The sequence below is a fragment of the Asticcacaulis endophyticus genome, from assembly GCF_014652575.1.
Lineage (GTDB): Bacteria > Pseudomonadota > Alphaproteobacteria > Caulobacterales > Caulobacteraceae > Asticcacaulis > Asticcacaulis endophyticus.
In genome coordinates this window covers 1,695,470-1,752,640 of sequence record NZ_BMZB01000001.1, presented here as the reverse complement: position 1 = coordinate 1,752,640, position 57,171 = coordinate 1,695,470, and the positions used below count along the sequence as shown (strand labels likewise).

Below are 57,171 nucleotides of genomic sequence, written 5' to 3'. Positions count from 1 at the left end.
TTAAAGACATTTCTGCCGTCGTTCAGGCCCCGCCTCTGGTGGTTGATCTCGATGGCACCCTGGTCAAATCCGACCTGTTGATCGAGTCCGCCTTCGCCGCCCTCGGTAATAACCCTGCGTCATTATTTGGCATGTTAGGCGCTTACCTGCGTGGAAAACCGGCGCTTAAATCCTACATTGCCGAACGCACCGATATAGATGTCGCCCACCTGCCCTATGACGGCGAAGTCCTGGCCCTGATCCAGCAGGCGCGCAATGACGGCCGCGAAGTCTATCTGGCCTCGGCCACCCACAAAAAATATGTCGAAGCGGTCGCCAACCATTTGGGCGTCTTTACCGGCTGGTTCGCCTCAGATGAGACGATCAACCTGTCGGGCTCGAAAAAAGCCGCCCGTCTGGTCGCAGAGTTTGGCGAAAAGGGCTTTGACTATATCGGCAACGACGCCATCGACCTCAAGGTCTGGCCGCAAGCGCGCGAATGTATCGCCGTGAATGCGCCGGGGGCCGTGCGTTCAAAGCTTAAAAAAATCAGCCCCAATGCCGTCGTCCTCAAGACCCTGCCCAAGCAGGGCAAGGCGTGGATCAAGTTGCTGCGCGTCCACCAGTGGGCCAAGAATGGTCTGGTCATGGTGCCGGTTCTGACCTCGCAAAGCTTTAGCGTGACCTCGATCACGCAGGCGGTCGCTGCCTTTTTTGCCTTTTCGCTGGCGGCATCATCGATCTATATTATCAATGACTTAGTTGACATTGATGCGGATCGTCAGCATCCGTCGAAAAAGCGCCGCCCTCTCGCCGCCGGCACCGTGCCCATCCTGCCCGCCATGATCGCCGCCCCGATACTGCTGGTGGCGTCGCTGGTCGGGGCTTACTTCGTCAACCCGTTGTTTTTGGCGGTTCTGACCGGATATCTGGTGCTGACCACCCTCTATACTTTTAGCCTTAAGCGCAAACTGCTGGTCGATGTCGTGGCACTGGCCGGGCTTTACACCATCCGCGTGGTCGGCGGGGCGGCGGCCATTTCGGTCGTCGTGTCGGAGTGGCTGCTGGCCTTTTCGGTGTTTGTCTTTACAGCGCTGGCGCTCATTAAGCGCTATACCGAACTGACCGTGCGCTTCGATCAGGATCTGCCTGACCCGACCAACCGCAACTACCGTAAGGCCGATCTGCCGATTGTCGCCACCCTTGCCGCCGCCGCAGGCTTTAACGCCGTCACCGTGTTTGCGCTCTATGTGTCCGATGACAAGATCAGCCAGCTTTATGCTAACCCTAAACTTCTGTGGCTGATCTGCCCGCTGCTGCTGTACTGGCTGGGCCGCTGCCTGATGCTGGCCCACCGCCGCGATATGAACGATGACCCGATCGTGTTTGCCTTGAAAGACCGCAACAGCCTGCTGACGGTCGCGGCTTGCGGCGTGGTCATGCTGGCCGCCATGATCAGACTATAGAGATTTCAGGCCATCATGTTTTCAACATTTTCAAATATTTATAGCAAATATTACGACAAATATGTCGAACCTCACCCGGTCAATGCGCTGTGGGACCGGCTCGATCGCAAGGTTGCGGATGACGCCACGACCTTAAGCCGCGCCGATATCATATTGTGCGCCGTCATGGGCATAATCGGCATCGTGATTTCACTGTGGGCCTTTGCCCAGACGCAGCGTGTGCCGGGTATCAACACCTATATGAGTATCTTCCTGCAATCGGACGTCGGGCGGGTCGCGGAAAATCTGGTCACCCCGTCGGGTAACCATTCGCGCACGGCGGTGCATCCGATTTCGTCGATCCTGCTGACTCCGATCGGTTATGTGCTGACCGCGATAGGCCTGTCGCCCATCGCCGCCGCCAAGGCCATGACGGTCGCCATTTGCGGGGCCAATGTCGCCCTGTTTGCCGCCACGGTGCGCCTGCTGGGCCTGCCAAGATTTGCGGTGGCGCTGTTTACCGCCCTGTTTATGGTCAGCGCCTGTTTCGTGTTCTGGGGCTCAGTGATTGAACTGTTCCCGTTTGCGGGCTTCACCATCATCCTTAGCCTGTTTCTGCTGGCCTATACCCGCCCGCTCAAAGCCGTGTGGTGGGTGGTGCTGAATGTCCTGACGCTGGGGATCACCACCACCAACTGGACGGCAGGCCTGATTGCGACCGCCGCGCGCCACCGGCTGAAATCGTTCTTTGCGATTGCCACCATAGCTCTTGGGGCCGTGGGTGTGTTGGCGGTTGTGCAGCATCCTCTGTTTGAAAAATCAGCCTATTTCTTCAATCCCATCCCGCTAATGCGCGAAACCAACTTCACCCAACCGTCGATGCAGGCCAAGGGCGACTATAAGGCCGGCTGGAACCCGCTCACCAATCTGCGCAGCCTTTATGTGACCACTGTGGTTGCCATGCCGTCCGAGGTCGAGCAACAAAACACCATCGAACTGGTCACCACCAACCAGACGTCAGGCTTCCCCAAGGGCGAAATCTCACCGGTCATCGCCACCGCCGCCTGGGTCGTGTTGTTCGGTCTGGGCGTTTGGGGCGCCATCAGTCACCGGCCTTTGCGCACTGTGGCCATCGGGGTCGGCGTCATGCTGGCCTTTCAGACCCTGCTGCACTCAGTCTACGGCGAAGTTACCTTCCTCTATAGCTGGCACTTCATGCCTATGATCCTGCTGGTCGCGGCGTTTTCGTGGTTCAGCCGCTATCGCTGGGTGGCGGTGGCGATGGCCGTTATCGTCATTGTTTTCGGCGGCATCAACAATGTCCACCGCCTGCAAGCGACCGTGACGACCGCCGGATGCCTGTCGCAGCTTAATTCCGTCAAGACCTATCAGTCGTGGGATCTGATCAAGACCGAACCGTCGAGCGATGTGGCCAAGTCTTACCCGCCGCTCGATCCCGCCGACATCAAACAGTGCCAGCCCCTCTGACAATCTGAAAGACCCGCTTTGAACCTGCAACTTGTCGCCCCCATCCTGCTGAGCGTGGCCTTATCCTCCGGCTCCCAGATCATCCTGAAAAAAGGCATGGTCGATCCGGCCATGCAAACCAGCCTGCAAAGCGGCAATATGCTGACGATTGCGCTGGCGATACTCACTTCGCCGCTGGTGATCGGAGGACTGTTCTGCTTTGGCCTCAGTGCCATTGTCTGGCTGTTTGTGCTGTCCAAGGTGCCGTTGTCGTCGGCCTATCCGTTCGTGGCCCTCGGCATTGTCGTCACGGTGGCGGCGGGCATGACCATGTTCGGCGAAACCATCAGCGTCGCCAAGGCTATCGGCGTCGGTTTTGTGGTGTTGGGGATACTGTGCGTCGCCGCTCAGGCTTAGGCTTTCGCCCGCTTTACCTCACGGGCGCGATTATAGACCATGCCTGCAAACTGACCGCCTGCGGCTTCGATATCGGCTTTAAGCGCCAGCCGCGCCGACAGGTCGCCATCAGGTTCCGACACCACCATTACCACCGCATCCATGAGTGGCGCCAGCCTTAGCGCGGCATCGGATCGTTCAGCCGAGGGTACATCGACAACAATCGTCTGAGCATGCTGGCGCAGGGCCTGCCAGTAGCTGGTCTGGGTAAACAGCTTGACGGTTTGGCCCTTGCTGAGATTTTGCTCACGAAAGCGCGTCACCCACAACTTGCCGTCAAAAAATGGCCGTGCCACCAGAAACTTCGCGTCCGGCACCATATGACCATCACGGTCGCGGGCGGGCGGGGTGATCGCAAAAAAGGCCGAACCATCCGGGGTGGCGGCACACAGTGGCCCTGCCGGACCAAAGCGCGCGGGTTCTGTCCCCATCGCCACCAACTGGCCCTGCGCTTTCAGGTCAGCATCAACCAGCCAAACCGGACGCTTGGCAAAGGCGGCTTCGGTGCGGGCAAATTCGCGCGCCACGGTCGATACGCCTTCGCCATCATAGGCCGACACAAACAGGATCGCCCGCCCCATCGTGGCGGATGGCTTACCCATCGCCCGATTGAGGCCCTGCATCAGTTCCGCCATTTCACGCGTCAGATCTACCATAGGCCCTTCACGAATCACACAAGGGTAAGTCTAGGCGGTTTTGACGGCAGGTGACAGACCGGCTTTCACGCCTTTTTGGCCCCCGCCGTGGTCAGCACTGGCAGATCGAGCATCCGTGAGGCCGAACGCGCACTGACAAACCCTTTGCGGCTATAGGCCATGGCCAAGCCCGCACACAGGGCCGTAAAGGCGGCAAACAAAAACGATCCGATCAGCACCAGTTTTTTCAGGCTCTTACCCGTCAACGGCGGTTCAGCGCGGTCAACCACGCGGACGGTTTCTTCGGACACCTTGGCGATCTCGGCGGCGGCTTCGGTATCCTGAATGCGGTTGGTGAAGGCGCGGATATTGGTTTGCAGGGCCTCACGCTCAGCCGACAAGCTGTTATATTCGCCTTCCAGCCCCATCAGGCTCTGCATTTTGGTATTGACGTGATCGACCTGGGCCTGCAGTTGCGACCGGCGACCATTCAGCGACGCCAGTTCGGCCTCCAGTCGCAGCTTTTCGGTCAGTAGATCCTGATAGATCGGATTGATCCCAAGCCGGTGCTCGCGCTCCCCCACCCCGCGGCCAGAGGCCATCATCTGCTCGTACTGGGCGATCTGGGCCTCGATATCCCTGACCGGCGGCGCCGACGGTTGATAACGGGCCAGCAGGTCCTCGCGCTGGGCTTTAAGCGCCAGAAGCTTTGACGGAATAGACAGATCCAGATCACGCGACAGGCTGATTTCCGGCGCCAGCCTTTGCACCCGCGCATTGAGTGCCGACAGGCGGGCATTGCCCTCAGCGATGCGTGAGTCCGCATCATAAAGCTGGCCCAGCACGGTTTCATGCAGCTTGGCATAGGTCGCCTTGGCGGCCTGAAAATCACCGACGCCGTTTTGGGTCAGGAAGTTCTCGAACGCCACATCGGCACTGTGTAGCCTACGGTCAAAGGCGTTTTTCTGTTCGGCCAGCACGGGGGCGGTCACATCCGAAAACACCTGCTGGCGATAGCTGACATATTCATCGATCATGGTGTTGAGGATCAGGGCGGCACTGTTGGGATTTTCGTGTTTAAAGCTTAAGCGCACCACATTGATCTGCGGTGTCGTGCCGGTTTCAAAGCCACCGTAAAGGATTTTCATGGCCCTTTTGTCGGCCTCAAGCTTATCGGCCTCATTGTGCGGCACCCAACCCGTCGGCAGGTCAGGAATAATCGCACCGTACCCCAGCTTTTCGATCACGCGGCGCTTCAACCCATTGGAATTTAGGATTTCGACTTCGGACTGCACCACTTCGTCGATAGTGGCGATCGTGCCGCGCGACGGATCGCCGGTGCGCGGCACATAGGCATAGTCTTCGCCAACCTTCATCAGCAAAGACGCGCCTGCGGTATAGGTCTGGTTCATGCGCAGAGCGACAAATGCACCGGCCCCAAAGATGACGGCAAATACCACCAGCATCAGCCAGATTTCCCGCCGCAGCAGGGCGAAAATATCGCTGACATCATAGTGCATAAAGGCATGGGACTGGATTTTAGACACACGGCGACTATCGACGGTTTTGGCCGTCTGCGCCCGCCCTGCCCTGTTGCCGGTATCTGCCACCCTAAACCTGTGCTTCATTAAAGCGCCCGGCGACTCATAAGGTCGTCGCATTTTGGACTTTAAGGCAAGTTTGGCGGCAAGCCATTAACCAAACCTTACCTATTTCTAAAGATTGTTAATACCTGTGAATTTTCGATTCATTTTAGTTTATTCGGGCGCTTTTAATGCTTTTACGTCGGCACATCCTCAAAGGCGCGTTAATCCTGCTGGCTGCGACACCGGCCCTTAATGCCTGCGCCACCGGCCCGGCCAGCAACCGCACGCAGACGCAATCGCTTACCGAACCGATCGCCTTTGCCGACTGGCAGGACAGCGATGCCGGTTATGCGTTTTATCCGACCGATAAGCTGGATATTCAGGTGCCCTCCGCGCCCGAACTTAACCGTCAGGCCGTGGTGGGCCAAGATGGTCGCATTTCGCTGCCGATGGCGGGTCAGGTCATGGCCGCCCACAAATCCGTGCCGCAGCTAGAGGCCGATATCGCCAAAGCCTATGCGCCATATCTTCGCAACCCCACGGTCAATGTGTTGCCGACCGACACCCCGATGCGGGTGATTGTCGGCGGTGAAGTCAAGGGTGGCGGCTGGGTCGATATGTCCGGCGATATGGATGCGCTACAGGCCGTGATGGCCGCCGGTGGCTTCACCCCAGCGGCGCGCCGCAAGGAAGTCGTCGTCATCCGCCGCGGCCCCAGCGGGCAAGCCATGCGCCGGGTCATCAACCTGCAAAACGTCATCGATGGCCGGGGTGGAGAGTTATTTGCCATCCGTCGCAATGACATCATCTTTGTGCCGCGCTCCAACATTGCCGAAGCCGGTGTGTGGGTGCAGCAGCATGTCAATGATCTGATCCCGTCGGGCATCATGACCTATCTGCTGTATAATAGTAACTAAGTATATCCGCCCCCTTCTCCTCCCCATTTCATGGGGAGCGGGGCGGCCCGTGCCGTGTCTCGTTTTTGAGACGGAGGGGTAAACGAACTGCCCAGTACCCCTCCGTCGCGGACTTCGCCGCGCCACCTCCCCATAGAATGGGGAGGAGAAAAAATGAGGACTTAATGCCGAGCCCTACTCGCCTTTGGGAGACGTTTTCGGTGTCCCTGCGGCTGGGCCTGACCTCGTTCGGCGGGCCGATTGCCCATCTGGGTTATTTTGAAAACACCTATGTCCGCCGCCTCAACTGGCTGACGCCGCAGGCTTATGGCGAGATTGTCACCCTTTGTCAGTTACTCCCCGGCCCCGCCAGTTCTCAGGCCAACTTCCTGATCGGCTGGCAGCGGGCGGGTGCCTTGGGCGCACTGTTGTCATGGATCGGCTTTACCCTGCCGTCGGCGTTGTTGATGTACGGGCTGGCGGTCGCTGCCCCACACATGAACGGTGAGTTAGCCGCACCGATCTTTCATGCCCTGAAACTGGTAGCGGTATGCGTGGTCGCGCAAGCCGTCTGGAGCATGGGCCGTAAGCTGTGTCCCGATGTTCAGCGTTTGCTGATTGCGGGCGTGTGCGGGCTTGGCGTGGTTATGATCGGTGGCGTATGGGCTCAGGTCGGGGCTATTGCTGTTGCGGCCCTTGCGGGCCTTATTCTTTGCCGCGCCACTGAGGTCGCCACCACGGGCCTTAGCCTGCCCATCAGCCGCAACACCGGCCTGATCGCGCTTGGGGTATTTGCCGTCTTTATGGTGGGATTGCCGTTTGTGGCGAGCCATGACCGGCTGCTCGGCCTGATCGACATTCATTACCGCGCCGGTGCGCTGGTGTTCGGCGGCGGGCATGTGGTGCTACCGCTGCTGCATGAACCGATGGTGGCCAATGGCCTGATCAGCGACGCTGATTTCCTGAGCGGTTACGGCGGGGCTCAGGCTGTGCCGGGGCCGCTGTTTACGCTGGCCGCCTATCTGGGCGCGATGTCTGCGCCTGCGGGTGCGGCACCCCTATGGGCGTTGAGCGTGCTGATTGCCCTGTCTCTGCCCGGACTTCTGCTGGCCATAGCCGGTGCGCCGCTGTGGGCGTGGATCAGATCTCATCCGGCGGCACAAACCGCCCTGATGGGGATAAACGCGGGCGTGGTCGGCATACTGGCCGCCGCGCTCTATAGCCCGGTTGGCACCTCAGCGATCCTAAGTCCACGCGATGCGCTGATCGCGGTCGCGGGCGTCTTCGCTTTGGAACGGCTTAAGACTCCGCCCCTCATGGTCGTGGGCGCAATCATAGCCATCTGCGTGGCGGGCGAAATCGTGAACGCTGTAGTTTAGGCCACCAGACCGATACGGCCCTGATCCAGCCACTGACGGGCGCAGCGCTGAGCTTCGGCCACATCTTCGCGTTCCATCTCTTTTGACAATTCCCGGCGATAGACGCTGGCCTCCAGGCTGCCGCGCATGGCCGCCAGATTGAACATCATGTGCGCCGACACCAGATCAACCGGCGCGCCGCCGGAACCGGTGGAATACATCATGCCCAGACGCATCAGGTCGTCAGACCCCATATCCGGGGTCGGCAGAGGCAGTGGAGCCATTTCATTAGCTGCGATAGTCATTGAACTTAAACCCGCGCATTTTGCGCGTTCCCTTGCTGTTGATAAGTCGAGTTTTTCACCAGCAAGTGAAGTTAAGGTTAATGCCGCATTTTTCATGAAATATTTTATGTAAAAACAAAGTTAATTTTAATAAATTTATTTACAATTAAATACATAATCATTAAAAATTACAAAATATTTAAATATAGAATTAGATATATTCGTAAATATACCAGAAATTATCGTTAATAATTCATATTAAGCTTGTTAACACATCCAAATACACACTTATATTTCCAACAGACCAAAGCAAACACCGACGACACCCCAAAGGTTTCATCCGCGATTCAGCTTGCGCGCGCGAAATGTAATACTGACGAAACCGTTCAGGTTCCATTCAGCCACGCCCTGCCATAGTGGGCTCAATCCGGAAAAATATTTCCGCAGAATTGGTTTTAAAGGCCCGAACCCGCAATCGCGCTGACACGGCTCCCTTTTTAATCCCGTAGTGAGTGAGGACTTTTGTTATGAAGACCCGCAAAACCGCCGCTGCGTTTGCCTTCTTGATGGGGGTGGGCTTTGCCGCCGAGGCGCTGGCTGGCTCCGCCATCGGCCCGTCCGAGCGCCAGCAGCAGGAAGTGCGCCGTAACCAGAACCGTCAGGCGCCGGTCACCGTCGCTCAGCGCGGCCCGGATCGCGATGATGACCGCGATAACCGCCGCGAGGCGCGTCCGCAACAGCGTCAGGAAAACCGCGGTCAACGCACTGAAAACCGCCAGTCAGAGCAGCGCCCACAGATCGAGCGCCCGCAGGGCCGCCCCGGCACCCAGCCCTTACGTCCGCAGATCCCGCAGGCACAGCGACAAGATAATCGTCAGGATTTCAGGCAGGAGCGCCGCGATGACCGGCAGGACTTCCGTCAGGAACGTCGCGACGACCGCCAGGATTATCGCCGCGACCCGACTCCAAGCCGTCCCGACTACCGTCAGGATCGCCGCGATGATCGCGGGGACTACCGCGCCGATCGCCGGGACGACCGTAGAGATTACGCGCGCCAGCAGCAGTGGACCCGCAATCACAACTGGTCGAGCTATCGCCGTCCCACCTATCGCAATGATCGCGACTGGCGTGACTATCAGGGCGCCCGCCGCGGCTACTACTACGCGCCGGGCTATGGCTACTACCGCCCGCCCGCCCAGTATTACGGCCACCGCTGGAACCGGGGTCAGCGCCTGCCGAGCTATTACTATAGCTACCGGGTCTATGATCCCTACTATTACGATCTGCCCGCCGCCCCTTATGGCTATGAATATGTCTATAGCGGCAGCGACATCATTCTGGTGGCTTTGACGACCGGCATTATTCTGGATGTGTTTTTCGACATATTCTGATCATCTGATCTAATGGGCAGGTCATGGCCCTAAACTTGAGGCTCCCGCATATTGCGGGGGCCTTTTTTATGCCTCTGATTAATATGTAATCCGATTTTTTATTTACAGCTTAAAGCATTCGCATAAATCACGAACGCATTTTCACATCCATACTATTAAGGCCGCACAACAGATCGATATTTTACATGCCTGATATTAGATTTAGGTGGCAACGCATCCGTAATATTTACACACAAAGGAGATATCTATGAATGCTCGTAACCTTATGATTACCGCCGCTATGTTCGGCGCGCTTTCGGCTCCATTGGCCGCCCCTGTCGCTATGGCTCAGACCGCGCAGCCCACTGCCGCTCAGGATAACGCCACTCAGAACGAAGGCACCGCCGCCCTGAACGCTCAGGCTAAGGCCACCGCTATGGCAACTGTCGCTGCGGGCCCTACCGGCCTTGCGGCCCCCGAAGCGACCGAAGGCTCAGTGCCTGCCAGCACGTCCACCAGCGTTCCGGCGCCCGATACCATGAACCCGGAAACGCCGGATCACAACATGAGCGACCCTAGTGCAGCCCCAGCGCCGACGCCTCTGCCTGCGGAGCCTGAAGCTCAAGCCCCGATGCCGACCGAACCCAAGACTGACGGCGGCATGTAAGCCCGTTTAAAATAGTACCTTTAAAGGCTCCGTCTGGATAAGACGGGGCCTTTTTTGATGACCGGGGTTCAAATCCAAACTCGCGGATCAGGCGTAAACAGGCTGCATTTACATAAATGCTTAACCTTAACTCTGATCTACAGGTGCCTCCATGAAATATCGTTCAGGCCTAAGCGCCTTAGTCTTGATATCTGTATCCGCTCTTGCCACCACCGCCTCCGCTCAGGCCGTCGATGCCGGGCGCTGGGCCGTTTCCGGCAGCATCGGCACAGAACTGTCCACCTCCGGCGATGTCCACGGCGGGGCCACCACCGGCGAAATTCCGCTCAGCGTCATCGCATCCCTGCGCGATCCCGGTGCCCCCGCCCTGCCCGGTGCGATCACCGCCACCGGCAATGCCGGTCAGTTGCGCATTCAATCGCGCGGTTTTGACGATATCTATGACAACGCTATGACCTTTAACCTTGAGGGCACCTATGGCCTCGGCGGCGGGCGCGAAGTGTTCGGTAGCTTTGATTATGTTAAAGCCGACGAAGGCTCGGTGCAGGTCGGCACGGCTGCGGTCGTGAATGGTGCCACCACCGTCGCCGAAGTACCGGTCTATGGCCGCTTTGGCGAATATAAAGGCATGGGCGTGTCGGTCGGCCTGCGTCAGTGGTTCAACGAAGGCGGCACCTTCCAGCCCTACATCGCCGGGCGCGTCGGGGCCTCAAAGATCGATGCCATTGACGCCAGCTTTACCATCCCTGACCTGACCATCAATCAGTCTCTGCAAAACGTGCCGTTCTATGATGAGACGACCATCCTGACCGCCGGGGTCGATGTCGGTGTGTCCTACGCCCTGTCGGAAACCGTATCCGTCACGGCTGAGACCGGCGTGCGTTACTACGGCGATCTTGATGGCAATGATAGCGCCATTGGTGGCCTGGGCCTCGCCTCAATCAACGAAGAAGGCAAGCGCGTCACCTATCCGGTCAGCATCAAACTGCGGGCCGTGTTCTAAGCGTTGATGTGAGTAGTTAAAAAGCCGCTGTCGATCACGACAGCGGCTTTTCGTTTCAGAGCCCCAGCTTGGCCTTAAGTATCTCATTGACCGCAGCGGGGTTGGCCTTACCGCCGGTCGCCTTCATGACCTGACCAACGAACCAGCCAATGGCCTGCGGCTTGGTGGCGACCTCAGAGGCCTTATCAGGGTTGGCAGCGATAATGTCATCGACGGCTTTTTCAATCGCGCCGGTATCGGTGACCTGCTTAAGGCCATGTGTTTCGACGATCTCAGCCGGTGTGACCGCGCCCTTGCCGTCCCACATATGCTCGAACACGGTTTTGGCGATCTTGGACGAAATGACGCCGGTTTCGATCAGTTCAACCAGCCCCGCAATTTGCTCAGGCGGCAGCGGACTATCGGTGATTTCATGGCCATCTTTCGACAGACGCGCCAGCAGTTCGTTGGTCACCCAGTTGGCGACCAGCTTGGCGTCACGGCCTTTTGCGGCCGCTTCAAAATAGTCGGCGCGCGCCTGCTCGGTGATCAGCACGGTCGCATCATAGACGCTAAGGCCATACTGCGTCACCAGCCGCTGACGCTTATCGTCCGGCAGTTCCGGCAGGGACTTTTTGATATCTTCGATCCACGCCAGTTCAAGCTCTAACGGCAACAGATCGGGATCGGGGAAGTAGCGATAATCATGCGCCTCTTCCTTTGAACGCAAGCTACGCGTCTCGACCTTCACCGAATCGAACAGGCGGGTTTCCTGATCAATTTTGCCACCATCTTCGATGATTTCGATCTGGCGGCGGGCCTCATATTCAATCGCCTGCTGCATGAAGCGGAACGAATTGACGTTCTTGATCTCGCAGCGCGTGCCTAACTGCTTGAAATCACCCGTCTCGCGGAAGCGCTCATAGGCACCGGCCTTACAGACCGACACGTTGACGTCGGCGCGCATATTACCCTTCTCCATGTCGCCATCGGACGTGCCAAGGTAGACAAGGATCGTGCGAATCTTTTTAAAGTAAGCCACCGCCTCTTCGGCCGAACGGATATCGGGCTTACTGACGATTTCCATCAAAGCCGTACCGGCGCGGTTGAGGTCAACATAGGTCGCGTTCGGATCAAGGTCGTGGATCGACTTACCGGCGTCCTGTTCCAAATGCAGGCGCTCGATACGCACCGTCTTTTGTGAGCCGTCGGAAAGGTCGATCAGCACTTCGCCTTCCCCGACAATGGGAAAGAACAACTGGCTGATCTGATAGCCCTGCGGCAGATCGGGATAGAAGTAGTTCTTCCTGTCAAAGCGCGAATGGGCGTTGATCTGCGCCTTGAGGCCAAGGCCGGTCTTCACCGCCTGCTCGACGCAATATTTGTTGAGCACCGGCAACATGCCCGGAAACCCGGCATCAACCAGCGAGACCTGCTCGTTCGGCCCGGCACCAAAGCCTACGGCCGCGCCTGAAAACAGCTTTGAGTTTGAGGCCACCTGCGCGTGGATTTCAAGCCCGATGACAAGTTCCCAAGAGCCAGTGCGGCCCTGAATGGTTTTGGTGTTGGATTCTGTGCTCATCCAAACTCTATAGCCGAAACCAAATCCCAAGGCCAAGCCGGTTTGTTAAAAATTACACCGGCAACAGATCAAGGCGCACTAGTCTTTTTTTATGTTCAGCAAAGTCGCCTGCTGGCCCTTGCTGAAACCGGCAGAAACCGTCTCAACCTTGACCTTGGCGGCCTTGGGTTTGCGGACTTCCTTGTTGCTCTTTTTTTGTCCCTTGGCCATCGTCGTCTCCTGTTGTGAGGGCTGGATGCGAACGGGGCCGAACATTTGGCGGCGAACACAGGCCCTTGTGACAGATATCAAAGACAAATGCGCGCTAATTATTTCGCCACCACCTCGCCGCCCTTCATGACAAAGGCCGGTTTTTCAAGCACGGTCACATCGGTCAGCGGATCGCCTTTAACGCCTATAAGGTCGCCGTAATGGCCGACGCGCAGCGAGCCAACATCCTTTTCCTGCCCCAATGCCTGCGCCGCATTAACGGTCGCGGTCTGGATCGCCTGCAACGGCGTCGCCCCATAGCGCACCATGACGGCAAACTGTCTGGCGTTATCGCCGTGGGGATAGACGCCTGAGTCAGTGCCGTAGACCATCTTCACACCGGCTTTCAGGGCCTTCTTGAAGTTCTGGCGCTGGATTTCGGCGATATCGCGGTCTTTTTTCAGGCTTTCTTCGAGGACACCGTTTTTGGCCCCCTCGGCCTGGGTGTAGTCGGTATTGTAAATATCCATCGAAAACCACGCGCCTTTTTGCACGGCCAGCTTGATGCCTTCATCGTCAACCAGAGACGCGTGCTCGATGGTATCAACACCAGCGCGGACGGCGTCCCGGATGCCCGATGCGCCGTGGGCATGGGCCGCGACCTTGAGGCCCTGCATGTGGGCCTCATCGACAATAGCCTTCATTTCTTCATAAGAAAGCTGCTGGCCGCCCGGTGTCGTGCCGCGCGAAAACACCCCGCCGGTCGCACATATCTTGATGACCTGAGCACCGTATTTTTTCAGCGCGCGCACCGACTTGACCCCTTCGGCGGGACTGTCGGCATTATAGGGGTTTTTCGACTGGAACGACGGCGGAAAATAGGTCGAGTCGCAATGGCCGCCGGTCGCGCCAAAACTCATGGCCGCCGTGACCACGCGCGGGCCCTTGACGACGCCTTCGTCGATCGCTTCACGCAGGCCGACATCATTATAGTCACCGGCCCCGACATTGCGCACGGTTGTGAACCCGGCTTTCAGCGTCTTTTCAGCATTGGGCACGGTCATGATGCCCCAAAAACGATCGGTGAACTGCAACCCCGTATAGCCGCCGTAAGTCGGATCGTTATCCAGATGGACGTGCATGTCGATCAGGCCGGGCAGAAGCGTCACCTCCGGCAGATTGATCAGTTCGGCATCGGCGGGCACATTAAGCTGTCCCTGCGCACCGACGGCGGCAATCCGCCCTTCGACGATCATGACTGATGGTTTATCGACCACCTTGCCGGTTTCGACCTCGATCAGTTTGGACGCATTGATCACCACGGTTTTGGCCTCAGCCGCGCCCGTCACAGCTATAAATGCACACGTCGCCAGCCACAGATTTTTCATGATCACGTCCCCTTAACCTAAAGCCTGTCGAGAATAACCGGGGATGCGGCAATGAAAAGCGCTTATTTGCAGCGCAACATGAAAACAGTAATAAAACACCGCACAACCGTCGTCATGAGGTTGTTTTATTTACAAAAAAATAAGATCGGCCCTGATTATTTCTATCGTGCAAATAAGCCACACAAGATCGTATAAGATTTTTTGCGCGCGCTTTTGAGCATAATTGCGTTTGAAAACCCCAGAATCCGTAATAGTGTGACAATTATTGCCCTCATAAGGCGATAAAACAAAAATCAGTAACAGCTTCGGTCGTCAAAAGAACCGAAGCAACAGGGTCAGCCGCCTTATCCTTAATTGAGGCGGTTGTGTAAAAAGGAACAACAGGATGAAAAACACCCGTAATTACGGCGTGACCAAGGGCGTGCGCCCAATCAAATCCACCATGATGACGGCCTCGGTTCTGGCCTTGGCATTGGCCGCCGGTGCGGCTATGGCACAGGAAACGCCAGCGCCTGCCGCCGAAGACGATGTGACCGAAGTGGTTGTGACCGGCTTTCGCGGCAGCTTGAAAAGCGCGCTTAACGTCAAGAAAAACAGCGCCGGCACGGTCGATTCGATCCTGTCCGAAGATGTCGCCAAATTCCCGGATTCAAACCTGGCCGAATCGATGCAGCGCATCCCCGGCGTGACCCTGTCGCGCGGCGACGGTGGCGAAGGCCGTAACATTTCCGTACGCGGCTTGGGCCCTGGCTACACCCGTGTGCGCTTGAACGGCATGGAAGGCGCGGCACAAACCGGATCGTCGGACATTTACGGCGCGGGCAACTCCGGCCGCAGCTTTGACTTCAACGTCTTCCCGTCGGAAATCTTCTCGGCCCTGTCGACCCGCAAGACCGCGTCCGCCGATGTCGAAGAAGGCTCGCTGGGTGCCACGGTTGACCTGCGTTCCCCGCGCCCGTTCGATTACCGAGAAGATCAGGTCTTAAGCTTCACGGCTAAGGGCGTGTATAATGAGGTCAGCAAATCCACCGATCCGCGCCTATCGCTGCTGGCCTCCAAGAAATTCGCCGATGGCAAGTTCGGCATTCTGGGCACCCTGACCTATCAGGATCGCAATATCCGCGAAGTCGGTTATTCTGCGGTTGATATCCTGCCGTCTAACATCAATGCCTTTAATGCCATCCGCCGCGACGCCGCAGGCCTTCCGGTCACGACCGCTCCGTTAAACGAGGCGCAGCCGTTCTGCACGCCTATCGGCTGGGTATCACCGACCGGGGGAGCCACCATCAGCCCTGATCCATCGGTTCACGGGGCCAAGGGGGCCACGGCCACCAACTGCTCGACCAACAATCCGCGCACCGGCACGATTGCCGCCTACAACACCATCTATAATCTGCGCCGCGCTGATGCTTTGACCACCCCAGGTTCGGGTGCCTTCTTCCCGCGTATTCCGCGTTACGTTAACTCCGAGCAGGACGCCAAGCGCACCGGCGGTAGCCTGACCTTCCAATGGCGCCCTGACAGCGATACCGAAGTATCGTTCGACGTGCTCTATTCCAAGTACGAAGTTGAGCGCCGCGATAACTATATCGCCATGCTGTCTCTGGCCCGTAACATCGGCAATAACGGCCAGCCTATGGTCTCGGTCAAGGATGTCGAATTCGACGACAATGGCTCACTGGTTTACGGCCTGTTCGACGGCATGGATATCCGCTCCGAAGGGCTGGTTGATCAGTTCACCTCCGAGTTCAAGCAAGCCAACCTGAACTTCCGCCGCCGCTTCACCGAACGCTTTGAAGTGTCCGGTATGGTTGGCGTGTCGGAATCGGTGTGGGACGGCCCGATGCGCCTGCAAACCTTTGTTGACATCATTGATGCCGACAATGTGTCGATCGATTTCCGGGGCGGCGGCACGACACCGGTGCTTGATTTTGGCGTCGATGTCTCTGATCCGGCTAACTTCCTCTACGCTCCAGGTGCGGCTGACGGCACGGTCACCGGCGGCTTCTCGGTTCAGGGCAAGCCGGCCAATAACAAGACCAAGATCACCACCATCAACCTCGATACCAAATATGAGTTGAATGCCGACGTTACGTTCAAGGTTGGCGGGCAGTTCCGCGAGAACGATTTCAACGCCTACAACCTCAACCTGATCCCAAGTCAGGTCGCGGTAAAGGCCCTGCCCGCCGGTGTAACACTGGCCAGCATCACCACGCAGATCACGGGCGTGGATGAACTGTGGGGCGGCGGTGCGCCATCAAGCTGGCTGGCGGTTGACTCTGCCAAATGGCGCGATGTCTTTGATTTCGACAGCTTCCAGTACTGCGGCATTGAATGCGGCGCCGGTAAGTCGCAGATCAAGGAAACGGTCAAGAGCGTTTACTTCATGACCGAGTTTAATACCGACAGCCTGCTGCCCGTACCGGTACGCGGCGATATCGGCATCCGCACCGTCTTCACCGATCAGTTCGCGGTAGGCCATATTCCGGTAACTGCCCCCGCAGGATCTCCATATCCGACCCGTGGCCTGCGTAACGAAGTCGAGCGTAGCTACAGCGATACCCTGCCATCCGCCAATATCGTGTTTGAGATCACGCCTGACCTGCTGGCCCGCTTCTCGGCCGCCAAGGTCATGTCCCGTCCGGAACTGGGTGCACTTACCCCGGCCAGCGGCGTGACCTTCACGACCCGTACCGGCACGATCAACAACCCGTTCCTTGATCCGATCCGCGCCACCACGTTTGATGCGGCTCTGGAATGGTACTTCCGTCCGGGCTCACTGGTTTCCGTCGCTTATTTCCATAAGGACATCAAAACCTTCGTTCAGCGCGTCAATGAACTGGTGCCTTATAACCAGCTTGGCCTGCCCGAAGAACTGCTGGTCGGTAACGCCAGCGGTGCCGTGGCCACCGATCTGTTTAACGTCGCCCGCTTCACCAACACGCCGGGCGGCCCGCTCAAAGGCTATGAGTTGAACGCTCAGTTCGATCTCGACTTCCTGCCGGGCCCGTTTGCCAATATCGGGGTGTTGGGTAACTACACCAACATCAGCTCTGAGATCACCTATATCCTGTCTCCGACCGTCACTACGACCAACGACCTGACCGGCCTGTCACGGGAATCGGCTTCGGGGACCATCTACTACGAAGACGATAAGTTCAGCGTCCGTGCCACCGGCTCCTATCGCGGCAACTATATCCGCGGCATCCCGGCGTCGGCGGGCAGCGATCTGCAAGGCAATGACGATACCTTCTATGTCGACGCTTCGGCCTCTTACGCCGTCAGCGACCGCCTGAAGATCTCGCTCGAAGCCCAGAACCTGACCGATGAGCAGAACCGCCTGTTTATCGACTCCACCCGTGAGGACACTCTGTTTGAAACGCGTATTGGCCGCACGGTCACCTTTGGCATGACCTACAAGTACTAGTTAAGCGTAACCCGTAAACTAAAAGCCGCCGGTGTCACCACCGGCGGCTTTTTTTACATCCTATTGTGGGTTGGTTTAAGTTTTAGGCCCGCGCACGTATTTGAGGGTTTCTTTTAGTTGGGCCTGAAGCATGTCATTGGCATCGGTGCGGACATGGCCATTGGCGAAGATTTTCGAGATCACATCGGCATATTCGCGGTAGTTACGCAGCTCATAGGCCGCCGCCATCTTGTCCGCCGTTGAGCCATCCTTGCTGCCCAACTGTTCCATAATGGCATGAAAGCGTTGATAGCGCTCATAGCGGTTGCGCTCGGCCTGCACATTGACAAACCACATGGCCGCCCAGGCCAGCACGATCAAGGGTAAGACCAGCACACCCCACGCAATCGCATCCTGCCACGTCGCTATCATCTTAGTCACCATCCACGAATAAGTGCGCCGTTTCTGGACGGCTCAGGTCAATGGCGTGAGCATATGCAAAATCGGGGCCTGACCCCAACGATTTTCATACTTAACGCGATTTTTGGTTGTGAGCGAAAGCCGTCATCGCCGAGTGCCGCGACTAGCGACCAAGTGGGAGCGCAGACTGCTTACCGCTGAACGCTGCTAAAATCCAAATTTATCGGAGAAAAATTCTGGTGCCCCCGGTCGGTGGGCAAAAAACCAATAAAGTCAATTTGGTATAGTTACAAACCGTCAAAAGAATTGCCTTAGATTCATTGAGGTTTCTTCTAGACCTACAAACTAGATCGGCGGTAAAAATCAGCCATGCGGTCCTTTTTGGGCATGAGCTACGCGCGCTGGTGATGGTTTTAAGCCAATAGGTGCTAATGCACGTTTGGCGCTGGCAATCAAAGGCGCTGAGCCAGCTGTTTTGTAATGGTTCCAAAACACACGCCAAAGAATATGACTAGCAAGCACGATCCGAAGAAGAGGCGTTCCTGAGTAACTTGAAAGCGCCTCTTTAAATACGTCCTTTCCTCGAGTGGGGCTTACATCGAGAAACTAAGCCGCCTTGACTATCTCTTCGATTTCGTTCTGCGCAGTTAACCCATCCAAAACAGGGAATAGAACGCGCGAACTGGCTGAGTTAGTGACTCTCCAAAGAACACGCCCCATTGGTTCAAGCACACTATTCATCTCCATACCATATAAACTGAACTCTATCTCACGCTTAACATCTTGGAAGGCACTCTCCTCTATGCGCGCGTTTCCACACATGATCAGAATACAGATATGCAGATGGATGCCTTGATCGGGTCTGGGGTGAAGGTAGAGGACATCTACTCAGATACCGCATCTGGGAAGAAGGATGACCGCCCGGCATTGCTGGCGTGTCTGAAAGCGCTCAGGGAGGGCGATACGCTCGTCATCTGGAAGCTCGACCGCTTGGGCCGCGATCTGCGCCACCTGATCAACACCGTCCATGACCTGACGGCGCGTGGCATTGGGTTGAAGGTCTTGGCGGGTCATGGAGCCAGCATCGATACCACGACCGCCAGCGGGAAGCTCATATTCGGCATCTTCGCCAGTCTGGCCGAGTTCGAACGAGAATTGATCAAAGAGCGCACTGTTGCGGGTCTGGCAGCCGCAAGGGCACGTGGTCGAATGGGAGGGCGCAAGTTCGTGCTGACACCATCAATGTTAAGGCGCGCGCAGCATGGCATGGCCAGCCGGGACACGAATGTCGGTGACCTGTGCAAAGAGCTTGGGGTGACGAGGAACACTCTGTACCGGCTCGTCAGCCCATGCTCATCAAAAGGGTGGCAATCGAACCTCGAAAAGACCGGTGGCGAATGCTTCAAATCCGTAACTACCGGCCAATTGAAAAGACTGGTCGTTGCCACATGAATCTGGCATATTGTCCATATGAAACCTACCGAAAAGCCATTGTCATTTGATGACGCAACCTTTCCACCGCGCTTTGAAACAGAAGCGTCGGTTGATGTTCAGGCATGGCAGGCCGAGAAGATAGCGGCAGGAATTAAGGCTGCGGATGAAGGTCGGTTTGCGACCGCAGAAGACATCCGCGCTGTCATTCAAAAATTCGTCACGAATGGTTGAGATCATCTGGACTGAGACGGCCGCGCAAGACCTTGATGATATTGGTTCTTACATCGCTTTAGACAGTCCTCGCTCTGCGGAACGGGTTGTTCGTCGAATTGTCGAAAGCGTGGCTGGATTAAGCTTCTATCCGAAAATCGGTAGAGTAGGCACCGAACCGGATACGAGACTGTTGGTTGTCAGCGGCACCCCATATATCGCGGTATATCGATTGCGCGAGCGCATAGAGATTCTGACGGTGTATCACGCCTCCCGTAAATTCCCCTTTTCATCCTGAGTCAGCCCGTCCGGGGTCGATAACAACGGCCGGACAGGTCGCTCATAGACGGGTATTACCTGTCGTTCAGAAGATGGTCTAAATCCAAACCGGGATATGAGATCAGGTCGATGGCCTCTTTGAGGTGATGGGCGCTATGGCCACGGCCATAATTCTGATGAACCTCGTGCTTGCTGGCCGACGCCCATCCTCCAAGTGCCACGGTAAGCTGCTCGTCAATCCTTGCGTCGCGTAGGGCGTCTCGGAAGCAGTGACGGTAGGAATGACATACGAACAGCTTATGATCGGTTTTTTCGTTCATCAGCGGATTGATCAGCGGACGGCTGTAGCGCCCATACCATTTTGAGAACTCAACCGAGTAATGGCCGTTTTTCGAGCGTGGTAATTCGGGGAACAGCTTTTTTGATCCGTCGCGTTGCCGAATACCGCAAACCTCAAGAATACCCATCTTCAAAAGGGATTGATGTATCGGAATTAGGCGACGGCTGGCGTCTGTTTTCAAGTGTTTGTCATTGCCCTCATTGACGGAGAAGCAAGGAATACCGTCTACCTCAATGATGTCCTGTGGTTCGAGCGAGCAGATTTCGTTCAATCTCATCCTACATGCCTCCCTGTCGATGTGTTCCACCGGGGTACCCTTGCCGAGGATGTCAAACAGGACGCTCACCATTTCATGATACCGGGCGACGGTCTTGGGCGTCCGTTTCTTCGATGGGTCATTGATGAAGAGCGTGAACACCTCTTCAAAGGTCTTTGGCGCGCAGGTCACTCAAGCGCTGCGTGCCCGTTATAACTGGATGATCGAAGAAGGCCTGTTCCAGTCCAATGGTGATGGCACCTTCAGTTATGATCGCAACCTTGAAAAGCAGCTTACCGACCGCGAGAAGGCCACCGAAGGCCAACGCCTATCGCAGGAACTGGGCAAGCCTATGGGCCGAATAGTCAGATACGAGAACTTTGAGGGTAAGCTGACCGGCAGTGTCACCCTCAGCAACGGCGATAAGTTCGCCGTGGTCGAGCGGGCCAGAGACTTTGCCCTGGTACCATGGCGGCCGGTGCTGGAGCGGCACATTGGCAAACAGGTCGGCGGGATCAGCCGGGGCGATAACGTTAGCTGGTCGTTCGGGCGAGACCGAGGGCTCAGCAGATAGGCCAAACACGCAACCTCTCCGGTGTTATCCATGCCGCACCATGCCGGTCCAAAGGTAGTTCTAAACCCCTAAATCCGTGTCCGGACTAATCGCTCAGCGGCACAAGTGACCTGATTGGCACTATCATAAGTAGTTTGCACCAGCGACATGATTTTGCCAGAAGGGTTTGCCGGTGTGAAAGTCGTTATTTTTGATAATATCTTTCGACCAATCAGATCATACGTCGTTTCCTGCTTGCCTATGACAGCCATCGAATTCAGATCATTTAATGTTTCGCCAGAAGCAACGCCGGTTTCGACTCTAGATGCCCTTCCCATGTTGTCGTAAATGGTTCGAACAGCTTTACGTTTCAGAGAGTCATTTCCATCAGGGTCTCCGGATATAGACCCGATGCGGCGTTGGCCAAGATCATAAAAATGAATGACTTTGTCGCCATCGCCAGACTTTGGACCATCCTCACTAACAACATTCCCAAACACGTCATAAGAAATGGATGTTGTTGCAATAAGTGAGTTATCGCCAGCCCTTTTTGTAATGGATGTTGGATCGGCATCCCACCTTGAAAAAAACATAAAGAATTCATAGACGTAGAAAAGCGTTAATGGACATTCAACTACACTGAAAGCCACCATCACGTAAAAATCGGATAAATTTCGATATTGATAAGCCCATATCACCATCGTTGATTAGTCGCCTTATCTACGACAAACCCTACAATTATTTAGATTTGGACCGCTTTTTGCTAAAATAAAATATTATATAGTCAAAGAGAACAAAAGTTAAAAATAATAACAAATAAATCACTACTTTTTCACTTGAAAAATAATCTTCGCGACCGTCGCCCCCTCTAAGTAAGTAAGCGATAATGCCTACATAAAAGACGGCATGATAACGCAAATAAAAGCTTTTGATATAGTTCCACATTTCAGACATTGCGCTCCCTATTTTCCACATGAAGCAATTTCATTCAATTTATTATCATAGGCAGCCGCCGTCTCAGTTGCATCTCCCTGCTCCCACGACCATACACCAGTCCATCCAGTGTAGGCGGCCCCCAATATGGGGTGTACTCTAGCAGCACCAGCCCCAACTCCAATTTGCGCAACCGGATTATCTATGTTTCCTTGAGCAGTTTTTGCAACATCCAACCTAGATCTCGCTGTAGCGGCTCCATGAGCCATAACTTCGGGATTATTTCTCCTGTGAGGATTATTTTTATCCCAGGATTTTATTTTGTGATCTGTTCGAGCTGATATCCCCTTAGCTACTTTACACGCCTTGCTTTCATTTTCTTTAGGAAGCTTAATATTTACAATTACTTCTGTGATGGGTTCTTGCAGATTACTTTCACATAGCCCCGGGGCTGCACCACAAATTCCGTCAGGCCCTAGTTGCGAAGGCGTAACACAAAGATCAGCGACGCACGCTCTGACAGTAACGGTAACGATCGGCTCTGGATCATCCTCCCAAAGCAGCGGAAGTTTGGCCAGTCCAGAGGGATCAACCATATTGATTGGGTCGTTTGCCACATACGAGTATATATTCATGCCATCACCGTATCCGATTGGATCAGGCTGCATAAACCTTCCTATGGTCGGCGAGTAATACCGGGCTTTGTAGTAATATAACCCCAACTCCGGCAGCCACATCTGACCTGCATACTGGAACCGACCAGCATTGCCAGCACCGGGTATCCCAAACTCGTCATAGGTATTGGTCGCGATTGAGGTACCGGTCGAATTCGTTACCGAAACCACTGAACCTCTCTCGTCAGAGACCAAAAATCTCTTGTCAGTCGTTCCGCTGCCCTCATACCAGACTTCGGGCGCGCCGCCGTCGGCTCCGTGTATATATTTGCGTTGCAAGACATTTGAGCCATTATACTCTGCCACGACGCTGTTCCCGCTATTTAGGAAACGGGTGGCCCCACCAAGCGTCGACGATGTTTGCCATATACGACCAACGGAATCGTAAGATACATTCACCCCCGTCGAAACCGAAGTCAGCCTATTGAGAATGTCATAACCAAATGTTACCGCACCATCAGACGTAAGGTTCCCACGTCCATCGTAGGTAAATGTCGCACCGGTAACCGTGGCCATCTGATTTAGGCCATTATGCGTGTACCCTCTGGATGCCGGGACGTAATTCCATTCGTAAGCATTATTGGACATCGTCCTTTGTTTGATCTGGCTCGACTCCGAATAGAGCAAGCCTATAACCTGATCATGCGTTGTCCCGGACAAATCGTGCGATAGAGTCCCTAACCGTGCCCCTTCGTCAATGCCATACGTAGTTACCACGCCATTTTCACGCGTCAAACTAAACAAGCCATAGTCGCTGTACGCATAACTTAATAGACTATTGGTACCGTTCTCTTTAACTAAATTAAGATAACCACCAGCGTTATATTCGTAGGTGACATAGAACGAGTCCGGCCACGTCATTCGGGTTACGTTTCCAGAAATGTCGTACTCGTAACTTAACGACAAACCATTAGTGTTTTCGTTGGTGGCGCGTCCGAACGTATCATAGGTGTACCAGATCGACTGGCCGGGCGTGGCCACAATCGTCACTTCATTTAAATTGTTATAGTAGTAATTCTCGCCAAGAGACGTCGTAGACACCCGATGCAGGTCATCATAAGTTAGAGTAAACGTCTGGCCGTCTCTCCTGCGCACCGTCGTCACACGACCATATGCGTCGTATGTCTTTCCATCGTAATCTGTTGTGGAACTAACGGCGCCATTGGCAGCCGTCGGGTATCGGACCTTGAGATTACGGTCAAAGCCATCGTACTCGTAGGTCGTGAGATTTCCACGGCCATCTTTCAATGTCGCCAATTGACCGTTGGTTGTGAAAGTCTTGTCGATGTCAGAAGTTTCAGCAGTGCCTAGTCCAACTGTAGATTTTGTTACCCGACCAATGTTGTCATAGGTGAACTGCGTAATCCTGTCGGGCCCGTCCGTCCCTGCCGTGGCCAAAGAGCAGGCCGAAGATGGTAGCGTCCCATAAGTCGTGGGGTTTAAGCGCTCCGCAGTGCACGTAATCTGGTTTGCATTGTCATAAGTAGTTTGCGCCAAGGACACAATTTTACCCGACAGGTTTGCAGGCGTGTATACGGTCGCTTTAGCTAAGATAACGCGCCCTATCAGATCGTAGGTGGCTTCCTGCTTCTGAATCACGGCTATAGAATTCAGGTCGCCCAAAGTTTGACCGTTCGCGACGCCGGTTTCAACCTTAGTAGCCCTTCCCATTGTGTCATAGGTCGTCCGAACAGCCTTCGACCTTAACGCCCCCGCTCCGTCCGGGTCACCACTTATGCGGCCAATCTCTCTGCGAACACCGTCATAAAAATAAACGGTCTTATCACCATCGCCAGATTTGGGGCCATTTTCTGAGATAACATTCCCTATGTTATCATAGGTGAGGGTAGTGAGCGCCACTAAGCTATTGTCAGCAGCGCGTTTCTTCACCGTGGTGGGTTGCAGATTGTTAGACCCGGTATAAATAAACTCCGTGACCAATTCATCCGCAGTGCTGGCACACGATGCGAGTGTTTTACATGTCGCGATTATTGTCTGTGCCCATATGGACCCAGCCTGGACCAAAACGCCCGAACTGTTTTTCGAATAGGTTGGCACCTGTGCGTAACCGTAACGCGCTTGAGGTCTTACGGCACCTACGGAAGGTGCGGGTGACGTTACCGAAAGTAGCAGGCCATTTCCGTCATAGGTATAGTCAGTCGTTTTTCCGGCATAATCCGTGACCGTATTTGGCTTGTTACATTTTTTTATGTTTGAACAAACGCTGTCATAACCGTACGACGTTACTAGGTCGGCCAGCCCAGAACCGGATTTCGCGACGACTCTTTCTTCGGTGATATTGCCTCTCGCATCATACGTATACGCAGTATAATTGCCTTCGGGATATGTAACGCGGGTTGTACGGCCATATGTATCGTACTGATAACTCGTCGTTTGGTTTAAAGCATTTTTGTCAGTTAAAATAAGCTTTTGCGTCGAATTAAACGTCAAAACGCGCGTACGACTTAAGGGGTCGGTTATGGTCAGGGTGACAGTCGTCCCGCTGGTCACCCATGCATACGACCACGTGCCCACCTGATTGGTATAGGTCGCATTGTTTCCACTAATCGTATATATATCCTTTGAACCATTTGTATACGTGATGGTCCGGCTAACAGGGTTGCCAATGATATTGGTGGACGTCCCACCTCCAAGGTTGACAGTGGCGCCGTCAACCGCCGTAACCACCGTGCCATAAGTGACATTCGGCCAAATTTGAGAAAAGGTAGGGCAAGCGTCGGCAGTTGGGGCGCAATAGTCTACTGAAGTGTTGATCGCCGTAACTTTCGTTATTGTGAAATCAGTACCTGACCCCATAACGTCCGATGCATAATCATAATGCAGCATGTACCCTTTGCTACTAGAGACCGATCTTAACCGCGTTGCTCGGATCAGACCTCCTCTTGGGTCCACCTCATCCTGAATCATCTCACTTTTGTATGAGAAGGTAATCACCTCCCCATCGGCTTTTGTAATGCTCGTGGCAAACCCCTTGTTAGCATCAATGCCGTAGGTGGTGGCGAGCGAAGCATCAAAAATGAATACGTCGCCATTCCTGCTGCTGTATTTATAAGTGTTTGCAACAGAGCCATTTTCCAGCGTTGACCCGCTACTCTCAGCGTTTACAAAGTTGACACCTGACTGAGTAAACTTTTCTGAAGAGTCACCGGTGCTGACATTATAACCTCCAGAGCTGTGGAGTGTAATCGTCCAGTTATCTCGCCGTCTATTATTGCCTATGGCTCGTGAAAAACCATCACCAATAGATATTGTGGTTAGGTTTGAGTTTACATTGAAGGTCTTATTGACAAGGTCGACACCATTATCATCGATGGTACTTACCGACGGCGGGGCGACGCTGTGGGGTGCTGATTGCGAATACGCAACACTACCACCGAAGACTGACGCATAGGCACACAATGCCGCGATTAGTCCCAGCTTTCTCATACACAGCCCCATTCAAATCAATTAAAATGTGAGCTGCTTCTTGAAGCGAGATACGCGAAATTCGCGCCCCCTCAAAATCACACCCACCCCTATAGGTAGATAGGTACCCACACCATATAAAAACTTGCAAGATTTTTTTTCGCGCTATACGGGATTTTTTGTGTTGCAAACTTTTTTGAAAAGCCTCTAATTGGGCGAACTGGTACGGAGGGGGGCTACATGACACGTAACAAATTTAGAAAATGGGTGATCCGTCTAATCTGCCTTGCTGCAATAGCGGCAGGTTCAGTCGGCACTGTAGCTATCGCGGGTACGACCACATACAAATACGACTCTCTTGGCCGAGTGATCGAAGTTAACTATGCCAATGGAACTAAGGTATTTTATTATTATGACAAGGCTGGCAATCGCACCCAGATCGTGAAGCAGTAAAACGCCGATGGATTCAGCCAGACCGATGCTGTCACATCGTCTGTTTTTGCATAGACGCACGGTTGCTCTTGCTTCTGCCATCACGGTGCATTTGGCGCTATTACTTTATCTGAGCCACCAAACCACAGTTTCAAGCTATGGCATGGGATCGCTGAACGGTTACTCAACCGAGGGCATATCTCAAGGCCAAGTCAGCCTTATTGCGCTTCCTCAACTAATGCCGCCCGACATTTCGGAAAGCGTCGCGACGTCCGATACGATTCCGGTTCCGATTGAAGCAATTGAAGACGATCTTAAGCCCCTGCATGAGGCGGCCAAACAGGCAGCAAACACTGATGCTCAGTCCGAAGATTTTGGAGGCATCGGTTCGGGCTTTAGTCCCCACGAACTTTGGCGGATAATAAAGCCTTGTTGGGAGAGTTTAGCCGACACATCCATCGAAGCAGTTTCCATAGATGTGAGCTTTTCCCCCCTAGGCCACGCAATACCGAAGTCAAGCGTCCCCAATGCCGAGAATAACCTACCCTTATCGCACTCCGAAAGCATAGCTCGTATGGCTATAGCGCGGTGCGGCCCTTACCCTACCGTCTACGGACAATCCGCCGTGAGGATCGAATTTCCTCAGTTTAAAGCAATGCCGGTGGTCGCCTTGCCGTCGCAATAAGGCCGACCATTAGTTAATGAGTGCCTATCTAGCTCGATAGATTCAGTTTAAAAGCGCCTCAATAAGGCTAAATGCTTGGGCCGATCGCTTAGGCACTGATTTCAAGCCATTCGAAAAGTGCAGCCCTGGCAAAGCGACCACCTTTGCCAAAGCCAAACGTTCCCCCCCGGTCAAGCTGGCTCATTAGGTAAAATCCGAGATTTAAACTCTTCCAACCGCTCGCGACGAGCCAATCGTAGGTCAAAATCGGATTGCAGGTTCATCCAGAACTCAGCCGTGGTACCGAAAAAGATACTTAGCCGTAGTGCCATTTCGGCAGTGATTGCTCGTTTGCCCTCGATAATTTTCTTGATAGCCGCCCGGTCAACGCCGATAGCAGCGGCTAAGGCTCCAGGCTTTATACCCATTGTCTCAAGGAAATCCTCACGAAGCATTATCCCAGGGTGTTCAATTTCGATGTGGGACATGGCAAACCTCGCTCAATGGTAATCTATCAGTTTCACGTCGTGAGCTTCGTCATCAAACCATCGAAAAATGATCCGGAACTGATCATTGACACGGATCGAGTACCAGCCCTTCAGATCGCCTTGCAGAGCCTCCAGTCGATTGGCAGGCGTATCCGCAGGTCTTCGAGGGTGACGGCCGCATCGATGTATTTGAGACGTCTCAGGGCCTGTTTTTGCAGCCCCTGATCCCATCCGCCTGACGGCAAGCCCCTGAAACAGTTGCTTCGTAATCTTGTCACCAAAACTCTTAATCATTGTTGTCTACCGGACAACGTGCTTGACGTCAAGAAGGGCGTTGCTTGACGAGCAACATTTGAGCCTTCACCACGTTTGAGGCCAGCCGTCAGGCGCAATTCATCCAGATGGTCAGACCACCACTGCGCCATTTCAACTCGTTCTTTCCAATGCGTACCCCGGTGATAAATGCCTCTGACTGTATTGGCGTCCTTATGAGCCAAAGCACGCTCAATGGTGTCGGGCGACCATAGGCCACTTTCGTTTAGGAGGGTGCTGGCGGTGCTTCGGAAGCCATGCGCTGTCATTTCGTCACCAGAATACCCCATCCGCCGAAGCGCGGCGGTCAGGGTATTTTCCGACATGGGTCTCATCCATGTCCGGACACTTGGGAACACCAATGGACCATTGATGTGATAGTACCGCGCTTCCTGAAGGATGGCTATGGATTGCCGGGACAAGGGCACGACATGCTCATCGCGCATCTTCATACGTCCCGCTGGAATGCGCCAGATCGCCTTTTCAAAATCAAACTCCCGCCACTCGGCATGACGCAACTCGCCTGGCCGGACAAAGACATGAGGCAAGAGGCGCAGACCAAACATCACCGACGTACCGGCTTCAAAGTCTTCAATGGCTCTCAGAAGAGCGCCAAGTGCGTCGGGATCAATGATAGCGGCATGGTGTTTGGGCTTGTGGGAAATAAGCGCCATGCCGAGGTCCGCCGCCGCATTATGGCGGGCGCGGCCTGTGATGATCGCATATCGGAATATACGTGAAGCCAGGGACCGGGCGCGTTGTGTGGTCTCGTATCGCGCGCCCTTTTCAATTTGCTTTAGGGCATTCAGAACTTCCAGAGGTTCAAGATCAGAAATGGGTCGATCACCGATGGAGGGGGCCAGCAAAGAGACGATCCAGCGCTGCTTGCTGAGTGTGACCTCGGCCATCCCTTCTTTTTCGTTTTTGTCGATCAACTCTTCAGCCACAGCCTCGAAGGTGTTCCTGGCTGCTAGGCTCGTTGCGATCTTTTGGCGTTTGCGTTCAGCCGACGGGTCTTTGCCAGCGGCAAGCAGACGGCGGGCCTCATCACGGTTATGTCGCGCCTCCCGCACGCCAATGGCGGGATATGCGCCCAATGATAGGGTTTTCTCCTTACCCGCGTATTGGAAGCGAAACCGCCAGAGTTTCGCCCCGGACAAAGAAATATGTATAAATAGGCCGTATTCATCATACAGTTTGTAGGCGCGGTCGCTTTTGGGTTTTGCGCCGCGAATCTGAGCGTCTGTGAGTGCCATGTGGGGTACCGTGTGCGAGTTGAGCCAAATTCGCGAAACGTACCCCGAATTCTACCCCTACTGGGGTATGGAAACGGGCGGACAAGCGTGGACAGCGATGTACGTTTCACTGCCTAAAGTATCAGATTTTTAAGGATTTTTCAAGTTTCCCGGACTGAGCCGGACGGTATCCTGGTGCCCCCGGTCGGACTCGAACCGACACACCTCTCGGTACCGGATTTTGAATCCGGCGCGTCTACCAATTCCACCACAGGGGCCCGTATTACGGATTTTTAACGGGTAAGGACGGCGGTGATAAAGGCTTTTTTGGCCCCACGCAAGCCTAAATCCGTTACCGTTCACAGTCTTAATAACCTTAAGCCAGTCCGGGCCGGCGGCGCTTCTTGGGTGGGGGCGGCGTCGGATCTGGCTCAGGCCGACGGGGCGCTTCGGCAGCCGACTGTACGGCCTCAGCATAGCTGGCGGAAGGGGCCTGATGATGCCCGCCACCTGAGTGCCCGCCAGAGTGCCCGCCTGAGTGCGGGCCATGCTCTTCGGGTGGGCGCGTGAACGGATTACGGCGGCGGCGCGGACGGGGCGCACCATCGAAAGAGACCCCAAGAATGTCAATTTCAGGCCGAATATCCTCAGAATACAGCAACTCTTCCTGAGCATCTATGATCAGCTTTTTGACATATTGCTTGTTACGCCAAAAGCTATCCAACTCCTCAACGGCCATGCGAATGGCGGCGCGGTGCTCCTGATAACGCATCGGCATGTGACCGCCGCCGGTGTAGACCTGGGCTGGCGAGACTATACCCACCGGCGGGGTTCCCGGTGTTGTGCCGCCGAAATTGAGATTGACCGGCACCAGAATGGTTCCATCTTTAGCGCCGTCCTTTTTAGGGATAGCGTCGTCTTTGGCGTCCAGTGCTTTATTAATTGTATCGCGCAGCTTTTTGATATCGCTACATAAGGCCAGAGTTTTACCTAATCGGCTGTCAAGAACGGCCAGAAGCTCGTTCGTTGGCGCGTAAATGCCATCAGTCGTGGACACAATGACCTTATCCAATGCGCGGCGCACAGCTTCATATATATTTTCAGCCGACCGTTCTCTCTGGCGTCTAAGGGCTTTGCGCGTATCCGACTTACCCTTGGCATAGGCCGCCCACAGCAGAAACGCCAGAATGAGGGCTACGACGATGGCCAGAAACAGCAGGCTCAGGTCATAGGACACCGTCTCATACGCGAAGTCGTTGGGATCTTCCGCCGGAGTAAATGAGTCGTACCTCATAGCCATGTTCAGAACTTCCCCCGCCTGCGCTCAGCCGCCCGTCACTCAAGCGGGAACGCACTTTATCGTAACCGTTAACACAGGGATAAGGTTAACACAAACGCCCCCGCTGTGACGAGTCCCAGATGCCTGAATGGCGAAAGTTCGGCCCCTTAAATCACTTGGATTTGTCGTTTTGTACCTTGAGCGCGGCCTCTTCGACACGGCGCAACAGGTCTTTAAGCACCACTACCTCTTCCGCGCTGAGGTTCGCCAGGACGACTTTTTCAAACTCGACCGCTGACGGGGCAACATCGGCAAACAGTCGCTCACCCTCAGAACTTAGAATCAGGTGGTGCGAACGTCCGTCATATTCATGGGGCGCGCGGGTGATCAGGCGACGTTTGGCCAAAGCCTGAGCGGCGCGTGAGATTGTGACCTTATCCATGCCGGTGCGCTTAACCAGCGCCTGCTGGGTCGAGGGACCGTCTTCGTTCAGTACCCAGATTAGCCGCCATTCAGGAATTTTCAGCCCGTGGATGCTGTCGTAGGCGGTTGAAATAAGCGTGCTGACGGCGTTCGACGCTACCGACAAACGGTAGGGAAGGTAATCATCAAGCGCAAGCTTACTCACCGACATATCAAACTGCCTCCTGAAGGGTATAGAAAATCGTGCGTCGAGCGTTGTCGCCGCAGCTATAGTCTTATTGTTGTCATGGTTATGCCTTGGCTCAACCCTTAACACAAATGAGTTTTAGTTAATCCGCCAAACAACTGCACTAAACCGACACATCCGCCAGATGACGAAATCAACTCAACCGCGCCACAGTCTGAAATAAAGTTCGCCCATAGCGACAAAGCCGTTTGCTTAGCGTTTGCAACATGCCATAGAAATTCATCATTTCTATTCAGGCCAAAGATTTAAACGTGCTGCGCCCCATTTATAACTGGATGATCAACCTGGCGGGCAGCCGCCATGCCGAAAAGGCGCTCGCCGTCGTATCGTTTGCGGAAAGCTCATTCTTTCCTATCCCGCCCGACGTTATGCTGGCGCCTATGGCTCTGGCGCGGCCGGACAAGGCTTACCGCTATGCCATAGTCTGCACCATAGCTTCTGTGTTCGGGGCGATGCTGGGTTACGCCATCGGGTATTATCTGGAGCCGGTCGGTATCTGGCTCCTGAAACTTTTCGGCTACAGCGATGACCTGTCAAAGTTCCATGATTTTATGGCCCAGTGGGGTCCTTGGGTCATCATCGCCAAGGGGCTAACCCCCATTCCGTTCAAGCTGGTGACCATTGCCGCAGGCCTTGGGCATATGAATCTGGGCATCTTTATCGCCAGTTGCATCATTACCCGCACGCCGCGGTTTTTGCTGGTGGCGTACCTTTTGAAAAAGTTCGGGCCGGAAATCACCCACCTGATCGAAAAGCGCATCTATACGGTTTCGGCTATCGCTCTGGCGGTGCTGGTTTTGCTGATTGTCGCCATCAAGATGATCCCGCACTAAGCGGGCTTCTGCGGAGACTTTGGACGGATTTCCCCCGCTCCTTTTGAGACTTAGTTAAAAACGGTGCGACAAAGGCTGAAATCTGTTGCATGATGCGCGCCGCCGGATCACACACTGGCGGCGGGTTACCGCGACGATTACCGATTGCGTGCGGATAGGGAATGAACGCTTCAAAATTCGATAAGGCCGGCCAGAAACTTACCATGCGGGCCGCGCTCCTGTTCGGCCGCTGGTGGACGATTACGGCCCTGATTGCGTCTCTGGCCCTGCTGATGGCGGCCCATGCGTTTCAGAAATTCGGCGGGCTTGATCCATGCCACCTGTGCCTTAAGCAGCGCGACATCTACTGGATCGCCGTGGTGGTATCGCTGATCGCCAGCGTTTGGGCGCTGTTTACCGGCGCCAAGGGCCCGCCAAGGGTGTTTGCCTTTGTGCTGTTTGCCATTTTCGCCACGGGCGCGGCTCTGGCCCTGTTTCATGCCGGGGTCGAGTTGAAATGGTGGCCGGGCCCCGAAACCTGCACCGGCGGCGGTGACGATATCAGCATCGATTCGATGGCCGCTCTGCTGTCAGGCGCACCGATCACCATTCCGCAGTGTGATGTGGTCGCCTGGAAAATGTGGGGCCTGAGCATGGCCGGATGGAATGCTATCATTTCGGCTATTCTGGCGGTATTGAGCTTTATTGCCTCCCTGCGACTAAAATACTTCTTCCGCCGCCCTAAAAACCTGACAAAATAGGCTTTATCTTTGTCGCGCATTTGCATCCAAAAACTGCCCTACACTTTTTGGAACGCGCTTAGTCCTGCGGGAGTCCTGCCATGAGTGACGATATTCTGGTCGAAGAAATCCCCGAAGCGGTCACGCCCACGCCGTCGGGTGTGCCGCCACGTCCGGGCAAAGGGGCCGCACGCCACCGCTTAGAGGAAATCCTGCGCGTCGATCATGCCGGTGAACTGGCGGCCGTTCACATCTACCGCGCCCAGAGCATGGTCTTTTCCGCGACACCTGAGCGGGCGTTAAGCAACGACCTCAAGCGCATGGAATTTGAGGAACAGGTGCATCTGGATCGCTTTAATGCCCTGATGCGCGAACACGACGTCCGCCCAACGGTCATGACACCGGTCTGGCGACTGGCGGCTATGGGGCTTGGGGTCGGCACCGCGCTGCTGGGCCCAAAGGCTGCCCACGCCTGCACCGAAGCGGTCGAAAGCGTGATCGAAAAACACTATGCCGAGCAGATCGAAGACCTGAAAGACCGCGAACCCGACCTTGCCGCCGAACTGATGAAGTTCCGCGACGATGAGATAGGCCATAAGGATCATGCGGTTAGTGCCGGCGCCCATCAGGCCCCCGCCTACCCGCTGCTGTCGGCGGTCGTGCAGGCCGGTTGTCGTCTGGCGATTAAGATCAGTGAGAAAATATGACCATTGATCCCGATAAGGTGCGCGCTTTCAGTCTGCGCCATCTGCACGGTAAGACACCCGAACTATCGCTGGGAGATCGTGCCGCAGACCGGATAGCCGCCATCGTCGGCTCGTGGCGGTTCATCATCATTCAGTCGGTGCTGCTGTTCGGCTGGATCGTGGTCAATGTCTTTGCCTGGATCAAGGCATGGGACCCGTATCCGTTTATCCTGCTTAATCTGGCCCTGTCATTTCAGGCGGCGTTTACAGCCCCAATCCTGATGATGTCGCAGAACCGTCAGTCGGACATCGACCGCGGTAAAGCGCAACTGGACTACGATGTGAACCTGAAGGCCGAACTGGATATCGAAGCCCTGCACCAGAAAATCGACATGATGCGCGAAGATGATATCAACCGGCTGATCAAGCTGGTCGAAGTTTTGTGCGAGGAACGTAACGCCCGTTTGGCACAAGAGACAACAAAACCCGACTGAGTCAGATATTCATAAATTCAAGGCTGTGCCGGAGCTTTTCGATGATGGTTTCGCGCACATCATCATCCAGATCACCCAGTTCCAACTGCACATCGCCATTGGCCGCGACCCGAACCGTCACCGGCTCGCCCTGAAAGGTGAAGCGCGTCACTTTCGGGCCAAACAGGCGCTCACGCCGTGTTTCCAGATTGACCTTAAGCGCCGACTGTAACGCCGCATCAAACTCGTCACGCTTAACCGCCTTGTAACCTTCGGCTGCCCGTTCCCCCGACAACGCAAAGTGCAGAACGCCGAATTTACGGCGATCCAGCTCAAACCGAATGGGCATATTTTATGCCTCCAGCAAAGTGTCCCAATACAGGTAATCTACCCAACTTTCGTGAAGATAGTGAGGCGGAAAACGACGCCCCAGCTCCTGTAGCTGATACATTGTTGGCCGGTGTGGGTTTTTTGTCGGCATCATACGTGCCTGCTGGGGAGTTTTTCCCCCTTTGCGCAAGTTGCACGGCGCGCATGCCGTCAGGATATTTTGCCAGGTCGACTTTCCGCCCTGAGATACCGGCACCACATGGTCAAAGGTAAGGTCATGCCGCGCTCCGCAATACTGGCACGAGAACTTATCGCGCAGGAACACATTGTAGCGCGTAAAGGCCGGTGGACGGTTCTGATCGATGTAGGATTTAAGAGCAATAACGCTGGGCAGGCGCATCGACATAGACGGCGAGCGGATTTCAAGGTCGTAGGTCGACACCACATCGACGCGGCCTTCGTAAACGGCCTTAACGACTTCCTGCCACGGACGGGTCGATAAGGGATAATAGCTCAGCGGCCGGAAATCGGAATTGAGCACAAGGGCGCGCCAGTCCGAGGGGGGGCTTTTTAAGATATTCATCGCCATCTCCTTCGCATCGCGTAAGGGGTCAGGGCGGGTAAGCGACAGGGTTTGGGGAAGACGCGGCCTCCTTATGTGTCGTTATGGGTTATCCACATCGATATTAAGAACCTGATTCACCGAAAAAGAAACAGTGAAATTTATGCGACAGCCGCTATGTTTCCCAAATGACTTACACCACCCGCTTTGCCCCGTCACCGACCGGATATCTGCATCTGGGCCATGCGTTCAGTGCGCTTACGGCGTTTGAAGCGGCGAGCCGTCACGACGGTGCGTTCATCCTGCGCCTTGAGGATATCGACCATACGCGCTGCCGAACAGAATATGAGCAGGCGATCTATGATGACCTGCTCTGGCTGGGGCTTGACTGGCCGGAGCCGGTTTTGCGCCAGAGCGAACATATGGCCGACTATCAGGCCGCCCTTGAGCGCCTGAAAAGTATGGGACTGGTCTACCCATGCTATAAGACCCGCAAGGAACTGATGCTGGAGGCCTTAAGCGCCCCTCAAGACACCCCTCCTCTGCCCACTACCGATACGCCGCTGGATCGTGAGCCAGCTTGGCGGTTATCCCTGCCCGAAGCCCTCGACTATCTGGGCTCACGCTGGGATGGGCTAGGGTTTGAAGAACAAGGTCGCGGCGGACGCGGCGAGCATGGCTGGCAGGCGGCCGATCCGTCGATAAATGGCGATGTCGTTCTGGCGCGTAAGGATGTCGGCATAGCCTATCATCTGGCGGTCGTGGTCGATGATGCCCGTCAGGGGATAACCCATATCCATCGCGGCCATGACCTGTTTGAGGCCATCCACACTCAGGTTTTGCTTCAGGCCCTGCTAGGTTTACCTACCCCGCAATATCATCACCATGCCCTGCTGCTGGATGACACCGGCCATCGTCTGGCCAAGCGTAAGGGCTCGAAATCCATCCGTGATCTTCGCAATGAGGGGATGAGCCCGGCCGACATCAAAGCCCTGATTGCGAGTGCCGCCAAAACATAAAAAACGCAGGCTCCGTCTGGAACCTGCGTTTTCTGATTTCTGATTTAAAACCGCTTAGAGCAGTTTCAGATCAACCGCTGCAGTCTTGCCACGCTCGGATTGCAGTTCGTAGGCGATCTTTTGACCATCAGCCAGACCTTGCAGGCCCGCGCGCTGAACGGCGGAAATGTGCACGAACACATCTGAACCACCGTTAGACGGCTGAATGAAGCCGAAGCCCTTCGTTGAGTTAAACCACTTGACTGTACCTTCAGCCATGATGCTCTCCTTATCTAAAACGAGCTGTTATCGAGGTGGGAAGCGCACTTCCCGTAGACAATCGCATATCTCGGTAGCAGTTAGTTTGAGATCTGGAGACATGGCCCCAAAAAGGAACATATCACCGGAGCCCGTGGTATCGGCAGCCAGACTAACGAATTGTGCGAGCATTAAGACAGCGGTTTTTTTAGCGGTCAAATAAAAACACTGTAAAACCGCCCGTCTGCTCATAAAAAACCCGTGAGATTCATCAGAACAATGTTATCCAATGCGCGTGGTGGCTAAAAAATTGGCCAGCCCCCCTTCTGTGGCGCGCCTGCCTAGGCTAGATATCAATCCGCGTCTTTTTCTGCCGGGAGTCCCTCTACCCTATGCGCGCCTCCGTCCTTAGACGCCTGTTCCTTAAGCGGGTTTTGTCACTGCCTCCGGCCGTCCTGCGCTTTCTGGCGGGCGGCAGCGTCGTCCATGTCGATGGACGCACCCTTGATGCGCAGATTCAATTTCTGTGGCGCACCTATCTGAGCAGCCAACAGCCGACACCGCTGACCTTGAACGGAAGTCCGCTGGAGCTGGCCCGCCAGGAGTGGCGCGACGCCGCAAACCTGATGTGCGCCCCTCTGGATGGGCGGGTGCGTATCGAGCCGGTCGGCAGCACAACCCAGATCAGCGGCCAGATAAGCGCCCCGATCAGCGGACAGTTGATCCGCCCGCTTATCATAGCCCCCGATGCACCATTGATCGTATTCTTTCACGATGGCGGCGGGGTGTTAGGCGGCAGCGAATTGTCTAAAAGCTTTGCCACGCTTTTGGCTGCTGAAACCAAGAGCCCGGTCTATTTACCCGACTACCGGCTGGCACCCGAGCACCGCTTTCCGGCCGCATTAGAGGACGCGCGGATGGCCTATGACTGGGCAGTGGCCAATGCCGTCTCCCTGGGGGTTATGACCGGTGCGGTCGCGGTGGGCGGACAATCGATTGGCGCATCTCTGGCCACACGGCTGTGCCTTGACCTTAAGCGCGAGTTCAAGTCCCTGCCGGTCGCTCAACTGTTGATTTCACCGTTGCTTGATCTGGCGGATGATACGATTGCTGCCTCGGCCTATGCGAAAAGCTGGCCGGTGTCGTCGGCGGATATCGCCACCCTGATCGATCACTACGGCGGTGCCGGCATCGACCTGACTGCGCCGCAGGTGTCGCCGCTGAGGGAATCTGTGGTCGTAGGACAACCCAAGGCCCTGATCGTGGCTGGTGGCCTCGATCCCGTCGCCCATCAGGCCGAGGCATGGACGCGCCGTCTGATGGAGGCCCGCACCGAGGTGGTTTATCGTCGCTACGACACCCTGCCACACAGCTTTCCTCTATTTACCGATGTCGTCGATACGGCCCGCAGCGCCGCTTTAGATATTTCGCAAAACTGGCTGAAATTACTGGCGTAATGGATACCGTCTTAACCTTGCCCCACAGCTTGGGAAATGTGGGTAAAGCCGTCGGCCCTCAACCACTTGACCAGATCGCGCTTGATGCGGTCTATCAGGCCCGGCCCTTCATAGACCAGCGCCGAATAAAGCTGCACCAGTGAGGCCCCGGCCCTGATCTTGGCATAGGCCCGTTCGCCGGAATTGATACCCCCTGCCCCGATCAGCATCAGTTTACCTGCGGAGGCGCCATAAGCGATGCGCAGAGCCTGCGTCGATAACGCAAACAGCGGCTCCCCCGACAGACCGCCGCTTTCACCAGCATGGGCGGACTTAAGCGTGTCCAGCCGCTCAAGCGTCGTATTGGAGATGATCAGCCCGTCCAGCTTATGATCGATGGCGCTTTCGACCGTATCCACAATCTCCGCTTCATCGAGGTCAGGCGCGATCTTGAGAAAGATCGGATAGTTGGTGCCGGTCACGCTTTTCAGATCATGGCGCGTCTCGGCAATGCGCGCCAACAACTCATCCAGATGCCCGCGCCCCTGCAAAGCCCGCAGACCCGGCGTGTTGGGGGACGAAATATTGACCGTAAAATAAGAACTTAAACCCCACAGAGTTTTCAGCCCCGTCACATAGTCGGCCATACGATCGGTCGCGTCCTTATTCGCGCCAATATTGGCGCCGATGACCGCATGGTTGGGCCGTCCGGCATAGCGGCTCAGGTGGCCGGAAAAGACCTCAAGCCCCTTATTATTAAAGCCCATGCGGTTGATGACGGCTTCGTCTTCTTTAAGGCGAAACAGACGCGGCCGGGGGTTGCCCGCCTGCGGTAGAGGTGTGACCGTACCACATTCGACAAAGCCAAAACCGGCGCGGATCATGGCCAGCGGCACATCGGCATTTTTATCGAAACCGGCGGCAAGCCCCACGCAATTGCCAACTTCAAGCGCCCCGCCCTCATAAGGAATGGTTACACTCAGTTCCGGCGGATTGTAATCTGACGATGGCCCAATGCCCGTCACATTGCCCAATTTCAGCAGATGCAGGGTGGCGATATGAGCGTCTTCGCCATCAAGGGCGTGCAGGGTTCTGACGATGGGTTTAAAAAAATCCATCAGGCCGGTTCCTCATCGGCGCCAATCAAATCCTTGGGCTTATAGAGGCCATCATAGGTCGGGCGGCCCGCCACATCGACTTCGAATACCGTCGCGGTCGCGGTCGGGTAGCTGTTGCGGATACGGTCCGTAACCTCAGGCCCTGCCGCCCCTTCATAGAGATACTCCGCCACCAGATACTGCACGCCCGGATTATGGGCGATAAGCAGCAGGCACTCACCGCGATCCTCATGGGCCTCGATAAACTGACGCAGTTTGCGCGAGTCGGCATTATAAATGGCGTCGTTAACTTCGGCGTCGATCCCGCCAAACACGGCTGATACCTGCTCAAAGGTCTGGAGCGTACGGTGGGCCGAAGAGACCAGCGCAAAATCAGGCTTTAGCCCATAATCTTTAAGGGCCAGCGCCACCGCCGCCGCTTCGCGCAAGCCCCGCGGGGCCAGATCGCGATCGAAGTCCTCGCCGCTTTCGGCGTCTTTTTCCGCCTTGCCGTGGCGCATGATAATCAGATGTTTCATGAAGGGTGATATGGCCCAAAATCTATGACTCGAAAAGCACAATCAACGGGTCTCAACTTAAAATTTCATGCCTTTTCGATCTCACGCGCTGTCGGCACGGGCTTCGCCCCCAGGGCCTCACGGATATCGCTTAAGATCGATTTGTCAGCGGACTTTTGAGTCAGCGCCACAAACGGCCGGCGGCCCGCTTCCATCAGGATCAGCCCGCCATTCATCGGCAGCACGTTCGGAACGATCATTTCAATCGTCTTTGACCAGCGCGTCAAGGCCCGCCACGGCGGCGTATAAAGCGCATAGGACCAGGCCAGCGGCTCAAGCTCAGCACCGCGAATAGCGGTTTCAAGCTGCATGCGGCTGTAGGGCAATCCGTGGCCAAACGGGGTTTTTTCGGCATGGGCCCAGAATCCGCCGCGCGCCGCCACCGCAATAATCAGACGGCCATTGGGTGACAGCAGGCGCGACGCCTCCAGCAACAGACGTTCCGGATTTTGCGCTTCTTCGAGGGCGTGGATCAGCAAAATCCGGTCGAACAGGCCGCCCGAAAACGGCAGAGCCTGCTCATCGACCAGAACCGAGCGCACCCGCAGGTCTTCGGGCCAGATTTCAGCGCCTTGCGCCGCCGGCATGGCCGCCAGAACCCTTCGTGCCTTGGCAAACGGGGCCAGATACGGCGTGGCATAGCCCAGCCCCAGCACATCGAGGCCGGTCACATCATCCCACGCTTCCATCAGCTTATCGCTGACCATCTGGCGGGCCATCATCCCTTCGGGGGTGGTATAAAACCGGTTTAAATCTTCGACCGAACGGCGCACGGGCTACGCAAATCCTTATAGGAACTATTCTTTTCAGGGCATTATGTTAGCAGCAATTCCCCTGAACATACAACCGTCCCCCTATTTTACACATGGCCATTCTTTGACAATAGGGCCATTCTTTGACAATAGGAACGGCCGCACTTACATAAGCGACATGGCTCTTGATATCCGCGTCTTCCCCTGTCTTCAGGACAATTACGCCTTTTTAGTCCGCGATCAGGCGACCGGACAGGTGGCCACTATCGACACTCCCGACGCGGACGTGATTGCGAGCGGCGTTGCGGATCTGGGTTGGGGACGGCTTGACTACATCTTCAACACCCACTGGCACGCCGATCACACGAACGGTAATCAGACGCTGAAAGACCGTTTTGGCTGCGAGGTTTTAGGCCCGCAGGAGGTCACCAAAGTCGCCCCTCTGGATCAGGTCATACACCCCGGCGACGAGGTTGTTCTGGGGGAAACGCGCTTTGAGATTATGGATCTGCGCGGTCACACCGCCGGGCAAATTGGCTATGTAAACCGCAACCTCAAAGTCGCGTTTGTCGGTGACTGCCTGTTTGTGCTGGGCTGCGGGCGGCTGCGCGAAGGCACGCCCACCGACATGTGGATGAGCCTGACGCGCCTGATGACCCTGCCCGAAGATACGCTTATCTACAGCGCCCATGAATATGCGCTCGACAATCTACGCTTTGCCGAAAGCCTTGATATTCATGATGATCTGGCGGTTCAGGCCAGCGACATACGCACCCGCCGCGCAGGTGCCCTGGCCACCGTACCCTCGCGCCTTGGCGATGAAATCCGCGCCAATCCGTTCCTGAAACTCCCGCTCATGGAGCCGGATTTTGACGCGCAGGCGAACCGCTTTGGCGACCTGCGCGCCCGCAAGGATCAGTTTCGCTGAATCTTTACCAAATTGCCACAAATTTGCCGCAAGTAGAAACCTATCAAGGCCACATGACTTTACGTCAAAAACTTGCGCCGGTTTCAGTTGCAACCGTGATGAAAACAGGGCATAAAGTGAGCATAAGTAACCTGCGTATTACCTGAACACATGATTCCCGCCGCCTTTGCGGCCAAACCCTATCTCTTGCGCAGCCTGTCATGTCATCGATATTTGACATCGTTATTTCCTTTATCGCCGCGCTGATTGCGGCGGCCTTTGCGCATTTTGGCGCTTCGGAAATACCGGTCGGTCGCGGCGCACCCGCCTCCACCCCGCCGGAAGCTTCGTCTTACGCGCCGCCCGTGACGGAAGTCGCCCCAGTGTCCGCGCCGCAACCACCGTCGGCACCCCTGGCCCCGCAGCCCATCAGCGATATCCATAGCGAACCGGCGGATGCCGAAGCCGACCACATGGCTGCCATTGCCGAACGCGCCGAATATGAAGCCGAGATTAGCGCGCACGAAGCTGATATGAAACTGCACGAAGCCCAGATGAAGGCGTTCGAAGCTCAGATCGAAGCCGCAGAAATGAAGCCCCACGCGCGCCCGATATCACATCCGGGATCACGTCTGTCGTTCCGCCATGACGGTAAGTCGCTTAGCGGCGTCACGGTTACCCTGCCGCAAAGCTTTGCCACCGAGCCTTTCAACATCGAAGCCTTTACTATACCACCGATTGATCTGGCGTCTGTTGAAGCCGCAAAAGCCCACGCTCAGCAGTTGGAACTGGTCGCGCAAGCCGCCTGCGCAGCGGCCGAGGCCGAACGCGCCCGGCAAATGATGGACCCGACCGCGCATCCGTCAGGCGATATCATTCTGTGAGTTATAAAATGCCGCTAAGGTTCGGCATCTCCACGAAAAATTGACAAAAATTTTGACAAACCCCTTTACCATACGCGCCGGTTGAGGATAGCGTTTCCCCTCATGGGATAAGCCAACCCGATGAACAATCCGGATATGGCTCAAAGGTGCCGTTTATGAAATTCAGAACCCGTCCGCCGCTTAATCTGACCGCGCCGCAAGTTGATGGCGAGGCGCGTGAGGCTGAAACCCATACAGCCTTCTCACCTCACGCTGATGATATTTTTGATGACGTGGCCACCCCGACGCCGCCCCCCGAAGCCAGCCCGCCGGTTGCCGCGAAATCGGCTAGTCCGGCACAGGCCCGGTCTTCGGAACTGCAACCTTTGCACACCCCCACCCGCCGTCAGGAAATGACGGTAAATTCAGGCCCTTACTGGGTTGGGGCCACCTTTGTCAGCCTGCTGTGGGCACTGGGGCTGGCCGCCTTTGCGCTCGGTGCCGAAGCCCAGCTTGACGCCTTTGTTACCGCCCCGCTCAAGGCCATCATTCTGGTCTTTATGGGCCTGTTCCCGGCGGGCATGGTGTTCGCCTCGGCATTCCTGCTGCGTCAGGCGGCTATTCTGGCGCGTGAGACCCGCCGCGCCTCAGACCTTGCCGACTCCATGGTCGGCCCTGCCGCCACCGCCGCCAATAATGCCAGCAAACTCGTGGAAAACCTGCGCCATCAGGTCGATCAGGCCGTGCGCGCCGTTCAGATGGCCCACCGCGACTTGACGACCCTGGCCAACCAGATGAAGTCGGAAACCGACCGTATCCTTGATGCCGCCACGACCGCGCAAGACACAACCCGCGCCATCACTACCTCTCTCGGAGGAGAACGCGACGCGATCTATAAGATGACCCAGGTGCTGGATGGTCAGGCTCAGGGCGTGATCGATGCGGTCGACCGGCAGGCGCGCATGGTCGCCGATGCCTCAGACCTCGCTCAGACCCAGCTTCGTGAAGCCGAAGCGACGCTTGCCGCCCGCGCCGCCGACCTCGCCAGTGTCGCCGCCGACGCTCAGGCCACCGCCAGCGCGATATCGGACGACCTGAGCCGCCAGACCTTGCGGCTGGAAACCGCTGGAAACGGCGTGGTCGATCAAATCCGCACCGTCGAAGAAGGCCTGTCGCAACAACGCGCTGGTTTAGTATCGGCGGCGCTTTCCCTACGCGCCGATCAGGAAGACTTCGCCCAGCATATCGAAGGCCAGCGCAACCAACTGACCGACGCGCTGATGACCGCCCGTCAGGCGACCGTCGATCTGGGCGAAACCTCATCGCGCGGGGCCGATGTGCTGCGCGATCTGGTTATCGCCGCACAGGAGCATCTGCGTCAGGCGATAGGCGCGGCGGAGAATGAGCGCACCTCATATGAGACGCGCATCCATTCAACTCTGGCCAATATTTCGACCATGGCCGCTGACGCGCGCGATGAACTGATTGCGGAAACCCGTCAGGCTCTGGAGGCCCTCAATATCGCCGCCGAAGACGCCCGTCGCACTGCCGATGCGGCGGCAGGTTCCGCCCAGTCGCGGGTAGACCGTCTGAATGAAGCCCTGTTCGAAGCCGGTAAAAAAGCTGATGAAGCGTTCGACAGCCGCTTTGCCGCTGCCCGCCGCCTGATTGAAAATTCCGCGGACCTGATCAATGAAGCCGGTGACCGCACCGCCGAGCGGCTGGATCAGACCTTCCAGCACGCTCAGGCCGCCATCACCGATGTCGCCAGCGCCATGAACGGGCTTTATGCCCGCGCCGATGAATTGCCGCACATCGCGCAGGAACGGATCAATGAAATCCGCCGCAGCGTCGAAGACGGGCTTCTGGCCATGACCGAATCTGCCCGCCGCGCCGCGCTTGAGACCGAAGCCGTCGATCAGAAGTTTCAGGAGCGGGTGCAGCGCAACTATGAAATGCTCCAGGAAACCGTGCGCATGATGGGTATGGTCTCCGGGCACAGCACGGCGCCGTCGGCCTCGACCTTTGCGCGCCCGCCGCTTCGCCCCACCGATACCGACGCCCGTAAATCCTACGGACAGCCCGTGCGTCCGGCACAGACGGAACCTGTTCGGCCAGAGCCCACGAGATCAGCCACGGCTCCGGTCGCTCAGCCCGCACCTCAACCGGCGCCGCGCCGCGTGGCCCCTGAGCCGTTTGATCCGTTCGTCGCCCCGCCCGCCAAAGACATAGCCCGTGAACCGGCGCCCGCCCGCGAAGCCCCGCGCCCGCCAGCCCGCCCGGTATCGCGGGATGTTATGTCGGCCCCGTTTGAAGCCCCCGCCGCACCTCAGCCGAAACCGGTCGCTCAAACCTATGAGCCCATCCCGCCGGAGGCCCCAGCACCGCGGCCGCGCCTGCGTCTGACGCCGCTTGAGCATGATGTCGACGACGACATGCACATCCCAGCCCCTCAGCCTGAGCCGCAAGTTGATCCGCGTCAGGCCAAGTCCCAAAGCGATGGCTGGTCCTGGCGCGACCTCCTCGGCGGTATGAACAGCCACGACCCGCGCACGCCGCGCCGTCAGGAACCGGCAGCGCCGCCGCTGGAACTGGACAACGATGAACCGCCGGCCCCGCCGCCCTATTCCTATCAGGCGGCGCAGGAGGCTCTGGCCAATGCCACACCTGCCCTGCCTGACGCCGAAGAGTTTGATAACCTTGATGACATGCTGATCAACGAAGTCTCACGTATGGGGATTGATGCCAAGGCCCTGATCACCCGTTCGCGCCTCGAAGAAGCGGTCGCGGCCATCGCCACCGATGACAATGACACGGCCCGTCGAGTGATTGTGCGCGTCGCCGCCGATCCGGTGCACCGCCTGTCGCGCCGCCTGAGTGCGGATGCCGAGTTGCGGGAACAGGTCAATGATTTCGTAACCTTCTATGACCGTCAGATCAATGTCGCCCTGCTGACCCCAGAACCGGAAGCGGCCCTGATGGATGTGCTGGCCAACGATACCGGCCGGGCATACCTGCTGTTCGATGCGGCGATCAGCGACCTTTCCTGATGACCGCGTTTGTTATTGAGGCCCAAAGCTGGCCGATTGCGGGCCGGTTCACCATTGCCCGCGGATCGAAAACCGAAGCGCAGGTGCTCTATGTCGAACTGCGTGACGGAGATCACATCGGACGCGGCGAAAGCGTGCCCTATGCCCGATATGGCGAAAGTATCAACGCCTCTATCGCGGAACTTGAGGCGATCCGGGCGCAGGTTGAGGCGGGCCTCAACATTGACGCTCTGCAATCTTTGTTGCCCGCCGGGGCGGCGCGAAATGCGCTGGATTGCGCCCTATGGGATCTGCGTGCCAAGCAAAACGGTGTGCCCGCGTTCAAAACCGCCGGATTGCGTAGCCTGTCGCCGCTCAAGACTGCCTATACCTTAAGCCTGGATACCCCCGAAGCTATGGGCGCGCAGGCTGCGGCCAATACCCGCCGTCCGATCCTGAAACTCAAAATCGGTGGGCCGGATGATCTGGACCGCGTTGAGGCAGTGCGGCTGAACGCCCCTCAAACCCGCCTGATCGTAGACGCCAATGAAGGGCTGGATTTCGAGACCCTGCAACGGATTGCGCCAGAGCTTAAGGCGCTGGGGGTGGTGCTGATTGAACAGCCCTTAACGGTCGTGGATGATGAGGCTCTGCTGGGTTACACGTCGCCGGTGCCGCTGTGCGCTGATGAAAGCCTGCATACCTCGGCCGATCTGGAACGTTGTGCGCGGCTTTATGAGTGCGTGAATATCAAGCTTGATAAGACGGGTGGGCTGACCGAGGCGCTGAAACTCAATCAGGCCGCCCGCGATAAGGGACTGATGGTCATGGTCGGTTGCATGGTGGCGACGTCGCTGTCGATGGCTCCGGCCATGATCGTGGCCCAAGGGGCTGATTTCGTGGATCTGGACGGGCCGCTGCTGCTGGCCAAAGACCGGGAATATGGTCTGGGGATCGTGGGTTCTATGCTGGAACCGCCGTTACCCGAACTTTGGGGCTAAATCATCTCCTTCTCCCCGCAAGCGGGAGAAGGTGGCCCGACATCTTTGATGGCTGGCCGGATGAGGGGCAAAAACCCATGTTCAGCATGTTGAAAGCTTGTTAAGGCCCCTCACCCTACCCCTCTCCCCGTCATTCTGATTGCCCTATCGCTTCGCTACTTGAGGGCACGGGGAGAGGGAACTAAATAGAGCCATACAGCAATGCCAAGACCGGCCAATGAAAGCCCCGCCATCAAGCCGTAACCACCCGACCCGATACGGTCATAGACGGCGCCTGATGCCAGCGTCCCTAGTCCCATCATCACCCCGGTCGTAAAGGCGGCACTGAGGCTTTGGGCCAGACCGCCCAGACGGCGCGGCGACAGGGTCTGCACCAGTTCAAGCCCGGCCAAATAGATGGCGGCAAAGCTAAAAGCATGCAGGGCCTGAACGAACCACAGCACCGACAGCGGCGGCGACAGGGCCATGATCCCCCAGCGCACCACGCTTAAAATCCCAGCCAGAACCAGCATTCGCCACGGCCCGATGCGTCGTCGCCAGTTTAGCGTCAGGCCCATATAGGCGACTTCGGCCACCACCCCTACGGCCCACAGATAACCGCAGATGGTGCCGCTATAGCCCTCACCTTGCCAAATAATGGTCGAAAAACCGTAATAAAAACTGTGGGAGGCCTGAAAACAGCCCATCGCCACCACCACCCACACCAGGGTCGGATTGGCCAGCAGGACTTTCAGCCGTACCACCCCGCTTTCATGCGGCCCCTCTTTCGCAACCTTATCCACGTCTGGTAAGTCGTCCTTGGATTTCGGTTGCAGAATAAGCGCCGCCGCTGCCGATATTCCCATCCCCGCCAGCACCACCCACACCCAAATGATATCGGGCGTCAGCAGGGTTAGCAAAAACCCCAGCAGGATATTGGTCGCGACAAACACCGCCGAACCGATCGCGCGCGGAAAGGTGTAGGCAAAGCCCTCTTTTGCTGCCAGTTGAAAGGTCATGGCGTCAATCAGCGGACTGACCGAAGTGGTTAGCGTATACCCCACCGTCCACAGCACCAGAAAACCATAGAATTTATAATCGCCAAAGGCCGGTGACGCCGCCATCAAAGCATAAAAGATCGCTCCCGCCAGCGCCAGCCATATCATCGGCGTCCGGTAAAGCCTGAAATTATCGGCCCACACGCCGATGATTGGCCCGGTAACGGCCCGCAGCAACAGCGGAACAGCGAGGATCAGCCCGATCTCAGCCCCGCTTAAGCCCTGGGACTGGAACCACAGCGGCATGTACGGCAATGACGCGCCGGTGCCGATATAGACAAAGGTGTAAAACAACGCCTGACGCGCGCGCGTCGACAGATCAGGGCGCGGCGATTGCGGGTCTTTGCGGGAAAAAGGTATTGTGATCCGTGACATTTCAGTCTTTGATAGGCCTTACACCTGCCCATTACCATCGCAACTGCCTCAAACGCCACTTGATTATGACCGATTCCCTCAACCCCAGACCCGCCAAGGGCCTCTATCCCGCCATAGAGCCGTATGATCAGGGCTATATGGCCGCGGGGGGCCGCCACCGGATCTATTATGAGCAAAGCGGTAACCCGGACGGCATTCCGGTCGTGGTGCTGCACGGCGGCCCAGGTGGCGGTACCAGCCCCAATTTGCGCTGTTACTTCAATCCGAAACTCTACCGCATTATCCTGTTAGATCAGCGTGGCTGCGGGAAATCGACACCGCATGCCTCAAGCGATCCTGACCTGAGCGACAACACGACCTGGCATCTGGTGGCCGATATCGAGGCCCTGCGGCAAAAGCTTGGGATTGGGCAATGGGCGGTGTTTGGCGGGTCATGGGGGTCGACACTGGCGCTTTCCTACGCCATCAGTCACCCGGACAAGGTGATGGCTCTGATCTTGCGCGGCATATTCATGGTGCGGCCAAAGGAACTGAAATGGTTCTATCAGGAAGGCGCCAGCTACCTGTTCCCCGATATCTGGGAGGATTTCGTGGCCCCCATCCCCGAAGATGAGCGCCACGACCTGATGGCCGCCCACATCCGTCGGCTGAACGGTGATGATAAGGCAGCACAAGCGGCCTCGGCTCTGGCGTGGAGCGGCTGGGAGGGGGCCACCCTGTCGATCGAAGGGCCGTCTGATACGCCGTCAAAATTCACCGATACCGAATTCGCGGTCGCCTTTGCCCGCATTGAATCGTGGTACTTCCAGAACAAGGGCTTCTTTGAGTCTGAGACCTGGATACTCGATCACATCGACCGCATCCGCCACATTCCGGCATGGATCATTCAGGGCCGGTTTGATGTGGTCACCCCGATGGACAGCGCCTGGGCCTTGCACAAGGCGTGGCCGGAAGCGCGCTTTAAGCTGATCGGCAAGGCCGGGCATTCGTCCTCTGATCCGGGGATATTAGAGGCGCTGGTGGCGGCCTGTGATCAGGCGGTTGAGGTATTGGGGTAGGTAAAGAGCCCCCACCACCACATCTCAATCGCTGCGCGATTTCGTGCGGTCCCCCTCCCCAGTAAACTGGGGAGGTATAAAAGTTCTGCCCCCCGGCTGGAAAATCGTGAGATTTGAGCCAGTTAATACGCAGTCTGCGCTTGCAGGTAGTTAGTCTACCTGCGGCGCTTGTCGGCTATTATCTGGCTCAAATCTCACGATTTTCCCTTATTCGAAGCGGGCGAAGATCGAATTCTGGCGGGGTAGCTCCTGGTATCTATGCACCCTCACACCCTGGATCAGGCCAAAGCCCACCATCACCGTGAGCATGACCGAGCCGCCATAGGACAGCAGCGGCATAGGCACGCCCACGACCGGCGCCAGCCCCATGACCATGGCCCCGTTGATCAGCACATAGACGGCAAAGGTGGCAATTGCCCCCGCCACGGCCAGTCGGCCAAAGTGGCTATGGGACAACATGGCAATGCGCAGGGCCATGAAAATCACCAACCCGTAGAGCAGAAATACCGATGCCCCACCGACAAAGCCCAGTTCTTCGGACACCGCCGCCATGATAAAGTCGGTGTGCTTTTCCGGCAGAAAGTTTAGTTGCGACTGAGAGCCCAGCCCCAGCCCCTTACCCAGCAGCCCACCCGACCCCATGGCGATCTTCGATTGCAGGATGTGGTAACCCGACCCCGACGGATCGGATTCCGGGTCAAGAAAGGTGGTGATGCGCTTGGCCTGATAGTCGTGCAGGACGAAGGTGAACACAAACGGAATAGCGACAATCCCTGCCCCCGCAGCCGTCGCAATCGCTTTCCAGTTCAGGCCCGCCGCCACCATGACCGCAACACCGGTGATCAGGATCAGCATGGCGGTGCCGAGATCCGGCTGGTGTGCCACCAGCGTAAACGGGATCAGGATCATGAAGATCGGCACCAGCAGTTTCCACGACCAGTTGGCGTCCTTAGCCGAATTTTCATGATACCAGCGCGCCAGAGCCAGCACGATGGCCAGTTTCATGAACTCAGACGGCTGAATATCAGTGATGCCGATATCGAGCCAGCGCTGCGCCCCCATCTTGACCTTACCGAACAGTTCAACCGCCACCAGCAGCAACAGCGATCCACCGTAAGCCCAGTAACTTATGCTCAGCCAGATACTGAGATTGATCATGGACAGGCCGATCATGACCACGAAACACAGCCCAAACCGAAACAGATGGTCATAGGCCCACGGGTCCCACGACATGCCACCGACGCTATAGAGCACCAGTGAGCCCATACCGGCGATCAGGGCCATCATCAGGCACAGCGTCCAGTCGATCTGGGCAAACTTGTTCTGATAGCGTTCGCGTTGTCCGGGGCGTGTCAGTGCGCTTTCGGCCATAAGATACCTTACTGCGGTGGGATAGCGTCGGGCGACGGGTTGATATCAAGCGGTTCGGGGGCCGCATCGGACGTCAGCGGCTGATCCGGTGCATTGGCCAAATTCGGATCAACCGGCATGGGCTGAATGATGCGGGCCTGCATTTCAGGGTCCTTGATCAGGGCCAGCTTCATGATCTCCCGCGCTTTCGGGGCGGCAAACATCGACCCGCCCATACCGTGCTGGACGATGACCGCAATGGCGTATTTTGGATTATCGGCCGGGGCAAAAGCGACAAACAGGCCGTGGTCACGCAGCTTCCACGGTATGCCTTCGTTGCGGCGGTTAGTCACCTTATCGTAGGAGCGCACCTGCGCCGTGCCGGTCTTGCCCGCCATTTCGATATTGCCGAGGTTCAGCCGCGAATTGCGATAGGCGGTGCCGGTCACATCATTGGACACGGCGACCATGCCGGCGCGGACGATATCAAGATGCGCCCTTGAGAACGGCAAGTCCTTGAAATCCTTGAACGGAACCTTCTCGACTTCGCCGATTTTTTTGACCAGATAGGGCTCAACCGCCTTCTGGCCATTGGCGATGCGGGCGATATAGGTACATAGTTGCAGGGCTGAGGTCGTCACATAGCCCTGACCGATGGCAACCGACAGGGTTTCCCCCGGATGCCATTTCGGATCGTTCTTAAAGGCCGTGCGCTTATATTCACGGTCAGGAATGGTGCCGCGCTTTTGACCCGCGATTTCAAAGTTTTCAAAGACATGGCCCATCCCCAGCGCACGCGCCGTCTGGGCGATGCGGTCAGGGCCGGCCTCAGCCCGATTACACATATGGTAGAAATAGACGTCGCATGAATTCTTAATGGCGTCATGCATGGTCTGCGGGCCGTGGCCACCGCGTTTGTGGCAAGCAAAGGAGCGATTGCCGTAGCGGTAGCTGCCTGAACACACCACCCGCTCTTCGGGGTTTATGCCGCCCTCAAGAAAGGCCAGAGCCGTCGCGACCTTAAATGTAGACCCCGGCGCATAGGTCGAGCCAATGCACTTATCCAGCAGCGGCAGGCGCTCATAGTCGCGCAACAGGCCGTAAGCCTTGGACGAGATCCCCGACACGAACAGGTTCGGATCGAACGACGGCGCCGACATCATACACAGCACTTCGCCGGTGTGGATGTTCATCAACACCGCCCCGCCGGAATCTTCGCCAAAGACCTCCAGCGCGCGTTGTTGAATTTCGGCATCCAGCGTCAGGACGACATCTTCGCCGGGTGTGGCCGGACGCATGCCGTCTGAGTCTTCGGCAATGATATTGCCGGTGGCGTTGACTTCGATCTTACGCGCTCCTGCCACCCCGCGCAGGTCTTTGTCAAAGGCCTTTTCAATGCCTTGCTTACCTATACGAAAGCCGGGATGCAGCAGGATGGGATCAAGCTGTTCTTCGTCGCCAGTGGCGGCGTTTTCGGCCTTAAGGTCTTTGTCGGAAATCTTACCCACATAGCCGATGACGTGCGAAAATGCGCCGCCGTAATGGTACACGCGCACCTCATCCATCGACACATCGACCCCCGGAATGGTCGAGGCATAGAGGTTGACCTTGGCGAAGTCTTCCCAGTTCAGGTCGGTGGCAATCGCGGTCGGGGCAAAGCGCCTGCTCTGGTTGATGTCACGCAGAATCGCCCTGCGACGCAGCAGGGTCTGCGGCAGGACATAAGCGATCTGATCCAGGGTTTCGTCGATATCCTTGACCTGAGAGCGCATCACCAGCACTGAAAAGGACGGCCGGTTTCCGGCAATGACCACGCCGTTACGATCAAGGATTTGCCCGCGCGGCGGCGGGATCAGGCGGTAGTTGAACTGATTAGCCGAGGACAAACGCCGGTACTTGCCGCCTTCAATAAGCTGAAGCTGCGCCAGCCGTCCGGTCAGGGCAAACAGGCCAAACGCCACCACCCCGCCCATCAGGAAGACGCGCCGCGAGAACACGCCCTGACGTTCGTTGACATCGCTGAAAATGATCGAGGTTTCAGCCATCTATGCCATTACTCACTGAAAGCGCACATCGGCGTGGACGTAAGACTCAAGCAGCCACAACACCAGAAATACCGACGCAAAGGTCGCCAGAGCCTGCTCGAACACGCTGATCAGACGCGGCACCATACCGGAATCGATCGTCGCCATAAGGGTGGTCAGGATAAAGAAACCGATGACCGCCACGCCATAAAGTCCGGCGATGACCATCATGTCCTGCCCGACCATATACCCGCGCAGCAAAAAAATCACGCCGTAGACGATCATCAGCGACAGGGTCCAGAACCCCAACGGTGCACCCCAGAAATAATCCAGAAACGCGCCCATCAGCGCCAGCACCAACGGCGCAACGTAAGACGGGCGGATCAGAGGCCATGCGAAAGCCAGGGCGAGTGGCAATACCGGCTCCGGCAGGTAAAGGCCGAACACCTTCATCGGCGTAGCCAGCACTATGGTCGCCGCCAGCACACCCAAAGCCGGCCAGCCGATCCAGTCAAGCGGACCGATCATGCGCTGGGCCATGCCTTTGCGCACGCCGCGATCAAGCGTCACCTTAAGCGGCGTCTTGATAAACGGCGTTTTCAAAAAGGCACCTCGGTCGAAGGTGTGGCCGCAGCGCTTTGGGTTTGGGCCTGAGTGGGCTGCGTGGCGGGTGTCTGCGCTGGGCGTGTCTGCGCCGGTCTGGGTTGTGCAGGTCGAGGGGCGGCCGGACGGGCCGCGGCAGAGGTCGCGGATGCTCCCGATGCCGGGGTGGCTGCACTAGACGTCGCGCCACCGGCTGGCGTTGTTGACGCCACACCTGCGGAAGATGCCGCCGCCCCTGCGGTCACAGGCTGCGGTATTGCCGGTTGCGGCAGAAGTTCGGTGATCTGCGGCGTCATCAACACCTGATCGGCTTCCGGGAACTGTGAAAAGTCTTCGTACAGCAGGATTTTCACAAAATCGATCGGGGCGCGGTTGGCATAAAGCTTAACCCGCCAGACCTTATCAACCCCCTGTACCGCTTCACCCACCGGCAAACCGCGCGGGAAGATGCCGCCGTCGCCGGAGGTCAATATCTGGTCGCCTTTTTTGACCGCATCCTTGCCGCGCACGAAATCAAGGCGCGGAAACTCACCGCCATCACCGGACATGACGGCGCGGGCATCGGAGCGGGCAATCATGATCGGGGTACGGCTGACCACATCGGTGATCATCAGCACACGGCTGACCTTGGGGCTGACGCCGACCACGCGGCCAACCAGCCCCTGATCGGTAATGACCGGATTACCAAAACGGATCTTTGCGTTCGATCCGGCATCAATCAGGCGATTATTATTGAACGGCCCGCGCGAGACCGAGACCGAACGCGCCGTCACCATCTCCACCGGCGGCTCGGTGCGCAGGTTGAGCAGCTTTTCATAGCGTTCGGAAATGTCTTTTTGCTGGAAATACATATCGCGATACAGCGACAGATCCTGCACCCGTTTTTTCAGGATGCGGTTTTCGCGCACGGCAAAGAAATAGTCATCGATCCAGTTGGCCCCGTCACCGACCACATGGGCCGGGGTGGCCAGCACGTTACTGGCAGGCCCTGCGGCCGCATCAAAGCCTGAGCGGTTGCCGTAGGAACGCCCCGACACTTCTTCGCGCCGGTCGCCCAGAAAGCTGAGCGCACCAAAGATACAGACCGCCGCCACCAGAGCCATTACGCCCCAGTTGACCGGCAGCTTCAAATGCTCGAAATGCTTATCCCCGTGCGGCACGCGACTGACCCCGAATCAAACGACTTTAGACTGGCCTTATAGCGCCGATTAGCGACAGAATTTAGGCTGATATGCTTACGACAGAGTGGCGTCCAGAATACCACGCATCCAGCGCGGATGCTCCAGCACGCGACCACAACCGATGGCCACGCACGATAGCGGATCTTCGGCGACTGATACCGGCAGACCTGTCTGATCGCGGATTTCGACGTCCAGACCGCGCAGCAAAGCCCCGCCGCCGGTCAGCATAATGCCTTTGTCGGCAATGTCAGCAGCCAGTTCCGGTGGAGTGGCCTCAAGCGCAACCTTAACCGCGTCAATGATTTGCGCGACCGGCTCAGCCAAAGCTTCTGCGGCCTGACGTTCCGAAATGCGCACTTCGCGCGGCACGCCCTGCATCAGGTCGCGGCCCTTGACGTCGATGGCCAGACCTTCGCCGTCATGGGGGACGCGGGCGGTGCCGATGTCTTTTTTGATACGCTCGGCCGTCGTTTCACCGATCAGCAGATTATGGTTACGGCGCATGAAGTTGGTGATGGCTTCGTCCATCTTATCGCCGCCGACGCGCACCGAACGCGAATAGACGATACCCGACAGCGACAGAACGGCCACTTCGGTCGTCCCGCCACCGATGTCGACGACCATCGACCCGGTCGGCTCATGGATCGGCAGACCGGCGCCAATAGCTGCGGCCATAGGCTCATCCAGCAGACCCACGCGGCGCGCCGAAGCATTCAGACACGAATCGTTGATGGCGCGGCGTTCCACGGCAGTTGCACCTGACGGCACGCACACGATCACCTTGGGGTTCACAAAGCCTTTGCGGTTATGGACTTTGCGGATGAAATATTTGATCATTTCTTCGGCGACTTCGAAGTCGGCGATAACACCGTCCTTCATCGGGCGGATGGCTTCCATGTGGCCCGGCGTGCGGCCCAGCATCTGCTTGGCCTCTATGCCCACGGCGTGAACCACCTTGCGGCCGCCGACATTACGCAGCGCCACCACCGACGGCTCATTGAGAACTATGCCCCGGCCCTTCATGTATATGAGCGTATTGGCCGTCCCCAAATCCATCGCAATGTCGTTCGAGAACCCGCCGAAGAAGCCTTTAAACATAGAATACAACCGCTTTTTGAAGTCTGATCAGAATTACTTTTTAATCTGCGCCCGAGCCGCCACAGCGGTCAAAGACACCTCATCCGGACGGGGCAGACAGGCTGCAAACCATGCACATAAACCATATGCCCGATGTCAGGGAGACAGTCACTTGCCCTTAACTGGAATCAATTGCAAGCGACAAGTTTAAAAAGATGATTCAAAATAACAAGGCCCGTTTAAAAGCCTTTGTTTTTCAGGACTATGATGAAATTAAAACCAAAAAATAGTGGCGCAAACCCACCACCCTATTGCGGCTTTTTTCGGGCAGCACCTTAAGAGGCCGGACCTCGCCCATTTTCGCGCCATTTCTCGATCAGGGTGCGTGCAAAAATCATCAGCGCCATCCACGCCAGACCGATGACCGCGATCAGGGCCGCCCCCTTCCAGTCGCCGCCGGACGTCAATCGCGAAAACGACGATCCGAACAGGGCGACCAGTGCTGTCTTAGGGATAGAGCCCAGCGCACAGCCCAGGATAAAGCCTGAAAAACGCGCTTTAGACACGCCGAACGCCATATTGACGATGATGAACGGTGCCGACGGAACATTGCGGACGATAAACGACGCGCTGAACGAGTTACGCCCGATATATTCCGACAGGCGCTGCATCCGTTTGCCCTCGATCTTGGCCAGGGTATCTGCCCCGATAAACCGTCCGGCATAAAACGTCACGGCGGCTGAGACGATGGTGGCGACCCATGAATAGGCAAAGCCCAGCCACGGCCCGAACGCCACCACGCAGGCGGCGATCAGCACAAACTGAGGGGCGGCAATAAAGGCTGAAATCGTAAAGACCGCGATGACAATGAACACTGCCCACGGCGACTTGGAATAGTGCGCCATCCACGCTTCGAGTTCATGGGTCAGTTCATGGCCGATATCGGTCTTACCGATCATGAACACAAGGCCGACGCAGGCAAACAGGGCCAGCGTCACCCACACGGCGCGCATGACCTTTGAGTCCATATTGGTCAGGAAGGACCACACATTGTCCCAGAGGGCCTTGAGGCTTTGCACCATAATCAAAATATATCCGCAACCCGTCACAGCGGTAACTACCGCGTGTGACGGTGACTTTTGGGGCACTTAAACCCGAAAATGACACCTATCAACTGATTTCGGCTACTCAAAGGCGCAATAGATGATAAAGCCGCCGCAACGTCAGCAACTATGACTTCAGGGATACACCTGTCCCGTCTTATTCACATTGACCTAGCACGAATTATCCGCAAATGAACTTTGACGAGTGGACAAACGACACGGGGCGCGTAAAGAGAATTTTGAGCTTTACCAGCGGCACGTCAAATCCGCTGACCCGTAGCTTCGCAACCGATACACCCATACCTTCCGCAGGAACGCTCATGGCCCCCTTTTCCGAATCCGAAACCCTGAAACGCGTCAAGCCGTCACCCACGCTGGCCGTCACCGCCAAGGCCCGGGCGCTTGCCCGCGAAGGCAAGAAGGTCATTTCCCTTGGTGCCGGTGAGCCGGACTTTGATACGCCGGAAAATATCTGCGACGCGGCGATCAAGGCAATCAAGCGCGGCGAAACCCGCTACACCGACGTTGACGGCATCCCTGAACTGAAAGCCGCCATCGTGGCCAAGTTCAAGCGTGAAAACGGTTTGGATTATGCGACGACACAAGTGTCCGTCTCTCCGGGCGGTAAGCCGGTCATCTATAACGCCATGATGGCCTCGGTAAACGTCGGCGACGAAGTGATTATTCCGGCCCCGTACTGGGTGTCTTACCCTGACATGGTGCTGCTGGCGGGCGGCACTCCGGTGTTTGCCGTCGGTGAAATGGCCGATGGGTTCAAACTGAAGCCGGAGACCTTAGAAGCCGCCATCACGCCCAAGACCAAGTGGCTGATCCTCAACTCACCGTCCAATCCGTCGGGTGCGGCCTATACCGAGGCTGAGCTTAAGGCGCTGGGCGAAGTGCTGAAAAAGCATCCGCAGGTCTGGATTCTGACCGACGACATGTATGAGCACCTGATCTTTGATGGTTTCAAATACACGACCATCGCGCAGGTCGTGCCGGAACTTTATGGCCGGACGCTTACCATGAACGGCGTGTCCAAGGCCTATTCGATGACCGGCTGGCGCATCGGCTATTGCGCCGGCCCTGAGCCGCTGATCAAGGCGATGTCGAAGATCATTTCGCAATCGACCTCCAACCCTTGCTCCATCGCCCAGTGGGCGGCGGTTGAGGCGCTGAACGGGCCGCAGGACTTTATCCCTGAGCGCGCCGCCGTCTTCCAAAAGCGCCGCGATCTGGTGGTCGCCGGTCTCAACGCCTGCGAAGGCATCACCTGCCCGACCCCGGAAGGCGCGTTCTACGTCTATCCATCGATCGAGGGTGTGATCGGCAAGACCGCGCCTTCGGGCAAGGTCATCATGACCGATGAGGACTTTGCGTCCGAACTGCTGCAAACCGAAACGGTCGCCGTCGTTCACGGCGCGGCGTTTGGCCTGTCGCCGTTCTTCCGCATTTCCTACGCCACGTCCGAAGCCGTCCTGACCGAAGCCTGTGAGCGTATTCAGCGCTTCTGCGCCAGCCTGAAGTAAAGCCAAGATGCCCCCCT

The 57,171-nt window shown here is 56.5% G+C and carries 56 protein-coding genes and 1 tRNA gene (1 of these 57 running past the window's edge); 27 read left to right on the top strand and 30 right to left on the bottom strand.

The genetic code is table 11. From position 1 onward, the window contains the following. The 3 genes in view from IE102_RS07900 to IE102_RS07890 are tightly spaced (at most 18 nt apart) and all read left to right on the top strand, a layout consistent with a single transcriptional unit that may run on beyond the window. Window positions 1–1,445 carry the 3' portion of a UbiA family prenyltransferase gene (locus IE102_RS07900; protein ID WP_189485839.1) on the top strand. The gene continues 16 nt to the left of window position 1, outside the view, so 1,445 of the gene's 1,461 nt are visible here — the last part of the coding sequence; its start codon lies off the left edge, out of view; the stop codon is at window positions 1,443–1,445. Window positions 1,446–1,460: 15 nt separating this feature from the next. Then, on the top strand, window positions 1,461–2,912 hold the full coding sequence (locus IE102_RS07895) for a hypothetical protein (RefSeq protein WP_189485838.1): 1,452 nt from the start codon (window positions 1,461–1,463) through the stop codon (window positions 2,910–2,912). 18 nt (window positions 2,913–2,930) lie between these two features. After that, on the top strand, window positions 2,931–3,308 hold the full coding sequence (locus IE102_RS07890) for an SMR family transporter (protein WP_229807623.1): 378 nt from the start codon (window positions 2,931–2,933) through the stop codon (window positions 3,306–3,308). On the opposite strand, the gene IE102_RS07885 is transcribed toward IE102_RS07890, so the two are convergent. Both IE102_RS07885 and IE102_RS07880 read right to left on the bottom strand, forming a co-directional pair. Beyond that, complete coding sequence (locus IE102_RS07885; protein ID WP_189485837.1) at window positions 3,305–4,003, bottom strand: P-loop NTPase family protein; 699 nt, start codon at window positions 4,001–4,003, stop codon at window positions 3,305–3,307. The two genes, IE102_RS07890 and IE102_RS07885, sit on opposite strands and share 4 nt — an antisense overlap. 65 nt (window positions 4,004–4,068) lie before the next feature. Then, on the bottom strand, window positions 4,069–5,610 hold the full coding sequence (locus tag IE102_RS07880; protein WP_229807622.1) for a GumC family protein: 1,542 nt from the start codon (window positions 5,608–5,610) through the stop codon (window positions 4,069–4,071). A 146-nt stretch (window positions 5,611–5,756) separates the two neighbouring features. Here IE102_RS07880 and IE102_RS07875 point away from each other — a divergent pair, with 146 nt between their 5' ends. Together IE102_RS07875 and chrA are read left to right on the top strand one after the other, a co-directional pair. Next, window positions 5,757–6,485: a polysaccharide biosynthesis/export family protein gene (locus IE102_RS07875; RefSeq protein ID WP_189485836.1), complete on the top strand. Its 729-nt coding sequence runs from the start codon at window positions 5,757–5,759 to the stop codon at window positions 6,483–6,485. 164 nt (window positions 6,486–6,649) lie between these two features. Next, on the top strand, window positions 6,650–7,843 hold the full coding sequence (chrA, locus tag IE102_RS07870; RefSeq protein ID WP_189485835.1) for a chromate efflux transporter: 1,194 nt from the start codon (window positions 6,650–6,652) through the stop codon (window positions 7,841–7,843). Here the strand turns inward: chrA and IE102_RS07865 are convergent. Next, window positions 7,840–8,127: a sel1 repeat family protein gene (locus IE102_RS07865; RefSeq protein WP_189485834.1), complete on the bottom strand. Its 288-nt coding sequence runs from the start codon at window positions 8,125–8,127 to the stop codon at window positions 7,840–7,842. The two genes, chrA and IE102_RS07865, sit on opposite strands and share 4 nt — an antisense overlap. Before the next feature lie 506 nt (window positions 8,128–8,633). Here IE102_RS07865 and IE102_RS07860 point away from each other — a divergent pair. The 3 genes from IE102_RS07860 to IE102_RS07850 all read left to right on the top strand — a co-directional run bounded on the left by IE102_RS07860 (window position 8,634) and on the right by IE102_RS07850 (window position 11,146). Further along, window positions 8,634–9,497: an RcnB family protein gene (locus tag IE102_RS07860; protein ID WP_229807621.1), complete on the top strand. Its 864-nt coding sequence runs from the start codon at window positions 8,634–8,636 to the stop codon at window positions 9,495–9,497. Window positions 9,498–9,744: 247 nt separating this feature from the next. After that, a complete protein-coding gene (locus tag IE102_RS07855) occupies window positions 9,745–10,143 on the top strand; it encodes a hypothetical protein (protein WP_189485833.1) in 399 nt (132 codons plus the stop codon). A gap of 151 nt (window positions 10,144–10,294) precedes the next feature. Beyond that, entirely contained in the window at window positions 10,295–11,146 is an 852-nt protein-coding gene (locus tag IE102_RS07850; RefSeq protein ID WP_189485832.1) for a hypothetical protein, read from the top strand. 55 nt (window positions 11,147–11,201) lie between these two features. On the opposite strand, the gene gatB is transcribed toward IE102_RS07850, so the two are convergent. The 3 genes from gatB to IE102_RS07840 all read right to left on the bottom strand — a co-directional run bounded on the left by gatB (window position 11,202) and on the right by IE102_RS07840 (window position 14,284). After that, window positions 11,202–12,707 carry an Asp-tRNA(Asn)/Glu-tRNA(Gln) amidotransferase subunit GatB gene (gene gatB, locus IE102_RS07845; protein ID WP_189485831.1) on the bottom strand — a complete coding sequence of 502 codons (1,506 nt, stop codon included), beginning with the start codon at window positions 12,705–12,707 and terminating at the stop codon, window positions 11,202–11,204. Window positions 12,708–12,785: 78 nt separating this feature from the next. After that, on the bottom strand, window positions 12,786–12,917 hold the full coding sequence (locus IE102_RS17860) for a hypothetical protein (RefSeq protein ID WP_229807620.1): 132 nt from the start codon (window positions 12,915–12,917) through the stop codon (window positions 12,786–12,788). 98 nt (window positions 12,918–13,015) lie between these two features. Beyond that, entirely contained in the window at window positions 13,016–14,284 is a 1,269-nt protein-coding gene (locus IE102_RS07840) for a Xaa-Pro dipeptidase (RefSeq protein ID WP_189485830.1), read from the bottom strand. A gap of 385 nt (window positions 14,285–14,669) precedes the next feature. Between IE102_RS07840 and IE102_RS07835 the strand changes: the two genes are divergently transcribed. After that, a complete protein-coding gene (locus IE102_RS07835) occupies window positions 14,670–17,711 on the top strand; it encodes a TonB-dependent receptor (protein ID WP_229807619.1) in 3,042 nt (1,013 codons plus the stop codon). 75 nt (window positions 17,712–17,786) lie between these two features. Here IE102_RS07835 and IE102_RS07830 read toward each other — a convergent pair whose 3' ends face one another. Beyond that, entirely contained in the window at window positions 17,787–18,122 is a 336-nt protein-coding gene (locus tag IE102_RS07830) for a hypothetical protein (protein ID WP_189485829.1), read from the bottom strand. Between the two features lie 771 nt (window positions 18,123–18,893). Between IE102_RS07830 and IE102_RS07825 the strand changes: the two genes are divergently transcribed. Genes IE102_RS07825 through IE102_RS18070 form a run of 3 tightly spaced genes read left to right on the top strand, consistent with a single transcriptional unit; the run spans window position 18,894 to window position 20,052 of the window. Then, complete coding sequence (locus tag IE102_RS07825; protein WP_268247466.1) at window positions 18,894–19,562, top strand: recombinase family protein; 669 nt, start codon at window positions 18,894–18,896, stop codon at window positions 19,560–19,562. 18 nt (window positions 19,563–19,580) lie between these two features. Then, window positions 19,581–19,775, top strand: a complete 195-nt coding sequence (locus IE102_RS07820) for a hypothetical protein (RefSeq protein WP_189485827.1) — start codon at window positions 19,581–19,583, stop codon at window positions 19,773–19,775. Then, on the top strand, window positions 19,708–20,052 hold the full coding sequence (locus IE102_RS18070) for a type II toxin-antitoxin system RelE/ParE family toxin (RefSeq protein ID WP_373295584.1): 345 nt from the start codon (window positions 19,708–19,710) through the stop codon (window positions 20,050–20,052). Before IE102_RS07820 ends, IE102_RS18070 begins: the two co-directional genes overlap by 68 nt. A 55-nt stretch (window positions 20,053–20,107) precedes the next feature. Here IE102_RS18070 and IE102_RS07810 read toward each other — a convergent pair whose 3' ends face one another. Further along, window positions 20,108–20,791 (bottom strand): site-specific integrase, encoded by a 684-nt coding sequence (locus IE102_RS07810; RefSeq protein ID WP_189485825.1) that lies wholly within the window; start codon window positions 20,789–20,791, stop codon window positions 20,108–20,110. On the opposite strand from IE102_RS07810, the gene IE102_RS07805 reads away from it, so the two are divergent. Continuing rightward, window positions 20,784–21,203 (top strand): DUF3363 domain-containing protein, encoded by a 420-nt coding sequence (locus tag IE102_RS07805; protein ID WP_189485824.1) that lies wholly within the window; start codon window positions 20,784–20,786, stop codon window positions 21,201–21,203. The two genes, IE102_RS07810 and IE102_RS07805, sit on opposite strands and share 8 nt — an antisense overlap. Window positions 21,204–21,271: 68 nt before the next feature. Here the strand turns inward: IE102_RS07805 and IE102_RS07800 are convergent, their stop codons facing one another. Together IE102_RS07800 and IE102_RS07795 are read right to left on the bottom strand one after the other, a co-directional pair. Next, on the bottom strand, window positions 21,272–21,883 hold the full coding sequence (locus IE102_RS07800; RefSeq protein WP_189485823.1) for a hypothetical protein: 612 nt from the start codon (window positions 21,881–21,883) through the stop codon (window positions 21,272–21,274). 261 nt (window positions 21,884–22,144) lie between these two features. Beyond that, complete coding sequence (locus IE102_RS07795) at window positions 22,145–26,236, bottom strand: RHS repeat-associated core domain-containing protein (RefSeq protein ID WP_189485822.1); 4,092 nt, start codon at window positions 26,234–26,236, stop codon at window positions 22,145–22,147. A gap of 219 nt (window positions 26,237–26,455) precedes the next feature. Between IE102_RS07795 and IE102_RS07790 the strand changes: the two genes are divergently transcribed. After that, window positions 26,456–26,668 (top strand): RHS repeat domain-containing protein, encoded by a 213-nt coding sequence (locus IE102_RS07790; RefSeq protein WP_189485821.1) that lies wholly within the window; start codon window positions 26,456–26,458, stop codon window positions 26,666–26,668. Between the two features lie 25 nt (window positions 26,669–26,693). Then, window positions 26,694–27,332, top strand: a complete 639-nt coding sequence (locus IE102_RS07785; RefSeq protein WP_189485820.1) for a hypothetical protein — start codon at window positions 26,694–26,696, stop codon at window positions 27,330–27,332. Window positions 27,333–27,502: 170 nt separating this feature from the next. Here IE102_RS07785 and IE102_RS07780 read toward each other — a convergent pair whose 3' ends face one another. The 7 genes from IE102_RS07780 to IE102_RS07755 form a co-directional block, all read right to left on the bottom strand. Beyond that, entirely contained in the window at window positions 27,503–27,799 is a 297-nt protein-coding gene (locus IE102_RS07780; RefSeq protein WP_189485819.1) for a HigA family addiction module antitoxin, read from the bottom strand. 12 nt (window positions 27,800–27,811) lie between these two features. Then, on the bottom strand, window positions 27,812–27,895 hold the full coding sequence (locus IE102_RS18065) for a hypothetical protein (RefSeq protein WP_373295594.1): 84 nt from the start codon (window positions 27,893–27,895) through the stop codon (window positions 27,812–27,814). 14 nt (window positions 27,896–27,909) lie between these two features. Then, window positions 27,910–28,077 carry a hypothetical protein gene (locus tag IE102_RS17855; RefSeq protein WP_229807618.1) on the bottom strand — a complete coding sequence of 56 codons (168 nt, stop codon included), beginning with the start codon at window positions 28,075–28,077 and terminating at the stop codon, window positions 27,910–27,912. A gap of 12 nt (window positions 28,078–28,089) precedes the next feature. Continuing rightward, window positions 28,090–29,367 carry a tyrosine-type recombinase/integrase gene (locus tag IE102_RS07770; protein WP_189485817.1) on the bottom strand — a complete coding sequence of 426 codons (1,278 nt, stop codon included), beginning with the start codon at window positions 29,365–29,367 and terminating at the stop codon, window positions 28,090–28,092. 172 nt (window positions 29,368–29,539) lie between these two features. Then, window positions 29,540–29,624 (bottom strand) — tRNA-Leu (locus IE102_RS07765). Window positions 29,625–29,722: 98 nt separating this feature from the next. Beyond that, on the bottom strand, window positions 29,723–30,640 hold the full coding sequence (locus tag IE102_RS07760) for a hypothetical protein (protein ID WP_189485816.1): 918 nt from the start codon (window positions 30,638–30,640) through the stop codon (window positions 29,723–29,725). 157 nt (window positions 30,641–30,797) lie between these two features. Then, window positions 30,798–31,259, bottom strand: a complete 462-nt coding sequence (locus IE102_RS07755) for a MarR family winged helix-turn-helix transcriptional regulator (RefSeq protein ID WP_189485815.1) — start codon at window positions 31,257–31,259, stop codon at window positions 30,798–30,800. Window positions 31,260–31,546: 287 nt separating this feature from the next. On the opposite strand from IE102_RS07755, the gene IE102_RS07750 reads away from it, so the two are divergent. The 4 genes from IE102_RS07750 to IE102_RS07735 all read left to right on the top strand — a co-directional run bounded on the left by IE102_RS07750 (window position 31,547) and on the right by IE102_RS07735 (window position 34,027). Beyond that, the gene (locus tag IE102_RS07750; RefSeq protein WP_189485814.1) at window positions 31,547–32,128 is read left to right on the top strand and encodes a YqaA family protein; all 582 of its coding nucleotides are present in this window, start codon (window positions 31,547–31,549) and stop codon (window positions 32,126–32,128) included. Window positions 32,129–32,289: 161 nt separating this feature from the next. Next, window positions 32,290–32,868: a disulfide bond formation protein B gene (locus IE102_RS07745; RefSeq protein ID WP_229807617.1), complete on the top strand. Its 579-nt coding sequence runs from the start codon at window positions 32,290–32,292 to the stop codon at window positions 32,866–32,868. Window positions 32,869–32,948: 80 nt separating this feature from the next. Continuing rightward, window positions 32,949–33,554 (top strand): demethoxyubiquinone hydroxylase family protein, encoded by a 606-nt coding sequence (locus IE102_RS07740; RefSeq protein ID WP_189485813.1) that lies wholly within the window; start codon window positions 32,949–32,951, stop codon window positions 33,552–33,554. Next, window positions 33,551–34,027 (top strand): DUF1003 domain-containing protein, encoded by a 477-nt coding sequence (locus IE102_RS07735; protein ID WP_189485812.1) that lies wholly within the window; start codon window positions 33,551–33,553, stop codon window positions 34,025–34,027. Before IE102_RS07740 ends, IE102_RS07735 begins: the two co-directional genes overlap by 4 nt. A 1-nt stretch (window position 34,028) precedes the next feature. Here IE102_RS07735 and IE102_RS07730 read toward each other — a convergent pair whose 3' ends face one another. Both IE102_RS07730 and IE102_RS07725 read right to left on the bottom strand, forming a co-directional pair. Beyond that, the gene (locus IE102_RS07730) at window positions 34,029–34,355 is read right to left on the bottom strand and encodes a hypothetical protein (RefSeq protein WP_229807616.1); all 327 of its coding nucleotides are present in this window, start codon (window positions 34,353–34,355) and stop codon (window positions 34,029–34,031) included. A gap of 3 nt (window positions 34,356–34,358) precedes the next feature. Further along, window positions 34,359–34,919 carry an HNH endonuclease gene (locus tag IE102_RS07725; protein ID WP_189485811.1) on the bottom strand — a complete coding sequence of 187 codons (561 nt, stop codon included), beginning with the start codon at window positions 34,917–34,919 and terminating at the stop codon, window positions 34,359–34,361. Window positions 34,920–35,086: 167 nt separating this feature from the next. Between IE102_RS07725 and gluQRS the strand changes: the two genes are divergently transcribed. After that, a complete protein-coding gene (gene gluQRS, locus IE102_RS07720; protein WP_189485810.1) occupies window positions 35,087–35,917 on the top strand; it encodes a tRNA glutamyl-Q(34) synthetase GluQRS in 831 nt (276 codons plus the stop codon). A 54-nt stretch (window positions 35,918–35,971) separates the two neighbouring features. Here the strand turns inward: gluQRS and IE102_RS07715 are convergent, their stop codons facing one another. Then, window positions 35,972–36,175 carry a cold-shock protein gene (locus IE102_RS07715; protein WP_189485809.1) on the bottom strand — a complete coding sequence of 68 codons (204 nt, stop codon included), beginning with the start codon at window positions 36,173–36,175 and terminating at the stop codon, window positions 35,972–35,974. A 371-nt stretch (window positions 36,176–36,546) separates the two neighbouring features. Here IE102_RS07715 and IE102_RS07710 point away from each other — a divergent pair, with 371 nt between their 5' ends. Further along, window positions 36,547–37,611: an alpha/beta hydrolase gene (locus IE102_RS07710; RefSeq protein ID WP_189485808.1), complete on the top strand. Its 1,065-nt coding sequence runs from the start codon at window positions 36,547–36,549 to the stop codon at window positions 37,609–37,611. An 11-nt stretch (window positions 37,612–37,622) separates the two neighbouring features. Here the strand turns inward: IE102_RS07710 and IE102_RS07705 are convergent, their stop codons facing one another. The 3 genes from IE102_RS07705 to IE102_RS07695 form a co-directional block, all read right to left on the bottom strand. After that, window positions 37,623–38,708 (bottom strand): quinone-dependent dihydroorotate dehydrogenase, encoded by a 1,086-nt coding sequence (locus tag IE102_RS07705; protein ID WP_189485807.1) that lies wholly within the window; start codon window positions 38,706–38,708, stop codon window positions 37,623–37,625. After that, complete coding sequence (locus IE102_RS07700) at window positions 38,708–39,226, bottom strand: SixA phosphatase family protein (RefSeq protein ID WP_189485806.1); 519 nt, start codon at window positions 39,224–39,226, stop codon at window positions 38,708–38,710. The genes IE102_RS07705 and IE102_RS07700 overlap by 1 nt, the downstream gene beginning before the upstream one ends. Before the next feature lie 65 nt (window positions 39,227–39,291). Continuing rightward, a complete protein-coding gene (locus tag IE102_RS07695) occupies window positions 39,292–40,038 on the bottom strand; it encodes a class I SAM-dependent methyltransferase (RefSeq protein ID WP_189485805.1) in 747 nt (248 codons plus the stop codon). Window positions 40,039–40,195: 157 nt separating this feature from the next. Here IE102_RS07695 and gloB point away from each other — a divergent pair, with 157 nt between their 5' ends. The 4 genes from gloB (at window position 40,196) to dgcA (ending at window position 45,817) form a co-directional block, all read left to right on the top strand. Beyond that, a complete protein-coding gene (gloB, locus tag IE102_RS07690; RefSeq protein ID WP_189485804.1) occupies window positions 40,196–40,945 on the top strand; it encodes a hydroxyacylglutathione hydrolase in 750 nt (249 codons plus the stop codon). A 200-nt stretch (window positions 40,946–41,145) separates the two neighbouring features. Continuing rightward, on the top strand, window positions 41,146–41,808 hold the full coding sequence (locus tag IE102_RS07685; RefSeq protein ID WP_189485803.1) for a hypothetical protein: 663 nt from the start codon (window positions 41,146–41,148) through the stop codon (window positions 41,806–41,808). A gap of 155 nt (window positions 41,809–41,963) precedes the next feature. After that, window positions 41,964–44,837, top strand: a complete 2,874-nt coding sequence (locus tag IE102_RS07680) for a coiled-coil domain-containing protein (protein WP_189485802.1) — start codon at window positions 41,964–41,966, stop codon at window positions 44,835–44,837. Then, a complete protein-coding gene (gene dgcA, locus IE102_RS07675; protein ID WP_189485801.1) occupies window positions 44,837–45,817 on the top strand; it encodes an N-acetyl-D-Glu racemase DgcA in 981 nt (326 codons plus the stop codon). Before IE102_RS07680 ends, dgcA begins: the two co-directional genes overlap by 1 nt. Window positions 45,818–45,972: 155 nt before the next feature. Here the strand turns inward: dgcA and IE102_RS07670 are convergent, their stop codons facing one another. Continuing rightward, entirely contained in the window at window positions 45,973–47,229 is a 1,257-nt protein-coding gene (locus IE102_RS07670) for an MFS transporter (protein ID WP_189485800.1), read from the bottom strand. A 65-nt stretch (window positions 47,230–47,294) separates the two neighbouring features. Here IE102_RS07670 and pip point away from each other — a divergent pair, with 65 nt between their 5' ends. Then, window positions 47,295–48,287 carry a prolyl aminopeptidase gene (gene pip / locus IE102_RS07665; RefSeq protein ID WP_189485799.1) on the top strand — a complete coding sequence of 331 codons (993 nt, stop codon included), beginning with the start codon at window positions 47,295–47,297 and terminating at the stop codon, window positions 48,285–48,287. Between the two features lie 207 nt (window positions 48,288–48,494). Here the strand turns inward: pip and rodA are convergent, their stop codons facing one another. The 6 genes from rodA to IE102_RS07635 form a co-directional block, all read right to left on the bottom strand. Next, entirely contained in the window at window positions 48,495–49,658 is a 1,164-nt protein-coding gene (rodA, locus tag IE102_RS07660) for a rod shape-determining protein RodA (RefSeq protein ID WP_189485798.1), read from the bottom strand. Between the two features lie 8 nt (window positions 49,659–49,666). After that, on the bottom strand, window positions 49,667–51,682 hold the full coding sequence (mrdA, locus tag IE102_RS07655; RefSeq protein ID WP_189485797.1) for a penicillin-binding protein 2: 2,016 nt from the start codon (window positions 51,680–51,682) through the stop codon (window positions 49,667–49,669). A gap of 12 nt (window positions 51,683–51,694) precedes the next feature. Further along, a complete protein-coding gene (locus tag IE102_RS07650; protein WP_189485796.1) occupies window positions 51,695–52,264 on the bottom strand; it encodes a rod shape-determining protein MreD in 570 nt (189 codons plus the stop codon). Beyond that, on the bottom strand, window positions 52,261–53,424 hold the full coding sequence (gene mreC, locus IE102_RS07645) for a rod shape-determining protein MreC (RefSeq protein ID WP_189485795.1): 1,164 nt from the start codon (window positions 53,422–53,424) through the stop codon (window positions 52,261–52,263). The genes IE102_RS07650 and mreC overlap by 4 nt, the downstream gene beginning before the upstream one ends. 75 nt (window positions 53,425–53,499) lie before the next feature. Continuing rightward, complete coding sequence (locus IE102_RS07640; RefSeq protein ID WP_189485794.1) at window positions 53,500–54,543, bottom strand: rod shape-determining protein; 1,044 nt, start codon at window positions 54,541–54,543, stop codon at window positions 53,500–53,502. A 314-nt stretch (window positions 54,544–54,857) separates the two neighbouring features. Further along, the gene (locus IE102_RS07635) at window positions 54,858–55,604 is read right to left on the bottom strand and encodes a TVP38/TMEM64 family protein (protein ID WP_229807615.1); all 747 of its coding nucleotides are present in this window, start codon (window positions 55,602–55,604) and stop codon (window positions 54,858–54,860) included. A 341-nt stretch (window positions 55,605–55,945) separates the two neighbouring features. Here IE102_RS07635 and IE102_RS07630 point away from each other — a divergent pair, with 341 nt between their 5' ends. Next, window positions 55,946–57,154: a pyridoxal phosphate-dependent aminotransferase gene (locus IE102_RS07630; RefSeq protein ID WP_189485793.1), complete on the top strand. Its 1,209-nt coding sequence runs from the start codon at window positions 55,946–55,948 to the stop codon at window positions 57,152–57,154. The last annotated feature ends 17 nt before the right edge of the window (window positions 57,155–57,171 follow it).

Coding starts and splice junctions, on each gene's coding strand:
- IE102_RS18070 (WP_373295584.1), top strand. CDS start 19,708: ATGAAGGTCGGTTTGCGACCGCAGAAGACATCCGCGCTGTCATTCAAA.
- dgcA (WP_189485801.1), top strand. CDS start 44,837: ATGACCGCGTTTGTTATTGAGGCCCAAAGCTGGCCGATTGCGGGCCGG.
- pip (WP_189485799.1), top strand. CDS start 47,295: ATGACCGATTCCCTCAACCCCAGACCCGCCAAGGGCCTCTATCCCGCC.
- IE102_RS07725 (WP_189485811.1), bottom strand. CDS start 34,919: ATGAATATCTTAAAAAGCCCCCCCTCGGACTGGCGCGCCCTTGTGCTC.
- IE102_RS07855 (WP_189485833.1), top strand. CDS start 9,745: ATGAATGCTCGTAACCTTATGATTACCGCCGCTATGTTCGGCGCGCTT.
- IE102_RS07630 (WP_189485793.1), top strand. CDS start 55,946: ATGGCCCCCTTTTCCGAATCCGAAACCCTGAAACGCGTCAAGCCGTCA.
- IE102_RS07830 (WP_189485829.1), bottom strand. CDS start 18,122: ATGATAGCGACGTGGCAGGATGCGATTGCGTGGGGTGTGCTGGTCTTA.
- IE102_RS07800 (WP_189485823.1), bottom strand. CDS start 21,883: ATGGTGATATGGGCTTATCAATATCGAAATTTATCCGATTTTTACGTG.
- chrA (WP_189485835.1), top strand. CDS start 6,650: ATGCCGAGCCCTACTCGCCTTTGGGAGACGTTTTCGGTGTCCCTGCGG.
- IE102_RS07840 (WP_189485830.1), bottom strand. CDS start 14,284: ATGAAAAATCTGTGGCTGGCGACGTGTGCATTTATAGCTGTGACGGGC.
- IE102_RS07850 (WP_189485832.1), top strand. CDS start 10,295: ATGAAATATCGTTCAGGCCTAAGCGCCTTAGTCTTGATATCTGTATCC.
- IE102_RS07880 (WP_229807622.1), bottom strand. CDS start 5,610: ATGAAGCACAGGTTTAGGGTGGCAGATACCGGCAACAGGGCAGGGCGG.
- IE102_RS07710 (WP_189485808.1), top strand. CDS start 36,547: ATGCGCGCCTCCGTCCTTAGACGCCTGTTCCTTAAGCGGGTTTTGTCA.
- gloB (WP_189485804.1), top strand. CDS start 40,196: ATGGCTCTTGATATCCGCGTCTTCCCCTGTCTTCAGGACAATTACGCC.
- IE102_RS07760 (WP_189485816.1), bottom strand. CDS start 30,640: ATGAGGTACGACTCATTTACTCCGGCGGAAGATCCCAACGACTTCGCG.
- IE102_RS07770 (WP_189485817.1), bottom strand. CDS start 29,367: ATGGCACTCACAGACGCTCAGATTCGCGGCGCAAAACCCAAAAGCGAC.
- IE102_RS07715 (WP_189485809.1), bottom strand. CDS start 36,175: ATGGCTGAAGGTACAGTCAAGTGGTTTAACTCAACGAAGGGCTTCGGC.
- IE102_RS07680 (WP_189485802.1), top strand. CDS start 41,964: ATGAAATTCAGAACCCGTCCGCCGCTTAATCTGACCGCGCCGCAAGTT.
- IE102_RS07705 (WP_189485807.1), bottom strand. CDS start 38,708: ATGGATTTTTTTAAACCCATCGTCAGAACCCTGCACGCCCTTGATGGC.
- rodA (WP_189485798.1), bottom strand. CDS start 49,658: ATGGCCGAAAGCGCACTGACACGCCCCGGACAACGCGAACGCTATCAG.
- IE102_RS07745 (WP_229807617.1), top strand. CDS start 32,290: ATGAACGCTTCAAAATTCGATAAGGCCGGCCAGAAACTTACCATGCGG.
- gatB (WP_189485831.1), bottom strand. CDS start 12,707: ATGAGCACAGAATCCAACACCAAAACCATTCAGGGCCGCACTGGCTCT.
- IE102_RS07875 (WP_189485836.1), top strand. CDS start 5,757: ATGCTTTTACGTCGGCACATCCTCAAAGGCGCGTTAATCCTGCTGGCT.
- IE102_RS07785 (WP_189485820.1), top strand. CDS start 26,694: ATGCTGTCACATCGTCTGTTTTTGCATAGACGCACGGTTGCTCTTGCT.
- IE102_RS07795 (WP_189485822.1), bottom strand. CDS start 26,236: ATGAGAAAGCTGGGACTAATCGCGGCATTGTGTGCCTATGCGTCAGTC.
- IE102_RS07640 (WP_189485794.1), bottom strand. CDS start 54,543: ATGTTTAAAGGCTTCTTCGGCGGGTTCTCGAACGACATTGCGATGGAT.
- IE102_RS07885 (WP_189485837.1), bottom strand. CDS start 4,003: ATGGTAGATCTGACGCGTGAAATGGCGGAACTGATGCAGGGCCTCAAT.
- mrdA (WP_189485797.1), bottom strand. CDS start 51,682: ATGGCTGAAACCTCGATCATTTTCAGCGATGTCAACGAACGTCAGGGC.
- IE102_RS07670 (WP_189485800.1), bottom strand. CDS start 47,229: ATGTCACGGATCACAATACCTTTTTCCCGCAAAGACCCGCAATCGCCG.
- IE102_RS07895 (WP_189485838.1), top strand. CDS start 1,461: ATGTTTTCAACATTTTCAAATATTTATAGCAAATATTACGACAAATAT.
- IE102_RS07685 (WP_189485803.1), top strand. CDS start 41,146: ATGTCATCGATATTTGACATCGTTATTTCCTTTATCGCCGCGCTGATT.
- IE102_RS17860 (WP_229807620.1), bottom strand. CDS start 12,917: ATGGCCAAGGGACAAAAAAAGAGCAACAAGGAAGTCCGCAAACCCAAG.
- IE102_RS07740 (WP_189485813.1), top strand. CDS start 32,949: ATGAGTGACGATATTCTGGTCGAAGAAATCCCCGAAGCGGTCACGCCC.
- IE102_RS07790 (WP_189485821.1), top strand. CDS start 26,456: ATGACACGTAACAAATTTAGAAAATGGGTGATCCGTCTAATCTGCCTT.
- IE102_RS07780 (WP_189485819.1), bottom strand. CDS start 27,799: ATGTCCCACATCGAAATTGAACACCCTGGGATAATGCTTCGTGAGGAT.
- IE102_RS07700 (WP_189485806.1), bottom strand. CDS start 39,226: ATGAAACATCTGATTATCATGCGCCACGGCAAGGCGGAAAAAGACGCC.
- IE102_RS07820 (WP_189485827.1), top strand. CDS start 19,581: ATGAAACCTACCGAAAAGCCATTGTCATTTGATGACGCAACCTTTCCA.
- IE102_RS07865 (WP_189485834.1), bottom strand. CDS start 8,127: ATGACTATCGCAGCTAATGAAATGGCTCCACTGCCTCTGCCGACCCCG.
- IE102_RS07635 (WP_229807615.1), bottom strand. CDS start 55,604: ATGGTGCAAAGCCTCAAGGCCCTCTGGGACAATGTGTGGTCCTTCCTG.
- gluQRS (WP_189485810.1), top strand. CDS start 35,087: ATGACTTACACCACCCGCTTTGCCCCGTCACCGACCGGATATCTGCAT.
- IE102_RS07730 (WP_229807616.1), bottom strand. CDS start 34,355: ATGCCCATTCGGTTTGAGCTGGATCGCCGTAAATTCGGCGTTCTGCAC.
- IE102_RS07735 (WP_189485812.1), top strand. CDS start 33,551: ATGACCATTGATCCCGATAAGGTGCGCGCTTTCAGTCTGCGCCATCTG.
- IE102_RS07755 (WP_189485815.1), bottom strand. CDS start 31,259: ATGTCGGTGAGTAAGCTTGCGCTTGATGATTACCTTCCCTACCGTTTG.
- IE102_RS07835 (WP_229807619.1), top strand. CDS start 14,670: ATGAAAAACACCCGTAATTACGGCGTGACCAAGGGCGTGCGCCCAATC.
- IE102_RS07860 (WP_229807621.1), top strand. CDS start 8,634: ATGAAGACCCGCAAAACCGCCGCTGCGTTTGCCTTCTTGATGGGGGTG.